This is a genomic window from Streptomyces fumanus, assembly GCF_014655295.1.
Taxonomy (GTDB): domain Bacteria; phylum Actinomycetota; class Actinomycetes; order Streptomycetales; family Streptomycetaceae; genus Streptomyces; species Streptomyces fumanus.
Genome location: NZ_BNBI01000003.1, coordinates 57,672 through 115,342 on the forward strand (window position 1 = coordinate 57,672; position 57,671 = coordinate 115,342).

Here is a 57,671-nt window from a genome sequence, read left to right on the forward strand (position 1 = left end):
ATACTGTCCTCGAAGACCAGCCTGCTGCCCGCCCAGCGGATCCTTTCGTGTTCGTCGCGCGGCGCCCGGCCGCGGCCCGGGCCGGGACCTTCGGGGTCGAAGTAGAGGTGGTCGGCCCTGGGGATCAGGTAGGTGGCGTTGGGGAAGGTGGGGACCCACTCACCGTCGCGCGACTCGGTGTTCCAGCCGACGTGGTCGTAGTGGATGTGGGTGTTGACCACGATGTCGACGTCCTCCGGAGCGACACCGGCCTCGCGCAGGCGGGCGAGGTAGTCGGTCCGCAGACCGGCGAACTGCGGGACCTGCGGGCGCTCCCTTCCGTTGCCGACACCGGTGTCGACCAGGATGGTCCTGCCCTCGCTGCGCACGACCCAGGTCTGGATGTGGCAGTGGTAGGCGTCGTCGGCGGGCGTCCAGAAATCCGGCTCCAACCACTCCTGGTTGCGCCGCCAGGTCTCCTCGTCGCTGTCCGGGATGATGAAGCGGGCCGTACGGACGGGTCCTGACCACTCGATGACACGCGTGATCTCCACGTCGCCGAGTGACATGGTTGCTGCTGTCACGTTGAGTCCTCCGGAATGCACGGGCGGGTCGCCTACGGATGCGACAACCAAGGCGACTGCGGATGCGGACGCGGACGCGGTGACCGCGCGCCGGGGGTCAGACGGGACCACCCGGTCCAGGTGCGTAGCGGGCGAGGAAGCCGAGGACGGCCTCCTCGATCACCACGCTCGCGTCGGGCTGGGCGGCGGTCTCCGCCTCGAAACCCATGACCCGCGGCCAGACCAGGAACTCCTGGATGAGGCCCATGAACTGGCGCGCCGCCAGGTAGGTGTCCGGGCAGCGCAGGCGGCCGCGACGGACCAGGTCGTCGAGGCGGCCGGCGAACGCCGCGACGAGCGGCCCCTTCCCCAGCCGGTAGAACTCGTCCGCGATCCATGGCAGACGGCACGATTCGCTCGCCACCAGCCGGGCGAAACGGATCTGGTCCGTTTCCTCGGCGAAGCGCTGGAGGGACTGGGCGAACCCGCGCAGAACCTCCTCGGCGTCCGTGTCGGCCTCGCGGGTGCCGAGCCGTCGGTCCGGGTCGGCGAACGCCGACCAGTGGTAGCGGACCATCTCCCGGAAGACCGCCTCCTTGGACCCGAAGCGGTTGTACACGGTCTGCCGCGAGAGGCCCGCGCGCTCGGCGACCCGCTCCAGGGAGACCCCGTCGTAGCGGTCGGCCAGGAACAGTTCCTTCGCCGCTCGGAGGATCTTCTCGTCGGCGGCCGACCTGCGCCGCCCGGACCTCTCGGCGGGGACATCGTCCACGTGGGCGGCGTCCAAGCCGATCCCCTCCTCCAACCGAATCTGCACTTTACAGCACAGTCTAATCTGAACTTTACAGCCCAGTACAGTTTTTCCGCGTTCGGGTGCGGCATCTTCTCCCCTCCTCGTCACTGACGGTCGGCCAGGCAGCACCTGACCGGCGGGTGAACCGGACCGTGGCCGGAAACGTTGATACAAGGAGGTGACCAGGACTGTCGCCGGAACGGACAGCGCCAGGACGGCTGCTCGCCGGACTCGTCGGCATCGAACCCGAGGACCTCGCCGCGGCTGAGACGCCCCTCGCCCAGATGAAAGGAATCAGCGGATGCCGCCCACGCAGGGCCCCTTTCGCATGCGTATCGCAACCTCCGCGGACATCGACGCCATCGTCCGCACACTGACCACCGCCTTCTTCAACGACCCGCTGTGGGCGCCGGCCTTCCCTGACACCGAACGACGCGCCGAGCAGTCGGCGGCCATGTGGCGGCTTTACGCGACCTCGGCACTGCGCCATCACTGGACGTTCGTCAGCGACCACGCGGAGGCCACGGCGGTGTGGATTCCCCCCGGCCGATCCGAACTGACCAGCGAAGAGGCCGCCGGCCTCCCGGACCTTCTGCGCCAGGTCGCCGGCCAGGACGTGGCCGAGACCATCATGAAGATGAACGACCAGTTCGCGGCCGCGCGACCGCAGCGGCCGCACTTCTACCTGACGCTGCTCGCCGTCCACGACCAGCACCGGGGTCAGGGACTCGGCATGTCCCTGCTCGCCGAAAGCCTCGCTCACATCGACGCCCTGGAGCTCCCCGCCTACCTGGAGTCGTCCAACCCGGCCAACATCCAGCGGTACGAGAGCGTCGGTTTCGTCCCGCAGGAAGAGGTCGTCGTCGCCACGGGCCAGGTCGTCACCACCATGTGGCGTCCGGCTGCCGGAAGCAGCCCGGGGGACGGCCCTGTGGACCGTCCGGCGTGACAACGACCCGGAAGAGGGGGACACTCCCTGTCCGCTACGCCTGGAAAGGTCTTGCTGGAGCCCCGGGGGACGTCAGTACTCCCGTGGCACGGTCGCCCCGCGACGGCCCAGGCCGGTGCGGCGGCGCTCGTCCGTGAGCGAGAGCAAGGAGCACACCATGGCCATCACGACCACCACTCATCTGAACTTCCGGGGCGCCGCACGCGAGGCGCTGGAGTTCTACCGGTCCGTCTTCGGCGGACGTGTCGTGGCCGTCACCTACAAGGACGCCGGCAACGTGCAGGACGAGAACGAGGCGGACTGGGTCATGTGGGGTGAGGTGGTCGCGGACAACGGCTTCCACGTCATGGCCTACGACGTGCCCGCCCAACAGCCCTGGCAGCAGGGCGAGAACCCGTTCTTCGTCTCCGTGCGCGGCGACGACGCCGAGGAGATCGGCGCCCTGTGGCAGGGGCTCGCCGACGGTTCGACGGTGGTACGGCCACTGGAGCCCGCGCAGTGGGCACCGCTGTACGGCATGCTCACCGACCGGTTCGGCGTGACCTGGGTCCTGGACGTGACCGCCTCCTACAACGGCTGATCCGGCCGACCGGTACCGGACCGGGTCCGGGCCGCCGCCGCACCCCCGCGGCGGCGGCCCGGACGGACGCCCTGCCCCGCACAGGACGAGGGGTCGGCGGGGCCCTCACCGGACGCCGCGACGAGGCCCACCTGTTCCGCACCGGGTGCGTCGCGCGCTTGCCCTTCACGTGCACGTCAGGTTCTACGGTGGCTCACATGCCCGTCCCCTACTGGGACGAGCCGAACGTCGCCCGGTGAAAGGCAGACACCCGCATGACCATGACCACGTACTACCCCGCGACCGGCCTTTCCGGGCCCGCCCCCACCGCGACCGTGTCCGTCAAGCCGCTCGTGCTGGAGGCACCGTGGCGCGGTGCGGACCTGCCCGTCCGCGTCACCGCCCCTGTCACCGGCGACCGCCTGCCCGTCGTGCTCTTCGCCCACGGTTTCGGCTCGGACCTGGACGGTTACGCCCCGCTGGTCGATCACTGGGCGTCGGGCGGCTTCGTCGTGGTGCAGGCCACCCACTTGGACTCCGAGCGGCTCGGCCTCTCCGCCGACGACCCGCGCCGGCCCCAGATGTGGCGCTACCGCGTACAGGACATGCGGCGCATCCTCGATGAGCTCGCCACCCTGGAGGCGGCCGTGCCGGGTCTGTCGGGGCGCGTGGACCGCAGCCGTGTCGTCGCGGCCGGGCACTCCTTCGGCGGCCAGACGGCCGGCGTCCTGGTCGGTCTGCGCGTCCGGGACCCGCGGACCGGTGCCGCCGAGGACCTGTCGGATGCCCGGATCATGGCCAGCGTCCAGTTGGCCACCGCGGGCAAGGGCGGCGACGAACTGACCCCCTTCGCCCACGACACCCTTCCCTGGCTGCGCGATCAGGACTTCTCCCGCATCACCGCCCCTGGCCTCGTCGTCGCGGGAGACAAGGACGACCTTCCGCTCTCCACCCGGGGCCCGGCCTGGACGACCGACCCCTATACCCTCAGCCGCGGCGACAAGAGCCTCCTGACCGTCCGCGGCGGCGAGCACTTCCTCGGTGGCGTCTCCGGTCACCGAGTGGCGGAGACCACCGACGAGAACCCCGACCGGGTCGCCCTCGTCCAGCAGGTCACCCTCGCCTATCTGCGACACGTCACCGGCATCGACCACACCGACTGGGAGCACGCCCGAACCGTGCTGACGGGCAGCCACCCGCTGGGACACCTCGAATCCAAGTGACCCTCGCCGCCCACCGTCCGGCCGGTGACCGGATCGGTGGCTTCGCGAGCGGGAATGGTGTCCTGCCCCATGCACATGGCGGGCGGGCGCCTTCCGCCCGGCCCTCGCGGCAGCGGCCCCCGCTGCCCCGGGGCGCGTTCGGCGCGGTTGATCCACTTTTCGAACAGCCACTACGCTCCTGAACAGGAACGACGGCCGCGGCCCGGGGGGCTGCGGATGCTGCGGGGGTGGTGGCATGGGGTGCCCGGTAAGCAGGTGCTGCGGCCGGTGCCGGACATGAGCACACCGCCGGCCGGGCGGCTGCTCCTGGGGCGCGACGACTTCCTGCGCGCGGTACGGGCGGGCGTCGAGCGCGCGGTCGCCGGACACGGTGGCGTGCTGCTGATCACCGGTGAGGCGGGCATCGGCAAGACGTCCCTCGCTGGCCGCGCGGTTCAGGAGGCGCGGAGCCAGGGCCTGACGGTGCTGCGCGGGGCGTGCTGGGACGCCGACGGCACTCCCGGGTACTGGCCCTGGACGCAGGTCGTCCGCAACCTGCGCAGATCCGCGCGGACGGAAACGTGGGAGGCCGCCTCGGAAGCGGCTGGGGCGGCCTGGCAGGTCCTGCTCGACGGCGGTGGGGCCGACGCCGGGGACGTGGATCAGTTCCAGTTGTTCGACGCGGTCACCACCCTGCTGGTCACCGCCGCCCAGCACCAGCCCGTACTGGTCGTGCTGGAGGACGTGCACTGGGCCGACCCGGCCTCGGTGGCGCTGCTGGAGTTCGCCGCCCAGCACCTGTCGCTGGAGCGGGTCCTGATCCTGGCCACGTGCCGGGACGTGGAGATCGAGCGGCCCGACCATCCGTCGCGCGACCGGCTGCGCTCGCTCATGACCCGGGCCACGACGCTCGCGCTCCCGGGTCTGCCGGCCGCGGATGTCGCCGAACTGATGCACCGCACGGCGGGACGGACACCGGACGACACCCTGGTCACCGAGGTCCTGCGCCGCACCGGAGGCAACCCCTTCTTCGTCCAGGAGACCGCGCGCCTGTGGGCCGGCGGCCACGAGGTGACGGCGGTGTCGCCGGGTCTGCACGCCGCGCTCCAGCAGCGGTTACGGCTGCTGGACGACCCGGTGGCGACCTGCCTCGGCGCGGCGTCGGTACTGGGGCGGCGGTTCCGCACCGACATCCTGGCCCGGGTCCTGGGCAGCCCGCCCACACAGGTACGCCGGTGGCTCGACCAGGCGACCGACGCCCACCTGGTCGAGCGGGAGTGCTCGGGAGTGGTCGTCTTCAAGCACGACCTGGTCCGCGAGACGCTGTACGGAAGCCTGGACGCGCAGCGGGCCCGCAGGCTCCACGCCGCCGCGGTGCACGCGCTGCGGGTCACGGCGGCGGCCTCGGTGGACGTGATACTCCCGGTGGAGCTGGCCCGTCACGCCCACCTCGCCTTCGAGGAACTGGACCGGGACGAGGCCGTGGACCTGATGCTGTCCGCGGCGCGGCACGCGGAGCACCGTATGGCGCACGAGGAGGCGGTGGGCCACTACGAGCGCGCCCTGGACCGCCTCGCCGACGCGGACCCCGCCCGGCGCGTGCTGATCGGCCTCGACCTCGGGCTCGCGCTCCAGGTGACCGGCGAACAGGAGCGTTCCTGGCGGGTGTTCGCGGACGCCGCCACGCTGGTGCGGGACCTGGACCGGCCGCTGCTGTTGGGACGCACCGCGCTCACCCTCTACGGCGCCGACGGACGCGGTGACACGACCATGCTGAAGCCGCGCGCCCTGCACTGGGCGCACAGGCAGCTCGTCACCCGCCCCGGCAAGACGACTGCCACGACGGCCACGACGGCGGCCGAGGGGCGCGGCCCCGGCGCCACCGGCCAGGACGCCGTACCCGCAGCACCGGACGACACCGGACTCCACCTCTCCGAGTCGCACTTGGCCCGCCGCGTCGCGGCGGCGGTGGTCGCCGAGGCCCGCGCGGTCGGCGACGACGACGCCCTGCACATCGGGCTGTGGGCGCGCATGCAGGCGGAGTGGGGTCCGCGGGGCGCGGACAGCCGGCGCGACCTGGCCGCCGAACTCGTCGCGGTGTCGCGGCGCCGCGGCGACCGCTGGACCGAGCATGTGGCGCTGTCCATGCGGTGGGTCGCCGCGCTGGAGGCGGACGACCCGCGGTTCCTCGAAGACTTCCACACCATGGTGGCCGTGGCCGCCACCGACGGCTCCCCCCGTCTGCGGCTGACCTCCGTCATCGACCGCAGCGTCGTCCACGCCATGGCGGGCGAGTTCGCCGAGGCGGCGCGGCTGCTGGACGAGTCGGAGTCCCTGAGCGTCACCGCCCCCAACTACCACCGGCACTTCCTCGCCCATCACCGGTGGGCCCTGCTCGTCCTACGGGGCGAGTTCGCCGAGGCGAGGCGGTCACTGGATGCCCTGCGGAGCCGGCAGCACCCGTACGTCCACCTCCTGGCGGCCCTGACCGAGCTGGAGGCCGGGGAGCTGCCGCGCGTGCCCGTCCCCCGGCCGGGTGCGGGAGCCGACGGGGACACGGCGCTGTTCCGGGGTCTCACCCCGCTCTGGCTGCGCTACCAGGCACAGGCGGCGGCCGCCTCGGGCGACCCGGAGTGGTGCGAGGACGCCCTCGCCGCGCTGGCCCCGTACGAGGGCCAGTGGCTGGTCTCGCTGCTGGGATGGGACATCGGCGGTCCGGCGGCGCTGTGGCTGGGCGTCCTCGACGCCGCCCGCCGCCGGTGGGACCGCGCGGTCCGCCGGCTCACCGCGGCTCTCCGCTCGGCCGAGCGGCTGCACGCCCCGCCGTGGTCCCTGCGGGCTCGGATCGAACTGGCCCGCGCGCTCGCGGAACGGGGCACCGACGGCGAACACGACCTCGCCGCCCTCCTCCACGAGGTGACGACGCAGGCGCGGCACCTGGGCATGACCCATCTGCTCACCCGCGTCGAGCACCTCACCGCACGCCCGTCCCCCGACCGGCCGGACGCCCCGTTGTGCGAGTTCCGCCGTACCGGAGAGGTGTGGCGCCTGACGTACGAGGGCCACACCGTGCACCTGGCGGACGCGAAGGGCCTGCGGGACCTGCACGTCCTGCTGGGCCTTCCCGGCCAGGACATCGCCGCGGTCCGGCTGCTGAACCCGGACGACGACACCGTGGCCACCGCGCACGGCCTGGGCGCCGACGAGGTCCTGGACGAAGAGGCCCGCCGACGCTACCGGTGTCACCTGGAGCGACTGGAGACCGAGATCGACCGTGCGGTGCAGCGGGGCGACGACGCCCGCGCGGCGGCCTACGACCGGGAACGCGCCGCCCTGCTGGACGAACTGCGTCGTCATACGGGGCTCGCGGGCCGCCCACGCCGTCTGGACGACCCGCGCGAACGCGCCCGCAAGAACGTCACCGCCCGCATCCGCGACACCCTGCGCCGACTCGACGAACAGCACCCGGCCCTCGCCGCGCATCTGCGCCGCACCGTCTCCACCGGGACGATGTGCCGTTACACCCCGGACCAGGACATCCACTGGCGGCTGTGAACCGGGGGTGTCAGAGGGGTTGCCAGTCGTGCCAGGTGCTGCCCGGCTGGTGCTGCCAGCGGTGGTGCACCCCGCCGGGATTGTTGGCGACGATCTCCAGACGGCCGTCACGGTTGCGCAGGGCCTGGATGAAGTACCCCCCGCCCCCGAAGTCCTGCCACGGCCGCCACGCCCCCGACAGATCCACCTGATAATTGTGCTGAAGGAGATCGTCGTTCATCGCGAACACCTCCAGCCGCCCGTCATGCGACTCCACCACCGCCAACCGCGCCCCCGACGGACCCCCCAACGGCTGCCACTCGAACCAGTCACCACCCGGCGTGTTCTGCCACCGATGATGAACCCCACTGGAATTGGACGCGAACACCTCCAACCGGCCGTCATGATTACGCCCCACCGCCACATGCTCACCCCCCAACCCGAAATCCACCCACTGCCGCCACGCCCCCGACAGATCCACCTGACAGGTATGCCGGAAAATCTCATCAGTCAGAGCGAACACCTCCAACCGCCCGTCCGACGCCGGCGCCACCGCAAGCCGCGCACCCCCCGGCCCACCCAACGGACACCACTCATGCCACGTACCACCCGGCGACTCGTGCCACCGATGATGCACCCCACTGGAATTGGACGCGAACACCTCCAACCGGCCGTCATGATTACGCCCCACCGCCATATGCTCACCCCCACCCCCGAACGTGTACCAATCCGCCCACTCCCCCGACGCCTTCACCTGATACCGATGCAAGAACGTCTCCCCATTCATCGCGAACAACTCCAACCGGCCGTCCGGCGCCGCCGACAACCCGATCGTCGCCGACCCCGGCCCCCCGAACGCCCGCCACCCCGACCACGCACCACCCACCTCCACCTGAAACGTGTGATACACCTGATCCACCGCCGCATGAAACACCTCCACCCGACCATCCACCGACAACCCCACCGCCAACCGCTGCCGCCGATCCGGCACCACCGGACCGACCGCTTCCCTCGCTTCCTCCAGCAGTGCGCGGGCCTTGCCCTCGGCCTGGTCGTATCGGTCGGGGAAGGCGGAACGCTGCACCTTCTGCGCTGTCTGGCCAGCGGTCAGGTTCGGCTGCTGGCTCTCGACGCGGACGGCGCGGGTGAAGAACTGCTCGGCGGCGTACGGCACGTGCATGATCTGTTCCGGTGTGCCCCAACCCTGGCTGGGGCGCTGCTGGAAGACTCCGAGCGAGTCCCGGTCGCCGCAGTCGAGGTTGTTCATATGGGACTCGACCCAGCCGGCTTCGAAGCCGGCGAGCATGACCTTGTCGGACACGCCCAGGTCGCGGCCGACGATGTAGACGGTCTTCGTGACCTCCAGGTCACGGTCCGGCGGAACGCGGCAAGGTGCCATGGCAGTACTCCTGATCTGTGTGAGCGGCGCGAGAGGTGTGAGAGGTTCCGGGGGTGTCAGAGGGGTTGCCAGTCGTGCCAGGTGCTGCCCGGCTGGTGCTGCCAGCGGTGGTGCACGCCGCCGGGATTGTTGGCGACGATCTCCAGACGGCCGTCACGGTTGCGCAGGGCCTGGATGAAGTACCCCCCGCCCCCGAAGTCCTGCCACGGCCGCCACGCCCCCGACAGATCCACCTGATAATTGTGCTGAAGGAGATCGTCGTTCATCGCGAACACCTCCAGCCGCCCGTCATGCGACTCCACCACCGCCAACCGCGCCCCCGACGGACCCCCCAACGGCTGCCACTCGAACCAGTCACCACCCGGCGTGTTCTGCCACCGATGATGAACCCCACTGGAATTGGACGCGAACACCTCCAACCGGCCGTCATGATTACGCCCCACCGCCACATGCTCACCCCCCAACCCGAAATCCACCCACTGCCGCCACGCCCCCGACAGATCCACCTGACAGGTATGCCGGAAAATCTCATCAGTCAGAGCGAACACCTCCAACCGCCCGTCCGACGCCGGCGCCACCGCAAGCCGCGCACCCCCCGGCCCACCCAACGGACACCACTCATGCCACGTACCACCCGGCGACTCGTGCCACCGATGATGCACCCCACTGGAATTGGACGCGAACACCTCCAACCGGCCGTCATGATTACGCCCCACCGCCATATGCTCACCCCCACCCCCGAACGTGTACCAATCCGCCCACTCCCCCGACGCCTTCACCTGATACCGATGCAAGAACGTCTCCCCATTCATCGCGAACAACTCCAACCGGCCGTCCGGCGCCGCCGACAACCCGATCGTCGCCGACCCCGGCCCCCCGAACGCCCGCCACCCCGACCACGCACCACCCACCTCCACCTGAAACGTGTGATACACCTGATCCACCGCCGCATGAAACACCTCCACCCGACCATCCACCGACAACCCCACCGCCAACCGCTGCCGCCGATCCGGCACCACCGGACCGTTCCACCAACTGGTCTCCTTGCGGGCCCCGGCCCAGGAGAAGCTGAAGTGGATGTGGTCGGTGTGGGGGTTGGCGCCGCGGTAGGGCTGCCATCCGGCGTCGGGGCGGTTGGCCATCCAGATGTGCCGGTTCCAGATCATGTACATGATGCCGAAGCGGCGGGCGAGGGCGTGCGGGTTGCCGTGCCGGTCGGTGGCGTGGAGCCAGCCGATCAGGTCGTCGGCGAGGTTGCCCTGGTTGCGGGCGCTCACGCCCCAGTCCCAGGCGCGGCCCTCCTTGTGTTCGCTCTGGCCTCCGCTGCCGCAGGCCCTGCTGATCCCCAGGTCGGTCGTGCCGGGGTAGGCATCGAGCACCAGGTCGCGGAAGGCGAGCAGCCCGGGTTTCGCACCGGGGTCGCAGTCGCGTTGCGGGTCGTAGGGCGCGTAAGGGTCGATGTCGGGGCCGAAATCGGGTGTCGTCGGCGCCATGCCGGGCTCCTTCGGGCTGTCTCCCCCGCCCGGTGCGAGGGTCCGTACCCCTGGTGCGCGTGATCGGAACACGCGGGCCGCCAGACGCGATCGCGCGCCCCTCGCACGACCGGACCGCCCGGCCGGGGCGCGAGCCGCGGCCGATCAGGTCACCGTCGGCGCGTCCGCGCGCCGGGGCCCATGGCCACGAGGAAGGCTTCCGCCGTGACGCATCGCAGCACGTTCCGCCGCCCGTACGTCGTGATGACGGTCGGTGTCCTGACCCTCTCCACGCTGATGTCCGCCTCCGCGGCCGCCACCGCGCGCCTCGCCCAGCACACCGGTCAGGGCGGTGCCGCCGTCGGAGAGACGGTGCGCACGCGGGCGGGGCTGGTGGCGGGGACCCGGTCGGGCGCGTACCGCGTCTTCCGGGGCATCCCCTACGCGGGCGCCCCCAAGGGGCCTCACCGGTGGGCCCCGCCCCGGCCCGTACCGCCCTGGAAGGGCGTCAGGGACGCGACCAAGCCGGGGCCGCTGTGCCCGCAGGTGCCCTCCCCGTACGCGCCGAGCGCCAGCACGGAGGAGGACTGCCTGGTCCTCGACGTCACCACACCGCCGGCGGCCGACCGGCGGCGGCCCGCGCCCGTGCTGGTCTGGATCCACGGGGACGGTGCCGTGGGCGGCGGCTCCTTCTTCGACGGGCGCCGACTGGCCGGGCGGGGACTGGTGGTCGTCAGCATCAACTACCGTCTCGGTGTCTTCGGCGGCCTGGCCCTGCCCGGACTGGAGGGGTCCGGCACCTTCGGACTGCGGGACCAGCAGGCGGCGCTGAGATGGGTACGGGACAACGCGCGCGCCTTCGGCGGTGACCCCGGCAATGTCACCGTGGCCGGGGTGTCCTTCGGCGCCTCCGCCATCGCCGGGCACCTGACCTCTCCCGCGTCCGAGGGCCTCTTCCACCGGGCCGTCATGGCGAGCGGCGAAGGCATGATGGACATGCCGGCCGGTGCGATGGGTCCGGATGTGCCGGGATACCCGTGGTACGTCTGGCGCAGCGCCCGGGAGATGGAGGACATCACGACCGAGATGACCTCGTCCCTCGGCTGCCGCGACGACCGGCCCGAGCGCACCCTCGCCTGCCTGCGCGCCCTGCCGGTGAAGACGATCCTGGAGGTGCCGTACATCATGAACGCCTTCCAGGGCTTCGGCTACGGGAACGCCACGCTCCCCCAACTGCCGCCCACGGCCCTGCGCGCGGGACGCTTCCACCATGTGCCCGTCCTGTCGGGGGCCACCCTGGACGAGCACCGCCTCTTCGTCGGGATGACGTACGACGCGGTGGGCAGGCCGTTCACCGAGGCCGACTACGATCGCGCGCTGCGCACCGCCTTCGGCGCGCGGTCGGCCGGTCGGGTGCGGGAGGAGTACCCGACGACGGCCTTCCCCTCCCCCGCCCTGGCCTGGGCCGCCGTCATCACCGACCGCATGTGGGCGCGCGGCACCCAGACCATGCACGACACCCTGGCACGGCATGTGCCGGTGTACGCCTACGAGTTCGCCGACCGTCGGGCGCCGATGTTCCTGCCGTTGCCAGGTGACTTCGACTTCGGCGCGTTCCACTCGGCGGACATCCCCTACCTGTTCGAGGACGAGGCGGCCGAACCGCGGTTCACCCCGCGGCAGCGCGCGCTGTCGGCGACGATGACCCAGTACTGGGCCGCGTTCGCCCGCACCGGCGCGCCGCACGGCCCCGGGTTGCCCGGCTGGCCCGTCTACCGCCCCGGAGACGCCGGCCGACCGTATACACAGTCGCTGGCACCGCGTCGTATCGGCCCCGTCGACTACCACCGCACGCACCACCTCGGCTTCTGGAACCGCATCTCCTGACCGGACCCCTCGACAACCGGTACGTGAACGCACGGGGCCGAAGCCACATGGGGAACGCCCCGTTGGGGCGGCTCGCGGCCGCTGGGTCCAGGCACGCGCGGGAGGCTTTGCGCCGGCTCGGTGAGCCGTGCTTGGCTCGCCCCATGAACCTCATGTTGACGGCATCCGGTGTGCGCAACGCGACACTGCGGGATGCCCTGCGGGACATGCTGGGCAAGCCGTTCGGATCGGCGAACGTGGTGTACGTTCCCACGGCGTCGGTCGCCGAGCCCGGGGACCACGAGTGGCTGATCGCCGACATCAACCGGCTGCACGGTCTCGGCTGGCGGGAGTTCGACATCCTCGAACTGAACGGCCTGCCCCGGCAGATGGTGCTCGACCGGCTGCTCCACGCCGATGTCATCTACGTCAGCGGCGGCAACCACTACCACCTCGCGCGCAGCATCACCGGCAACGGCCTGGCCGACGGCTTCCTGGAGGCGCTGGAGAGCCGCGTCTACGTGGGGTTCAGCGCCGGATCGATGATCTTCAGCCGTCACCTCACCGGCCACTCCGCCGACGTCATCGGGGACACCGCGGACCTCCACGCGCTCGGCACGACGACCCTGGAGCCGCCGTTCGGCCTCTTCGACTGGTACCTCAAGCCGCACCTGTACTCACCGGACTTCCCCGAACGGGACGACGCCTGGGCCGATCGCATCGCCGCGCGGGCGGACTTCCCGGTCTACTTCATCGACGACGACACGGCCGTCCGTGTCCGGGACGGCAAGGTGGATGTCGTCACGGAAGGGCGGTGGCGGTTCCACCCGTGACCCGGAGTACGCGCGGAGGACGGCCCCGGACGGGGCGGTGCGGCGCCCACGGCATACGGCTGCCGAAAGGCCCGGCGGCCACCCGCTCCGTCTGATCCCCCACCCGTCCGCCCCGGAAAGGCATCCGCGTGGCCACCCCCGCTCCCCCACCCTCGGAACCGGCGCCGCCTTCGCTGCTCGGCGTGTTCGCCCACCCCGACGACGAGAGCCTCCTGGCCGGCGGCGTGCTCGCCCAGCACGCCGCCGGCGGTGCCCGGACGGCGGTCGTCACCGCGACCTGGGCACCCGGCAGCCCGCGGGCCGGCGAACTCGCCGACGCCCTGGCCGTCCTGGGCGCCGGCACCCCACGTCTGCTCGGCTACAACGACGCCCGCAACCGCGAGGCAGCCCCCGGCCGGCCCCGACTCGTCGACGTTCCCCTCGACGAGGCAGTCGGCCGCCTCGTCGCCCACATCCGTGACGTCCGACCCGACATCGTCGTCGGACACGACGCCCTCGGCCAACTGACCGGCCACCCCGACCACGTACGCGCGCATCAGATCACCCTGCTCGCCGTCGAAGCGGCCGGTCTCGCCCACCTGCATCCCGACGCGGGGCCGCCCTGGCAGCCGGCCGCGCTGTACGCCGCCACACATCCCGAGTCCGGCGTCGGCCTGCTCGGGCCGCTGCTGGAGGGGGTGGGCAAGTCCGTCCTCGCGGTCCCGGACTCGTACGTGACCACCAGCGTCGACGTCACTCCTTGGGCCGGCGTGAAGTGGCGCGCGATCCTCGCCCACCGCAGCGAGACCGAACGCGAACGGGCACTTCCTGGCATTCTCGCCCGCTTGCCGGAGGCGGATCGCATCCAGATCATCCGCACCGAGCACTTCACCCGCCTCACCCCCGGCCCCGCGAAAAGCCACCCGACCCGTCTGGCCATCTGACCCGCCGCCCCGCGCAGCACGCGGTCAGTGCACCGCTTCACGGTGTTGTACTCCCCCAGCCGTCGCCTACGGCACGGACGATGGAAGATGTCCGGACCGTTGACGGCCCGTTACCCACCGCACTATGGTCTCGTCGATCCAGCGAACACCGTTCGAAATAACGAACACAAGAATCGCTCGTCCCGCTCTCGCAGTCCCTCGCGCGCCCAGCCACCGCCAGCACGCTCCGACGGCGCGGCATGAGCCACGCCCCACTGCGCTCGACTCCCCTCCCCGCACGAGGAGATGTTCATGCGTGTCCGTACCGGACCTCGTCACGCGCCACGGTGCTCCCGAGCCGCACACCCCCCGGACGCCCCATCGCTCCGATGGCGGTACGGCGGCGGGGCCGCCATCGCGATCGTCCGAACCGCCGCCGTGCCCGCCCCCACCGCGGACGTCTCTCCCTCAAGCCCGCCCTCACCGCGGCCGCCGGGCTCGCCGGTCCCCGTCCTGACCTGACCCGCCCGCCCCTCCGCACGAAAGGCCCAGCATGTCCCTGTCCTTCAGCAGACGTCAGGTCCTCCAGCTCGCGGGAACCGCGGTCGCCGCCTCCGCCGTCGGCCCCCTGCTCGGCGGTTCCGCGGCACGGGCGGCGACCCTCCCGCCGGTCCGCGCCGACATCGGGACCAAGGCGCTCCCCTTCGACCTCGGCCAGGTCACGCTGACCGCGAGCCGGTGGCTGGACAACCAGAACCGCACCGCCGCCTACCTCAGGTACGTCGACGCCGACCGGCTGCTGTACACCTTCCGCGCCAACCACGGCCTGTCCACGAAGGGCGCCGCCGCCGTCGGCGGCTGGGAGGCACCCACCTTCCCGTTCCGCAGCCACGTCCAGGGCCACTTCCTCACCGCCTGGGCGCAGTTGTACGCCGTGACGGGCGACACGGTGGCCCGGGACAAGGCGTTGTACATGGTCGCGGAGCTGGCCAAGTGCCAGGCCAACAACAGTGCCGTGGGTTTCACCGCCGGCTATCTGTCCGGCTACCCCGAGTCCGACTTCGCGGCCCTCGAGGCCCGCACCCTGAGCAACGGCAATGTGCCGTACTACACCGTCCACAAGACCATGACCGGTCTGCTGGACGTGTGGCGGCACCTCGGCAGCACCCAGGCCCGCGATGTGCTGCTGGCCCTCGCGAGCTGGGTCGACACCCGCACCGGCCGGCTCACCACCGCGCAGCGGCAGGCCATGCTGGAGACCGAGTTCGGCGGCATGAACGCGGTCCTCACCGACCTCTGCCAGCAGACCGGCGACACCCGGTGGCTGACCGTCGCCCAGCGCTTCGACCACGCCGCGGTCTTCGATCCGCTGGCGGCGGGCCGGGACGCCCTGGCCGGGCTGCACGCCAACACCCAGGTGCCGAAGTGGATCGGCGCGGTACGGGAGTACAAGGCCACCGGCACCACCCGGTACCGCGACATCGCCACCACCGCGTGGAACCACTGCACCGGCTCGCACACCTATGCCATCGGCGGCAACAGCCAGGCCGAGCACTTCCGCGCCCCGAACGCCATCGCCGGGTACCTGACCAACGACACCTGCGAGAGCTGCAACACCGTCAACATGCTCAGCCTCACCCGGGAGCTGTTCACGCTGACTCCGGACCGGGCCGAGCTGTTCGACTACTACGAGCGGGCGTGGCTCAACCACATCATCGGCAACCAGAACCCGGCCGACGCCCACGGCCACATCACCTACTTCACCCCGCTCAAGCCCGGCGGCCGGCGCGGCGTCGGCCCGGCGTGGGGCGGCGGCACCTGGAGCACCGACTACGGCACCTTCTGGTGCTGCCAGGGCACCGGCGTGGAGGTCCACACCCGGCTGATGGACTCCGTCTACTTCCACTCCGGCACCACGCTCACCGTCAACATGTTCGTGCCGTCGGTGCTGACCTGGAGCCAGCGCGGCATCACCGTCACCCAGACCACCTCCTACCCGGCGAGCGACACCACGTCCCTGCGGGTCACCGGTGACGTGGGCGGCACCTGGGCGATGCGGATCCGCATCCCGGGCTGGACCACCGGCGCCACCGTCAGTGTCAACGGCGTGGCGCAGAACATCGCCACCACCGCCGGGAGTTACGCCACCCTCACCCGGTCCTGGACGTCCGGCGACACCGTCACCGTACGCCTGCCCATGCGGACGACACTGCGGCCGGCCAACGACAACCCGGCCGTCGCCGCGGTCACCTACGGCCCGGTCGTCCTGTCCGGCGACTACGGCGACACCGCGCTCAGTGCCCTCCCCACCCTCGACACCTCCTCGATCAAGCGGACCAGCAGCACCGCGCTCTCCTTCACCGCCACCGCCAACGGGAGCACCGTCGCCCTCAAGCCCTTCCACGACGCGCACGGCCACAACTACACCGTCTACTGGCGGACCAGCGGCCTGTCCACCGTCCGGGTCGCCAACGCGGCCAGCGGCCTGGTGCTGGGCATCCAGGACATGTCCACCGCCGACGGAGGCCGGGCCCTGCAGTGGCACGACAGCGGAACGGCCGACCACGACTGGGAGCTGGTCCCCGACGGCGACGCCTTCCGGTTCCGCAACGTCCACAGCGGCAAAGTGCTCGGCGTGCTGAACATGTCCACCGCCGACAACGCCACCGTCCTGCAGTGGGCGGACAACGGCACCGCCGACCACCGGTGGACCCTGCTCGACCAGGGCGACGGAACCTGCAAGATCCGCAACGCGCACAGCGGGAAACTGCTCGCCGTCGCGAACGACTCCACCGCCGTCGGCGCCTTCGTGGTCCAGGCTCCCGATGACGGCACGGCCGACAACCGGTGGCGGATCGTGCGGTGACCACCGTCCGGTGTTCCGTGTACGCTCTGGCGGGCGGCGCACGGAACACCGGTGGGTGTCAGTCCTCGACCGCGCCGATGTGACACCCATCGCCCCGGGGACCGGTCCTTGGATCTCAGGGGCCTTCCACGAAGCGTGCGCCCGGTCCGGGGGTGCGGCAGATGTCGTCCGGGGCGAGGTGGCTGTGTCCCGCGGCGCACTCGAGGACGACCTTGACCGGCTCGTCGCAGGAGTCCGTGCCGTCGACGGGCCGGTGCCGGACGATGACCGACGGGCCCTGCGGGTCGGCGAGGTACCTGTCGCCCCATTCCAGGAGCGCCACGAGCGTGGGCCGCAGCGCCCGGCCCTGCTCGGTGAGTTCGTAGCCGAAGCGCTGCCGGTCCCCGGGCTCCTGGTAGGGCACGCGGCGCATCACCCCCGCGGTCACCAAGGTCTCGAGGCGAGTCGCCAGGAGGTTCCTGGCGATGCCGAGACGGGAGTGGAACTCTCCGAACCGGCGCGCGCCGTCCAGCGCTTCACGGACGATCAGCAGCGACCAGCGCTCTCCCACCACCGAGAGGGCGCGCGCCACCGAACAGTTCACCGGGTCGATCCGCCGCGTCTCCATGGGACGAGTGTACCCATCTGGGTTTACAAGCTGAACTCAGCCCTCGTAGGCTCCATCTGAGTTGAAAAACTAAACTCACGAACTGACGAGGGAGACCCGGCATGCCCATGCTCGACGTGTACATTCCCGACGGCGCGCTCCAGCCGGACGCCGAGGCGGCGCTGCTGAACCGCATCACCGAGATCCTCATCCGCAACGAGGGGTTCGACCCCGCCGACCCGGTGACCCGTTCCGTCTCCTGGCTCTGGCTGCACCGCCCGGCCGGCGTCTACGTCGGCGGCGAACCCGCGGACGCGCCCCGCTACAAGGTCGTTCCCTCCGTCCCCGAGGGCCAGCTCGACGAGCACAAGCGGGCGCGGGTCGTCGCCGAGGTGACCGAGGCCATCCTCGACGCGGAGGGCGGTGCCTGGCCGCGGGACGCCGGCCGGATCTGGGTCTTCCCCACCGAGATCCCCGAGGGTCACTGGGGCGGCCGGGGCCGGATCACACCGCTCACGGCGATCCTCGCCCGCCTCACCGGCGACGACACCGAGCGGGCCCGTACGCTCGCACGTGAGCGGATCGCCGCCACCCGGGCCGAACACGCCCGCCTGCCCTGACGAGCGGCTCCGACGGCACGGTTTCCGCTCAGGCACCGCCCGCGACGGTACGCCGCTTCCCGTGACCGGCCGCTCGGCGCCGACTCCTCCGTCTCGTCCAGGTCGGCGTGCTCACGGGCGCGGCACGTGCGTGCGGGCCGTGCCGAGCAGGCGTGAACGTCTTGCGCGCGGCGTCCGTGTGACGGTGTGGGAGCGCTTCCATGGCGGCCGTGCGCCCGCCGGCGTGCCGGCGCTCCCCAGCGATGATCCGAGCCGCGACAGGAAGGGACGACCCCGTGTCCGTCACCGCAGGCAACACCGCGAGGAGACCACTGCGATCCAAGCTCGTCGCGCTCTACGGAGCGCTGGTGCCACTGCTCGCCGCGCTGCTCCTCGGCGCGCCCCCGGCCGCCGCCCGTACCGACGCCGCCACCGCCGCCGCCGCCGACGTGCCGTACGCGTCCCTCACCGAGGTCACCAACTTCGGCAGCAATCCCAGCAATCTCCAGATGTACCTGTACGTCCCGGAGAAGGTCGCCGCCAACCCGGCGGTCCTGGTCGCCGTCCACTACTGCACCGGCTCCGGGCCGGCGATGTACAGCGGCACCGAGTACGCCTCGCTCGCCGACCGCTACGGCTTCATCGTCGTCTACCCGTCCGTCACCCGGGCCAGCAAGTGCTTCGACGTCTCCTCGCCGGCGGCTCTGCGGCGCGGCGGCGGCAGCGACCCGGTCGGCATCAAGTCGATGGTCGACTGGGTGCTCGGCACCTACCACGCCGATCCCAAGCGGGTCTTCGCCACCGGCATATCCTCCGGCGCGATGATGACCAACGTGCTGCTCGGCGTCTACCCCGACGTCTTCGCCGCCGGCGCCGCCTTCGCCGGAGTCCCGTTCGGCTGCTTCGCCACCACCGACGGCTCCGAGTGGAACAGCGCCTGCGCCAACGGCACCGTGATCCGCACCCCGCAGCAATGGGGCGATCTGGTCCGCAACGCCTACCCCGGCTACACCGGCCCGCGCCCCCGCATGCAGCTCTGGCACGGCACCCAGGACGACACGCTGCGCTACCCGAACTTCGGTGAGGAGATCAAGCAGTGGACGAACGTGCTGGGCGTCAGCCAGACCCCGGCGTCCACCGACAGCCCCGCCGCCAACTGGACCCGCACCCGCTACGGCGCCACCGGTGACCGCGCGCCGGTCGAGGCCATCAGCCTCCAGAGCGTCGGGCACAACGTGTACGCCTACGGCATGGGCGCCCGCGTGCTCACCTTCTTCGGCCTGGACGGCCAGACCCCCGGCCCAGGGCCCGAGCCCCAGCCGTCCGGCTGCAAGGTGAGCGCGAGCACCACCGCCTGGAACACCGGCCTGACCGCCTCCGTGGCCATCACCAACACCGGCACCACCGCGATCAACGGCTGGAAGCTCGGCTTCACCCTGCCCGGCGGCCAGAACATCACCAACGGCTGGGGTGCCACGTACGCCCCGTCCTCCGGCGCGGTGACCGCGACCAATGTCTCGTACAACGGCACGATCGCGCCGAACGCCACCGTGACGATCGGCTACCAGGCGACGCACAGCGGCAACAGCGGAGCACCGACTTCCTTCACCCTCAACGGGAGCGCCTGCACGACCACCTGAGCGAACAGCCCGGCCGGCCCGCCGTGATCCGGCGGGCCGGCCGGGCCGGGGCCTTGTCCGGCCTGAGCAGTTGAGGTCAGGAAGGGACGGTGGTATTTGTCGTGTTCAGTGCAATAGAGCCGCCGCTGCCGGGTGGCAGCCCGGGACCCGGAGGTGCTGAGGGTGATCGGAAGCGTGCTCCGCGGTGCGGGGCTGTCCGCGTCCGGACCGTCCGGGCGGCGGCGGGAGACATCGTTCGCCCAGTCCCCGGGCACGACGGACGCGCTGACCGCTGCACGGGCGTCCGCCCGTGGCGGCTCCGGCGCCCCGTTGTCCCAGTGCCGCACCCACCTGCTGGGGAACAGTGCCGCCCGCGAAGCCTCGGACGCCCCTCGGCTGCGCGTTGCCGTCGTCGCCCTGCTGCTGCCGCCGCCGCTGGGGCCGGCGCGGACGCCCGAAAAGCCAGAACACGCCTCGACCTCGCGTCCCGCCCGCCTCATCGACGTCATCGCCGCGCACCGGGACTTCCGATGCCCAGCCGAGTTCACCCGGGCCCTCCGCACCGCCTACGGCACCACGCCTCGCACTCACCGGCACGCGGCCCCGCACCAGCAGCCCAGCCGTCCGCCGGGCGGCCCGGCCGGTTCCGTTCCGCCGCCGACCCCGTCACCGGGCGCCGGCATCGCTCCCCGGCCCGCGGCGGACCAGTGATCACCACCCGTCTGCACACCGACGACCTGCCCCGCCCTGACCGGTTCACGTGGTGGCACGACATGACGGTCGCCACGCTGTTGCCGACCGTGCTGCGCACCGCCCGCGCCGACGACTTCCGCGCCACAGCCGACATCCTCGACCTCGGCGCCGCACAGATCACCACGATGTCCTACCTGCCGGTGACCAGTACCCGCACCCCCGAACTGATCCGGCAGCGCGACCCCGAGTACTGGCAGCTCTCGCTGACCCTGCGCGGCACCATGACACTGTCCCAGGCCCGCAACGACACGGTGCTGCACGCCGGCGACCTGGCGCTGTACGACTCCTCCCGGCCCTTCGGCGGAGAGACCCGCTGCGATGACGGAGCCGTGCGCCACGTCGTCGCGCACCTCCCGAAAGCCGCGCTGCCCGTCCGACCCGACCTGGTCGACCGGCTGCTGGCCACTCGCCTGACCGGCGACCAAGGCTTCGGTGCACTCCTCGTTCACTTCCTCACCCAGGTGACCACCAAGGCGGGCCACTACCGACCCACCGACGCCGCCCGGCTGTCGACCGTGCTGACCGACCTGCTGGCCGCCACCGTCGCCCAGCACCTCGACAGGCCCGGGGTTCCTCCCCCCGACACCCGCGGCCACGCCTTGCTGCTGCACGTGCGCGCCTTCATCCTCCAGCGGCTGGACGACCCCGGCCTCTCTCCCGCCGGCATCGCCGCCGCCCATCACATCTCCCTGCGTACCCTGCACCGCCTCTTCCAGCAGCAGGACACCACCGTGGCCGCCTTCATCCGCCACCAGCGCCTCGAACACGCGCGCCGCGATCTGGCCGACCCGCTCCTGGCCCCGCGCCCCATCCACGCCACCGCGGCACGCTGGGGTTTCGCCCACCCCAGCGACTTCACCCGGGCCTTCCGCACCGCCTACGGCACCACGCCCCGCGACTACCGGCGCGCCGCTCACGCAGCGCATGGCACCACCGGCCGGCCGGAAGGCACCCGAGGCGCTCCCGGCTGGCCGTCCGACCAGGACCGTCCTACCGTGCCGCCCCGGGTTCCGCCGACCACGGTGGCACGCTCCTGAGCGGGCGCCGCCTCGAGGGTGGCCATCGGTTCTGGTCGAACTCACTCCTCGCGATCGCCACCCGGCCGGCCGCCTTGCTGCCGTCGGCGTCCGCGTACACGCGTTTCCCCGAGAAACCGCCGCGTGTTCGAAGCGCCACCCAGCGCATCGGCGGCCTCCCGGCGACCGCGAAAGGGGAGACCGGCACGTCGAACACGGCGCCACCCGCGTCGGCGCGACCGGCGCCGTGGCCGCCCGGCCAGGCGCCGACGGCGTCGAGGCGAAGGAGGCCACTGCGGCCGACGCGGCCGCGACCGTTCATCAGTGGCACGCGGTGTCAAGGACATGGCGCGGAGCGCTGATGCGTTCCCGTCCGCTCGTACGGAAGGGTCCGGGTCGAGAGAGGGGGACGTCCAGGTGCGTGGAGTCCGGACAGGGGGATTCATCTCTCCGCTTGACTGAATACGCCCTGAACCCGTCGTCACGCTTTCACTGTGCGGCCGGCAAAAACACGGATCAAAGGGGGACAGGATGGCACCATCGGAAAACCCGCGCTGGCAGTCGACCGAGCGAGAATGGGCCCAGCGGACCGAGACGGTAGGCGGACAGAAACTCATCGGTGCACAGGGAAAACAGGATCAGGAGTCCGCCGACGCGGCACCGCGTATCCCTCGGTTCGTCTCCCGCAGAGAGTGGAAGGCCGAGGACCCCGCGCAGACGGACACCGTCAACTTCTGGCCCGAGTGGGGCGGCATCGCGATCCACTACGAGGGTCCCGGCAAGGAACTGAAACCGCAGCACACCCCCGACAACAAACCGCCCCATTTCGACGACTGCTACTACCAGGTGCGGCGCATCCAGCACGAGCACATGCACCCGCTGCCGATCATCGGCGGCGAGAAGTACTGGGACATCGCCTACAACTACCTGGTCTGTCACCACGGTTACACCTTCGTGGGGCGCGGTCTCGGCTTCCAGCCGGGTGCCAACGGCAGCCAGTACAACAACCAGCGCTACTACGCCATCTGCGGTTTGATCGGGGCCGACGACCCCGCGCCGCCGCAGGCGATGCTGGACGAGATCAAGGCCGTCGCCGACTGGGTACGGGCGTACGACCAGGCGGGTGCCAACATCAAGGGCCGCCATGTCAAGGGACACCGGGACCTCTTCGACACCAAGTGCCCCGGCCAGCTCTACCCGTACATCGGGAAAGGCACCTTCGACTGACGCAGCGGGCCGGTGCTCCGGTCCGGCTCCGCGCCCCGTGGGAACGCGGCCCCGGTGCCGGCGGGAAGCCCGGCTGAGAGGCGAGTCAATCAGCCGGGGGACGACTTCAGGCCGAAGCCGTCGCCAGCGTCCGTGCAGGACGGCGCGTCGGTCGTACGTGCGGACCGGCGGTCGCAGGCCGGCGCGGCAAAGGGGGACCATGGACGGCACTTCGACGACGAGCGGGGCCATCGCGCGGTACGGCCTGGACGGTGTACCGGACGCCAGGACGTCCGTGCACCCCTTCACCACCGCCGACGGCCTCGGCCTCCAGATGCTCCGTTTCCGCCGCGAGCCCGGCGCCGACGTGGTCCTGCTCGTGCACGGGCTGACCTCCTCCAGCGACATGTTCGTGATGCCGGAACACCGCAACCTGGTGGGATACCTCCTGGACCACGGCTTCGGCGAGGTCTGGACGCTCGACTTCCGGATGAGCAACCGCTTCCCCTACAACACCGAGCCCCACCGGTACACCCTCGACGACATCGCCCTGTACGACCATCCGGCCGCGCTGGCCGAACTGCGCCGCCATGTCGGTGACCGGCGCGTACACGTCGTCGCGCACTGCATGGGGGCGATGACGTTCGCGATGAGCCTGTTCGGCGGCGCGGTCACCGGCATCACCAGCATGACGGCGCTGAGCGTCGCCCTGGTGGCCAGGGTGCCGTCGTGGTCCCGGGCCAAACTGGAACTGGGTCCCGTGCTGGCCGGACGGCTCGGCGGGCTGCGCTACCTCGATCCGCGCGGCGCCCACGACACCCCGTTCACCCCGGGCTGGCTGCTGTCCCACCTGGTGTCACTGGCGCACCAGGAGTGCGACAACCCGGCCTGTCACATGGCGAGCTTCATGTGGGGCAGCGGCTGGCCGGCCCTGTACCTGCACGGCAACCTCGCGCCCGAGACCCACGAGCGCATCGCCGATCTGCTCGGGCCCAGCGGGCTGTCCTACTACCGGCACCTGCGCAAGGTGGTCCGGGCCGGTCACGCCGTGAAGTACGCCCCGGCCGATCCCCGGTACCGGGCCCTGCCGGACGACTACCTCGCGCACGCGGCCCGCAACCGGACACCCGTGCTGCTGATGACGGGCGACCGCAACCACGTGTTCGGCGACTCCAACGTCCGGTGCCACCGGCGACTGGCCGCACACGGCGCGGACCGGTACGAACTGTGCGTCGTCCCCGGCTACGGGCACCAGGACCTGGTCATCGGCAAGGACGCGGACCGGGACGTCTTCCCGCACCTGCTCGACTTCCTCGTGCGCCGGGCGGCCCGACATGAGCACTGACGGCAGGACATCCGGCGGCGCCACCGGGCCCGAGCACGTCGACACGGTGGTGATCGGCTCGGGCTTCGGCGGCTCCGTGAGCGCCTACCGACTGGCCGCGGCCGGGCTCTCGGTCGTCGTCCTGGAACGCGGACGCGCCCACGCGCCCGGCCAGTTCCCCCGTACCCCCGAGGAGCTGGGCCGGGCGTTCTGGGCCCCGGCCGACGGTCTGCACGGCCTGTTCGACGTGCGCAGCTTCCGTGCCTTCGACTCGGTGGTGGCCGCCGGGCTGGGCGGCGGGTCCCTGATCTACGCCAACGTGCTGCTACGCAAGGACGAGCACTGGTTCGCCGACGCACAGCCCCTGCCCGGCGGCGGACACGAGTCCTGGCCGCTGGGCCGCGCGGACCTCGAACCCCACTACGACGCCGTCGAGAAGATGCTCGGCGCCACCCCCTACCCGCTGGACCGGACGCCGTACGACGACACGCCCAAGGCGCACGCCCTGCGGGCCGCCGCGGACCGGCTCGGGCTGGAGTTCCGGCTGCCCCCGCTGGCCGTCAGCTTCGCCCCGAGTCCGGCCGCCGACCCCGTACCCGGCCGGCCGCTCGACCCGCGGCCGTACGGGAACCTGCACGGCGCGGGGCGCCGGACCTGCCGTCTCACCGGCGCCTGCGACCTGGGCTGCAACGAGGGCGCGAAGAACACCCTCGACCACACCTACCTCTCCGCCGCCCGGCACCACGGAGCGGACCTGCGTACGGGCCACGAGGCGCTGCGCGTCCGGGCGCTGCCCGGCGGTGGCTACGCGGTGGACTACGTACGCCACGACACCACGGCGGGGCCGCGCGGGCGGGCGGCCGGGCCCACGCGCGCCACGCTCAGGTGCGACCGGCTGATCCTGGCGGCCGGCACCTACGGCACCACGTATCTGCTGCTGCGCTCGCGCACACACCTGCCCGCGCTCTGCCCCGCCCTGGGCACCCGGTTCTCCACCAACGGCGACCTCCTGGGCTTCGCGGTCAACGCCCGTGCGGACGGCCGCCCCCGCCCGCTGCTGCCCAGCCGGGGCCCCGTCATCACGGCCTCGCTGCGGCTGCCCGACGCGCTGGACGACGGCACGGGAGCCGCCTCGGGCGCGGCGTCCGAGCGCGGCGGATACATCGAGGACGGCGGCTATCCCGAGTTCGTGCAGTGGCTGGTGGAGAGCGCGCGGGTGCCGCAGGGGCTGTCGCGGGCCACGCGGTTCGCGCTGGGCCGGGTCCGTGCGCGGCTGACGGCCTCTCCGGACCCGGCGCTGTCCAAGGAGCTGTCCGACCTCCTGGGCCGGGGCCTGCTCTCCAGCACCTCCCTGCCGCTGCTCGGCATGGGGCGCGACATCCCGGACGGCGTGATGACACTGCGCGACGGACGGCTCGACGTGGCCTGGACCATGGACGCCTCGGCCGCGTACTTCCGGCGTCTGCGCGCCCATATGCGGGACACGGCACGGGCCATGGGCGCCGCCTATGCCGACAACCCCCTGTGGTACACCCGCAGGGTCGTCGCGGCTCATCCGGTGGGCGGCGCCCCCATGAGCCGCCACCCGGACGCCGGGGTGTGCGACCCGTTCGGCGAGGTGCACGGCCATCCCGGCCTGTACATCGCGGACGGCTCGGCCCTGCCCGGCCCGGTGGGCACCAACCCGTCGCTCACCATCGCGGCGCTGGCCGACCGCATGAGCGAGCGCCTGCTGGAGACCCGTACGGTCCGCAGGGCATCCCGGCCGGTGCCGGCGCGCCCGGCCGGAAACGACGAGCACCCACCGGCCGTCGGCGGCGTTGACGAGCCCTCACCGGCCGTCGGCGGGAACGGCGAGCACCCACCGGCCGTCGGCGGGAACGGCGAGCACCCACCGGCCGTCGGCGGGAACGGCAAACACCCACCGGCCGCCGACAGCAATGACGTACCCCTACCGGCCGTCGCACGCCGGTACACCCCGGCCACCTCGCTGGTCTTCACCGAGTCGATGAGCGGCCACTACACGCCCCTGGCCGAGCACCCCTGCGCCCCACCGGCCACCGGGCATGCGCCGTCGTCCCTGCGCTGCTCCGCACGGCTGACGGTGACGGTGGACGACGTACCGGCGTTCCTGGCGGACCCGGATCACGAGGCGCGGGTGGACGGCTGGCTCGACCTGCCGGGGCACGGCGGCCGCCGCCCGCTGCTCGACGGGCGGCTGGCCCTCTTCCCGGCGGACGACCTGGGCACCGGGACCGGCCGCACCATGGAGTACCGGCTGAGCCTGACCGACGGTGTGGGGCGCGGCCTGCTCTTCGCGGGCCGCAAGCAGCTCACCGAGGGTGCCCCGGCCGGGCTGTGGCGGGAGACGACGACGCTGCCCTTCCGGCTGAGCACACGGGACGGCGCGAACGGCACGGCCGCCACCGGTACCCTGCGGCTGGGTCCGCTGGACTTCGCCCGGCAGCTCGCGAGCTTCCGGGTGTCCGGGTTGGGCGCCCCGGCGGCGGTGGGCGGGTTCGGCCGGTTCTTCCTGCGCGGACTGCGGCACATCTACCTCCGAGGGAGCCCCGCATGACACACCGTCCCGACGGCAGTCCCGAGACCCCCGCCCCGGACCCGGCACCCAGGACCGTCGTCATCACCGGCGCCAGCGACGGCATCGGCGCCGAGGCCGCACGCCAACTGCACCACCGCGGTCACCGCGTCGTCGTGGTCGGCCGCTGTCCGCGCAAGACCCACGCCGTCGCCGACGAGCTGGGCGCCGACCGTCATGTCGCCGACTTCGCCCGCCTCGACGACGTCCGGCGGCTCGCCGCCGAGCTGCGCGCGGCGTACCCCCGCATCGACGTCCTGGCGAACAACGCGGGCGGCATCTTCGGCGACCGCACCCCGACCGCCGACGGCTTCGACCTCGTCTTCCAGGTCAACCATCTCGCGCCCTTCCTCCTCACCCGCCTGCTCCTGGACCGCCTCCTCGCCTGCCGGGCGTCGGTGATCCAGACGTCCAGTGCCGCGGCACGCCTGTTCGGCGAGGTCGTCCCCGAGGACCTCGGCCGCGTCACGCACCACTCCCCGCAGCGCGCCTACGGCACCGCCAAGCTGGAGAACATCCTCTTCACCCAGGAACTGCACCGCCGCTACCACGACCGGGGACTGTCCTCCGCCGCCTTCCACCCGGGCGTCGTCTCCTCCCACTTCGCCTCGGCCCCGGGCACCTTCCTGCGGCACGTGTACGGCAACCCCGTCGCCCGCCGGCTGATGACCACACCGCGGCGGGCCGCGCGCCACCTCGTCTGGCTCGCCACCACCCGCCCCGGCGTGGACTGGACCTCGGGCACCTACTACGAGCGGCGCAGGCCCGCCAGGCACCCCCACCCCCAGACCCGCGACCCGCGTATCGCCCGCCACCTGTGGGACACGAGCGAGCGCCTCCTCGCCCTCGGCCACAACTGATACGGCCGACCCGAAAGCGCCTCCCGACCCATCGGGCAGCACACGTGTGCGCGCTCGCCCACCCCCACCAGGACGGCACCCGCACCCCTGCCGCCCACCCGCGCGAAGCGAACGCGCCATCGCCACCCCGCACACCGCAATCACCCCGCAGCGGGGGCACCGCCGGACCTTCGCACGTGGTCGCGGCGCGTCAGGTCGGCCCACCGGCCGGCGTCTCCGCCGTCGCGGCTCGCCTCCGCGGACCCAGGCCCGGAAAGATCGTATACGGCATATGCCATGCACCGGCCTATCTCTCCCCTGACCAGTGACGGAGCGTGCCGATTGTTGTGGTGAGGTTTCCAGCACGTCAGGGGCCGCAAAACCCGGAGAAAAATAAGTTCTAGACACAACAAACTGGCCAAAAACAGATCCACATCGGGCGACCGGAAGGGGGAGTCTGGCTTCCGCTCGTCAGCGGGTGAGTGCGCTGAGTGAGCGTGGTGAGCACTGTCCGCGAGGGGAGTCAGACGTGGGACGTGGCAAGGCCGAAGCCGAGCGGATCGCGGCGGATGCGGCGGAACGGCTCTTCGCGGTGGGGCAGTCACTGCGGCGGGCACCGGTCACGCCGGAGCGGCGGGCGGTGTTCGAGCTGGAGCAGCAGGTCAACGACGCGCCGTACCGGGAGCGCTGGGCGCACGACAAGGTGGTGCGCTCCACCCACGGGGTGAACTGCACCGGCTCCTGCTCGTGGCAGGTGTACGTCAAGGACGGCCTGATCACCTGGGAGACACAGGCGACCGACTACCCCTCGGCCGGTGCGGACCGGCCCGACTACGAGCCGCGGGGCTGCCCGCGGGGGGCGGCGTTCTCCTGGTACACCTACTCCCCCACGCGGGTGAAGTACCCCCATGCGCGCGGCGTGCTGCTGGAGCTGTTCCGGGACGCCAAGCGCCGCCACGGCGGGGACCCGGTCGCCGCCTGGGCCGAGGTGACGGGCGATCCGGAGCAGCGGCGCCGCTACCAGTCGGCGCGCGGCAAGGGCGGCCTGGTGCGCATCGGCTGGGAGGAGGCGCTGGAGATCGCCGCCGCCGCGCATGTGCACACGCTGAAGGAGTACGGGCCCGACCGCATCGCCGGCTTCTCCCCGATCCCGGCGATGTCGATGGCCTCGCACGCGGTCGGCGCCCGCTTCCACGCGCTGATCGGCGCCCCGATGCTGTCGTTCTACGACTGGTACGCGGATCTGCCGATCGCCTCACCCCAGGTCTTCGGGGACCAGACCGACGTGCCGGAGTCGGGTGACTGGTGGGACGCGGCCTACCTGATGCTGTGGGGCTCCAACGTGCCGGTGACCCGCACCCCGGACGCGCACTGGATGGCCGAGGCCCGCTACCGGGGCCAGAAGGTGGTGGTGGTCTCCCCGGACTACGCGGACGCCACCAAGTTCGCCGACGAGTGGCTGCACCCGCACCCGGGCACCGACGCCGCCCTGGCCATGGCCATGGGGCACGTGATCCTCAAGGAGTGTTTCGTCGACCGGCAGGTGCCGTACTTCACCGACTACGTCAAGCGGTTCACCGACCTGCCCTTCCTCGTCGCCCTGGACGAGCGCGCGGCGGACGGCTGTACGCCCGGGGCGTTCGTCACCGCCGTGGACCTCGGTCTGGCCCAGGACGCGGCAGGTGAGGCCCGGCGCTGGATGCCGGTCCTGTTCGACCGGGTGACGGGCGGCCCGGCGGTGCCCAACGGCACCCTGGGCGACCGCTGGGGCAAGGCGAGCGAAGGCCGCTGGAACCTGGATCTCGGTGACCTCGAACCGCTGCTGAGCCTGTACGGCCGGCCGGAGGCCGTGACGGCGCCGGTGCTGCTGCCCCGCTTCGACGGGTCCGCCGCGGCACTGCGCCGCTCGGTGCCGGCGCTGCGCGTCGGCGGGCGCCTGGTGACCACCGTCTTCGACCTGCTGCTCGCCCAGTACGGGGTGGGGCGCGAGGGCCTGGACGGACAGTGGCCGGCCTCGTACGAGGACGCCACGGTACCGTGCACCCCGGCGTGGCAGGAGGAGGTCACGTCGGTGTCCGCGACGGCGGCGGTGCGCGCGGCGCGGGAGTTCGCCCGGACCGCGGAGCGGACCCGGGGCCGCTGCATGATCGTGATGGGGGCGGGCACCAACCACTGGTTCCACTCCGACACCATCTACCGCTCGTTCCTGTCGCTGCTGCTGCTCACCGGCTGCCAGGGCGTCAACGGCGGCGGCTGGGCGCACTACGTGGGCCAGGAGAAGGTCCGGCCCTTCGCGGGCTGGCAGCAGATGGCGACGGCGTCGGACTGGGTGCGCCCCTCGCGGCAGATGGCGGGGACACCGTACTGGTACCTCCACACCGACCAGTGGCGCTACGAGAAGCACACCGCCGACGTGCTGACCTCGCCCACCGCGTCCGGCGCCCTCGCCGGGCTGCACACCGCGGACCTGATCGCGCACTCCGTCCGCAAGGGTTGGATGCCCTCCGCCCCCACCTTCTCCGCCAACCCGCTGGAGCTGGGGCGGCGCCTGCACGAGAGCGGCGCGGATCCCGCGGCCTGGCTGGCCGCCGAACGCGACGCCGGACGGCTCGCCTACGCCTGCGAGAACCCGGACGACCCGGCCAACTGGCCCAGGGTGCTCACCGTGTGGCGGGCCAACCTGATCGGGTCCTCCGCCAAGGGCAACGAGTTCTTCCTGCGGCACCTCCTGGGCGCCTCCGACAACGCCAGTGCCCAGGAGGCACCGCCCGCGAGCAGGCCCCGCGACGTCACCTGGCGGGAGGACGGGCCGCGCGGCAAGCTCGACCTGCTGCTGGCGCTGGACTTCCGCATGACCTCCACGACCCTCTTCGCCGATCTGGTCCTGCCGGCCGCGACCTGGTACGAGAAGCACGACCTGTCCAGCACGGACATGCACCCTTACGTCCACGCCTTCTCCCCGGCCATCGACCCGCCGTGGCAGGCCCGTACCGACTTCGAGATCTTCCACGGGCTCGCCACCGAGGTCGCCCGGCTGGCGAAGGGCCGCCTCGACGTGGCCCACGACCTCGTCGCCACCCCCTTGCAGCACGACACCCCGGGCGAGGCGCCGCCGGACGCGGCCACCGGGCCCCAGTTCACCGTCGTCGAACGGGACTACACCGCCATCGGCGAGAAGATGGCGGCGCTCGGACCGCTCGTCGATGAACTGGGCATCACCGTCAAGGGCGTGACCGTGCACCCCCGGCCGGAGGTCGCCCGGCTGGCCGCGCGCTGCGGGACCGCCGCCCGCGAGCCGGTGCGCGGGCGGCCCCTGCTCGACACCGACGTCAAGCTCTGCGAGGCGATCCTCGCCCTGTCGGGCACCACCAACGGCCGCCTGGCCGCCGAGGGCTTCGAGCGGCTCGCCGAACGCTGCGGCGCCGACAGCGGGTTCACGGAACTGGGCGCCTCGGTGGCCGATCGGCGGGTGGAGTTCTCCGACACCCAGGCCCGGCCCGTCCAGGTCGGCGCGAGCTTCGAGTGGTCGGGCAAGGAGAGCCCGGACCGCCGGTACGCGCCCTTCACCATCAACACCGAGCACGCCAAGCCCTGGCACACCCTCACCGGCCGCCAGCACTTCTACCTCGACCACCAGTGGATCGCCGAGTACGGGGAGCAACTGCCCGTCTACCGGCCCCCGCTGGGACTCGACGTCCTGGGTGAGACGGCCCGCGGCGAGGACGGCGGCCGGTCGGTGACGGTGCGCTACCTGACCCCGCACTCCAAGTGGTCGATCCACTCCGAGTACCAGGAGAACCTGCTGATGCAGACCCTGGCCCGGGGCGGCCCGGTCATCTGGATCAGCGTGGCCGACGCCGAGTCGATCGGCGTCGCGGACAACGACTGGATCGAAGCGGTGAACCCCAACGGAGTCGTCGTCGCCCGCGCGATCGTCTCGCACCGGATGCCCCCCGGCACCGTGTTCATGTACCACGTCCAGGAACGCCTGGTGAACGTACCCAAGTCCGAGACCACCGGCCGGCGCGGCGGCGTCCACAACGCCCTCACCCGGCTGCTGATCAAACCGACCCACCTGATCGGCGGCCACGCCCAGCTCTCCTTCGCCCCCAACTACTACGGACCCACCGGCAACCAGCGCGACGCGGTCACCGTGATCCGGCGCCGCGCCCAGAATGTGGAGTACTGACATGTCCCGTGGCGACGCACCCCTCGGCCGGGTGATGGCACAGGTCGCGATGGTGATGAACCTCGACAAGTGCATCGGCTGCCACACCTGCTCGGTCACCTGCAAGCAGACCTGGACCAACCGGCAGGGCACCGAGTACGTGTGGTTCAACAACGTCGAGACCCGCCCCGGCCAGGGCTACCCCCGCGGCTACCAGGACCAGGAGAAGTGGAAGGGCGGCTGGCACCTCAAGCACGGCAGGCTGGTGCCGCGGGCCGGCGGCCGGGCCCGCCGTCTGGCCCGGCTGTTCGCCAACCCCGAACTGCCCTCCCTGGACGACTACTACCAGCCGTGGACCTACGACTACGAGAACCTGATCTCGGCCCCCCTGGGCGACGACGTGCCCACCGCCGCGCCCCGCTCCCTGATCGACGGCCGCCCCACCGAGGTCACCTGGGGCCCCAACTGGGACGACGACCTGGGCGGCGGCCCGGCCCACCTGGCGGACGACCCCGTGCTCCAGCAGATGAACGAGCGGGTGCGCCTGGAGTACGAGCAGGCGTTCATGTTCTACCTGCCCCGGATCTGCGAGCACTGCCTCAACCCGTCCTGTGTGGCCGTGTGCCCCTCCGGCGCGCTGTACAAGCGGATCGAGGACGGCATCGTCCTGGTCGACCAGGACCGGTGCCGGGGCTGGCGCATGTGCGTGTCCGGCTGCCCGTACAAGAAGATCTACTTCAACCACCAGTCGGGCAAGGCCGAGAAGTGCACCCTGTGCTACCCGCGCATCGAGGCCGGCCAGCCGACCGTCTGCTCCGAGACCTGCGTCGGCCGGCTGCGCTACCTCGGCGTGATCCTGTACGACGCCGACCGGGTCGGCGCGGCCGCCGCCACCGAGGACGAGCGGGGCCTGTACGAGGCCCAACTGGACTGCTTCCTCGACCCCGAGGACCCGGCGGTGCGGCGCGCCGCCGAGGACGCCGGGATCCCGCACGACTGGATCACCGCCGCCCGCCGCTCCCCCGTGCACGCGCTGATCAGCACGTACAAGGTGGCGCTGCCGCTGCACCCGGAGTACCGCACCATGCCCATGGTCTGGTACATCCCCCCGCTGTCACCGGTCGTGGAGTCCCTCACCGCCACCGGCCACGACGGCGAGGACCCCGCGAAGCTGTTCGCCGCGATCGACTCCCTGCGCATCCCGGTGGAGTACCTCGCCGGGCTGTTCACCGCGGGCGACCCCGCCCCGGTGGAGGCGGCGCTGTGCCGTCTGGCGGCGATGCGCGCCCACATGCGGCGGGTCAACCTCGGCGAGCCCCAGGACCCCGCCATCGCCCGCGCCGTCGGCCTGGACGCCCCGGGCATCGAGGCGATGTACCGGCTGCTGGCGCTGGCCAAGTACGACGAGCGGTACGTCATCCCCACCGGCTACGCGGCCCGCACCCCCGAGGACGACCTCACGCAGGGGTGCAGTCTGGGCGGACACGGCGGTGTGGGCATGTTCGACGCGGACGCCTTCCACGCCCCGCTCGCGGACGCCCCCGGGCCGCGGCACGCGGGCACCTCGCTGCGCGGCCGGGTCAACCTGCTGAACTGGAACGGCCGCGGCCGCCCGGAGGGCCTCTTCCCCGGTGGCGGGGGCGGGTCCCGGTGAGCCGCCCGGTCGTCCACCAGGCCGCCGCGCTGCTGCTCGGCTACCCGGACGAGGACTGGCACGCCCGCCTGCGCACCGTACGCGCCGCGCTGGAGCCGGTGCCCGGCGCCGAGATCGGCCTGCTGCTGGCCTTCTGCGACCTGGCCGGCGAGCAGGACCCGCTGGAGTGGGCGGCCCGGTACGTCGCCACGTTCGACCGCAGCCGGCGCCGCTGCCTGTACCTGACCTACTACACCGACGGCGACACCCGGCGCCGCGGTGCGGCCCTGGCCCGCCTCAAGGCCCGCTACCGCGAGCACGGCTGGCAGCCGCCCGAGGACGAACTGCCCGACTTCCTGCCCCTGATGCTGGAGTTCGCCGCCCGCGCCCCGGAGGCCGGGACCCGTCTGCTGACCGAGTACCGGCCCGGCCTGGAACTGCTGCGCTTCGCCCTGGCCGCCTACCACAGCCCCTACGCCGACATCGTGGAAGCGGTCTGCCGCACCCTGCCCGGCCGCGGTCCCGACAGCCGCAAGGAAGCCCTCGCGCTCGCCCGGACCGGCCCGCCCACCGAGACCGTCGGCCTCCTCCCCTACCCCCCGCACCGGCAGGAGACGCCCCGGTGAACCACCTGCACACCGCCCTGTGGGGCGTACTGCCCTACCTCGTCACCGTCCTCCTGGTCACCGGCACCGCCTGGCGCTACCGCTACGACCGGTTCGGCTTCACCACCCGCTCCAGTCAACTGCACGAGAGCAGGCTGCTCGCCATCGGCGGCCCGCTGTTCCACTTCGGGCTGCTCTTCGTGGTGGCCGGTCACGTCATCGGGCTGCTGGTGCCCGAGTCGCTCACCGAAGACGTGCACATCCACGAACGGCTCTACCACGCCAACGCGCTGCTCGTCGGCGGCACCGCGGGCCTGGCCACCCTCACCGGCCTGGCCGTCCTGCTCCACCGGCGCCTGCGCGTGCCCGCCGTCCGGGCCGCCACCAGCCGCAGCGACCGCGCCGTCTACCCGGTCCTCGGCTGCGTCCTGCTGGCCGGGCTCGCCGCCACCGCCACCACCCTCCGGCCCCACCCTTACGACTACCGGCTGGGCGTCTCGGTGTGGTTCCGCTCCCTGTTCACCCTCGACCCCGACGTGTCCGCGATGGCCCACGCCCCCTTCGTGTACCAGGTGCACGCCCTGCTCGCCATGGCGCTGTTCGCGCTGTGGCCCTTCAGCCGCCTCGTGCACGCCTTCACCGCCCCGCTCGGCTACCTGACCCGCCCGTACATCGTCTACCGCTCCCGTGGGAACCGGCCGCTGCCCTCCGCCTACCGGCCGCGGCCGGCACCGCGGGCGACCCGCTCCCGGTGAAACGCCCGGCGCTGCGCGACCGGTGCCGGGAGCTGCGTCCCGCGTGCTTCGCCCCCGTCATGGCCACCGGCATCGTCTCCAAGGCCCTGGCCCAGTCCGGCGCCCGGACGGTGTCCCTGCTGCTGTTCGGCATCGCCGCCGCGCTCTACCTCGCGCTGCTGGTCGCCGCGGGCCTCAAGGCCGCGTACCACCCGGACGCCCTTCGCGCCGAACTCGCCGGCCCGGACCGCCTGTTCGGCCACTTCACCCTGGTCGCCGCCGGTGGTGTGCTGGCCGGCCGCCTCGACCACGGCACCGTCCGCCTCGCCGCCGGTGCGCTGCTGGCCCTCGCGGGCACCGTGTGGGCGGCCCTGGCCGGGGCCGCCGCCCGGCTGCTGCGCCGCGGCGCGCGCACCGCGCTCCGGCAGGCGGACGGCACCTGGTTCCTGGCCACCGTCGGCCTGCAGTCGCTCGTGCTCACCGGAGCCACTCTTTACCCCAGCCGCCCCGTCCTCGCGACCGCCCTCGCGCTGTGGACCACCGGGGTCCTGCTGTACGCGGCCACCCTCACGGCCGTGGCACGGCGTCTGCGGCACGCGCCCCCCGCGCCCGCCGACCTCGCATCGCCCTACTGGATCACCATGGGAGCCGTCGCCATCAGCGTCCTCACCGGCGCCCACCTCCTCGGTCGCACCGCGCTCCTGCCCCATCCCGCGCGGACGCCCCTGGCGGTCGCGGTGACCGGCCTGTGGGCCTGGGCCACCGCGCTGATCCCCGTCCTGCTGGCGGCGGGCGTCTGGCGGCACCGGCGGCACCGCGTCCCGCTCGGCTGCGAACCCGCCCTGTGGAGCATCGTCTTCCCCGTGGGCATGTACGCCACCGCCACCGCCCGGCTCGCCGCGGCACGCCACCTCGGCCCCCTGGCCGCCGCGCGGCACCCCCTGGCCTGGACCGCCCTGGCGGTATGGCTCACCGTCACCGCGTGCCGGCTCCACCAGGTGCTCCCCGCCACGGCGTCCCCGGCCCCGACCGGGGACCGGCCGGTCGACATGCGGGACCAGGGATCGTGAGAGCTTCCCACGTCGGCGTCGGCGTCGGGGTCGGTGTCCGGGGCGGCCGGCGGCTCAGGAGGCGATGAGCGCCTGCGGAGCGGCCTGTTTGATACGGGTGTTCAGCCACCGCAACTGGCGCTGTGTGTCGGTCTTGCAGGTGTGCACGACCTTCAGCAGCTCCCGGTCGCGCGTGCCCTGGGCCGCCTGCCCCAGGACGGTCCAGGTGATGTCGACGAAGGAGGCCAGGGTGTACAGGTCCTGCAGGTCGCGCAGGAGGCCGACGCCGCCGGAGCGGGTACCCGGCAGACCGTCGGCGTGCAGCCGCTCGGGTTCGTCCTCCCGCTCCTCGCCGTACCGGTCGGCCACCGGCGCGAGCAGCTCGACGTGGGTGTCGCTCATCCGGGCGAGCGTGTGGCCGAGGTTGTGCACGTCGGGTTCGTCGGCGTGTCCGTCGGCGACCTGGCGGAAGGCGTCGGCCAGCGTCCGGGCCGCGGTGTGCTGCAGGCCGACGTAGGTGGCGAGGTGCATCGGTCAGCCCTCCGGGCCGGGGTCGGCGGCCGTGGTGCGGCCGGGGTGGTCCGCCGCGTCCCCGGGCGCTGGGGCGTCCGGCGGGGTGGCGGCTGCTTCGGCGTCCGGTGGAGTGGTGGCGTGCGGGTCGTGCAGGTGCTCGGTCACTTCCGCGTCGGGGCCGCCGGCGGTGGCCGGGACACCGTCCGGGTCGGCCGGTGCGGAGGCCGTGGTGGTGGGCGCGGGCGAGGGCCCGGTGGCATCGGCGATCTTCGTGACCCTGACCGCACCGGTCTTGAACAGCGGCTGCTTGGAGACCGGGTCCCATTCGGTGAGCGTCAGTTCGTTCGCCGCGCTCGGCTCGCCGCCCGGTGCCGTACCGTCGGAGTCGGGCCGGTCCCAGTAGCCGTAGTGGAACGGCGTGAAGACCACCCCGTCCCGGCCGCGGCCGATCCGTACCGGGGCCCGCATGACACCCCGGGGGGATTCCAGTTGCACCAGGTCGCCCTCGCGCACACCGAGCCGGGCCGCGTCGGACACGGACAGCTCCGCCCACACCGCGGGCGCGGCACGGCGGAGCTGCCGGGAGCGCCCGGTCTTGGTGCGGGTGTGGAAGTGGTAGACGGTACGGCCGGTGGTGAGGACGAACGGGTACTCCCGCCCCGGTTGCTCCGGGGGCGGGACGTAGGCGGCGGCCTTGAGGAACGCGCGGCCGTCGGGATACCGGGCGCGGTACTCCTGTTCGCTGAGCACACCGCCGGTGAGCAGGTCGTGGCCGTAGGTCTCGCAGTCCTCCGGGCGGGTGGGGAAGTCGGCGTCCGCGTAGAGGCGCTCGGTGCCCTGGGGCGCCTCCTCGTTCACCGGCCAGGGGATGCCGCTGCCGCCGCGCAGCTTGTCGTAGGTCAGGCCGGTGTAGTCCACGAGCCGGCCCCGGGTGCACTCCTTCCACGCCTCGAACGCCCCTTCCGGGTCGGACCACTTGATCAGCGGGGCGCCGTCCGCGTCCCGGAAGTCCATGCGGCGGGCGTAGTCCAGCCAGATCTCCAGGTCGCTGCGGGCCTGGCCGGGCGGCTCGACGGCCTGCTCCGACAGGTGCACAGTGCGGTTGACGTTGGTGAACGTGCCCTGCTTCTCCCCCCACAGGGCGGCCGGCAGGACGACGTCGGCCATGCGGGCGGTCTCGGTGAGGAAGCCGTCCTGGACGATGGTGAACAGCGAGTCCTGCTGGAGGATCTTGCGGATGCGGGGCAGGTCGGGCAGGGACACCGCGGGGTTGGTGCCGGAGATCCACAGCAGGCCGATCGAGCCCTGTTCGCAGTAGCGCCAGATCTGCAGGGCGTGCGTCGGCGGCGCCCAGTGCGGGATGATCATGGGGTCGACGTTCCACAGCTCGGCCAACTGCCGGACGTGCTCGGGGTTGTCCCAGTTGCGGAAGCCCGGCAGGTCCCCGTCGGCGCCGCACTCGCGGGTGTTCTCCGCGGTGGGCTGGCCGTTCATCTGCAGGATGCCGCATCCGGGCCGGCCGAGCAGTCCGCGCAGCAGGTGCAGGTTGTTCACCGCGCAGGAGGCGGCGGTGGCCTGGTGGGACTGGTAGAAGCCCTGCAGCACCGTGGACAGCACGCGCTCGGAGGTGCCGAAGATCTCGGCGGCGCGCCGGATGTCGTCGGCCGGCACCCGGCAGATGCCGGCCGCGTGCTCGGGGGTGTAGGGCTCGACGGTGGCCTTCAGCTCGTCGTAACCGAGGGTGTGCGCGGCGATGTACTGCTCGTCCAGCCAGCCGTTGCGGATGACCTCGCGGGTCAGCGCGTTCATCAGGGCCTGGTTGGTGCCCGGCAGCGGCGCCAGGTGCACCCCGCCGGTGGCCCGGGCCGCCTCGGCGACCTTGGTGGTACGGGGGTCGACGGCGACGATCCTCGGCGGGTTCGGGCCGTGGACGCGGTCCAGGACGCGCATCCACAGCACGGTCTGCGTCTCCGCCATGTTGTGCCCGAACAGGAACACGGCGTCGGTGGCCTCGATGTCGCTGTAGCTGCCCGGCTGCCCGTCCGAGCCGAAGTTCTCCTTCAGCGCGGCCGCCGCGGTGGCCGTGCACAGCCGCGTGTTGCCGTCCATGTGCGGGGTGCCGAGCCCCGCCTTGCCGATCACGCCGAGGGTGTAGTACTCCTCCAGGAAGAGCTGGCCGGAGGTGTAGAAGCCGTGGCTGAGGGCTCCGGCGTCGGTGGCCAGCAGGTGCCGGGAGCGTTCGACGATGCGGTCCATCGCGGTGTCCCAGTCGCATTCGACCAGGTTCCCGTCGGCCGCGCGGACCAGTGGGTGGGTGAGCCGGTCGGTACGGCTCCACTGCCACGACCCGTACAGCCCTTTCGGTCCCAGCCGGCCGTGGTTGACGGTGTCGGCCGCGCGTCCCCGGACGCCGACCATGCGGCCGTCCTTCACCGCGATGTCGCAGCCGCAGCCGTTGCTGCACAGCACGCAGGCCGACTGCACCCACCGGTCCACGTCCGCCTCGGCCACCGAGGCGTCCAGATGACTGTCCACCCGCACGGGCCACGCCGTGTCCCTCGCGTGCGGCGTACGCGCCCCCCAGACATCCGCGATCCGATCGGTCACAGGCGGTCTCCTCCGGCTGGCAGCGGCCACAGGCAGCCACAGGTACCCGCCCGTCCTCGGTCACAATCCGCGGGAGCGGCAAAGCCCACCGGTCGGCCCTGCGCGGCGCCGCGTCCGGACGCCGGGCCGGCCCGGGCGGGGCCGCCCGCGGCCCGCTCCCCCATCCGGCTGCGGACCCGGCCGCCGTGTCCGGCCGGCGGCAGATGTCACAACAGGGGCGGCGACTTCGTCGTAGAAGCAGAGAGTTCTCCTGGACGCCGAGACCGACCGCACGCTTCGGAGGAATCATCACCATGTCACGACCGAGACGCCGTCTGCGCTATCTCGCCGCTGCCTTCGGCGCGCTGGCCCTCACGCGCAGTCGGGGATCAACGGCCCGGAGGCCGAGGCCAGTACGGACCTGAGGTTCTGGCACTTCAACATGTGCGGCAACGTCTGCTGGCAGCCCGACGCCCCGCACAACTACCTGCCCGGCACCGACTCCCGCGGGGAAGTCACCGTACGGGCGGCCCAGATCGTGGAATCGGTCGGCAACTACGACCCGGACATCGTCACCCTGAACGAGACCTGCTACAGCCAGTACCGCGGCATCCGCGCGGCCCTGGTCGCCCAGGGCTACCACGCGACGTACGCCAGCAGCGGCACCGGCGGGCAGTGCGACGACTACGACGCCTCCGAGGGCAACGGGTTCGGCATGGCGCTCTTCTCCAAGCAGCCCATCGCCGCGCCCCGGGAGACCCACAACCTCGGCACCGAGGCCGACCCCAACCTCCTGCTCTGCGCCGACACGGCCGTCGGCTCCCGCCCCGTGAAGGCGTGCTCGGTGCATCTGACCGCCGCCTCCGCTCAGCAGCGCGCCTCCCAGGCGACGAACCTGGCGGCCCTGGCCTCCGCGTGGCACGCCACGAAGCCGGTGGTGCTGATGGGTGACTTCAACGCGGAGCCGCTGGACCCCGTCATGGACAAGTTCTACAGCCACAGCGGCGGCGAGGGCATCTTCCACGAGGCCGACGAGTCGGACCCGGACTACTCCGCGTCCTGGCCCGCGGGGGCCGTCCGGGGACGCAGCGGAGAGATCACCTTCACCTCCGACGCGACCACTCCCCCGACCCAGAAGAAGATCGACTACATCTTCCTCAGCGCGGCCGACTTCAGGGCCGTCGAAGGCGACAGCCTCTACGGCGGCGAGCGGCGCACCTCCGACCACCGGGTCTACCGCGGCGGCGCCACCTGGCAGTGAGCCCCCGCGCGCCGGCCGTCGGGAGGCCGCTCGGCACCAGCACCGAGCGGGCGGACCACTCGACGGCCGGCGAGCACAACACGGTTCGCAGCAGGCTCCGTTGCCGTATTGGGCCACGCATTCCGGCCCGTACGAGGTCCAGGACGGCGAGGCCGGCGGCGACCGCCTCCTCGATGGCCGTACGTGCTTCCTCGACCGGGCGCAGATCCGCCGCGAACCGGTCCCGCGCGTACTTCACGGCCACGGTGGTGACAGCGGCATCCCATTCCGCCGTCTCCGCGCAGGCGGCGTCGTCACCGGTGAGGACCACCATCGGGACACCGACGGCCGCCGCGGTGGCATGTGCCAGGCCGATCTCCCCCACCGGCCGGCCGTCCAGCCACATGTCCTCGATCTCGTGGCCCATGAAACTGTGGCTGAGCACCCCGAGCGCACCGGCCCGGGAGTGATACCCCACGCAGACCAGCGCGTCGTGGTCCGGGACAAGACCTTCGAGCATCCCCATGTTCTTGGGCCTGCCGCGGATGAGGCGGGCTGCCGGGTGCAGGGTCTCCGGACGGAGGTTACGCATGGGGCCGTGAGCGTCGTTGACGGTGATGTCGGTGGCCCCCGCCGCGAGCGCCCCTCGCACGGCGGCGTTGACGTCCTCCGCCATCATCAGCCGACCGCGCTCGTAGTCCCGGCCGCCGGGCTGGACGTCATCGGCGTCGACGAGTCCCGTGACGCCTTCCATGTCCGCGCTGATGTAGACCCTCACTGGCAGCCTCCCGAGCTTGATCACTCAGTAGACGCCTACCGCTGTGACCACGGTTCCTTCATCGGCCACTGAGACCGAACGTCGCCGGGTCCACGGGATATGGACGCTCGTGCGGCAGGAGCCGCCGGGCGGCCTCCAGCGCTCCGTCTCGTACATGGGCGTGGACCGTACGGGCCAGTGATGTGACGTCGGTCATGGAGACGATCCACTCGTCGGCGTAGAGACGTGCGGCTTCACCGGCGAGACCGAGTTGCAGCGATCGGTGCGGGAGCGGCCTGAGGTGCAGGTCGCGTTCGGGGTCCCACTGCACCCGGGCGGGCGCTTGTCTCAACTGGCGTCGCCAGGTGGCGTGGTCGGGGTGAAGACCGTGCTCGTAGTGGGACAGGCAGGCGTGTCGCAGGGTCCACTCGAAACCGTCCCGGGTGATCTCGACCGCGAGGACGGTCTCCTGTCCTTCTTTGCTGCCCCACCCGCAGCGGTACATCATCCACAGGAACGACGGCTTGATCCACGTCATCCGGTCCCGTTTCCATGCCGCCGGGAAACGGCCGTCTCGGGCCGCCGCCAGACCGATCACCGGCGAGTACGCCTGGTAGACGGTGATCGTGCGGTCGGTGTACGAGGCCCTGATCTGGTGCTTGGGTGGTTGAGTCACCGGACAAGCGTGATCACACGGCGTCTCGCGCGCCATCGAATTTCCGCTGCTGCGGGAAGCCACCGAGTCCGCGGCGACGGGCGAGGGCGCGGGCGGTCCCGTGAGGGCGGGGAGACCAAGAGCAACCGGGGTCAGGAGTTCAGCCTCGCCCTCGTCGACGACCGCGGGGGCATCGGCATCGGCGCGGCGCCGAGTCACCCGACGGAAGCACCGACTCCGCACGTACGGCGGACGAATTGGGTTGCGGCGGGCCCGGTGAGGCCGGTGAGGTATCTCCATGGACGGTGTCACGGAACGGGCGCGAGGGGCGGAAGCGGGCGCAGGCGCCGCCGTCACGGGCCGACCGGGTCGGCCGGCTTCCTGGCACGCGCCGGCGGTGCTCGCGGCCCTGATGCTGGCGGCCTTCACCTTCAACACCGCGGAGAACCTGCCGGTCGGACTCCTGGAGCGCATCTCCGAGAGCGTCCGGGTGTCCCTGTCGGCGGTCGGCCTGCTGGTCACCGGTTACGGCGTCACGGTGGCCGTGGCCTCCGTGCCGCTCGCCCATTGCGTACGGGCCCTGCCCCGCCGTTACGTACTCACGGGGCTGCTGGCCGCGCTGGTCGTGTCCTCTCTGGGCGCGGCGCTCGCCACCTCGTACTGGCAGCTTCTCGTGGCGCGGCTGCTCACCGCGCTCGCCCAGGCGCTGTTCTGGGCCGTGATGGGACCGGTCGCGGTGGGTCTGTTCCCGCCCGAGGTCCGCGGACGTGTGGTCGGGGCGCTGTCCGTCGCCGGTTCGCTGGCCCTGGTGCTCGGTGTGCCTGCCGGGACCTGGCTGGGCCGGCGCACCGACTGGCAGGCGCCGGTCGCCGTACTGGCGGTGCTGGGTCTTGTCTCCCTGGTGACGATCGCCGTACTGCTGCCGACCTCGCGGCCGGAGGAGGAACCCGCCGCTCGCGGAAGTCGCCCTGACGCCCGCCGGTTCGCGACGGTGCTGGCAGCCGGGGCTCTGTCCGCCACCGGGGCGTTCACGGGATTCACGTACCTGGTGAAGTTCCTCGGCGATGTGGGCGGGTTCGCCGCGAGCACGGTGAACGCCCTGTTCGTTGCTTTCGGCGTCGCTTGTCTGGTCGGGGTGAGCGTCACCGGGGCCCTGCTCGACCGCTTCCCGCAGTCGGCGCTGACCGCGGCCGTGGCCGTGCAGGCGGTGGGCATGCTCGGCCTGTACTCGGCAGGCACCGAACCGATGGCCGCGGTGGTGTTCCTGGCACTGATGGGCGGCGCGCTCGGGCCGGTGTTCATGACGACCCAGAACGCGATGCTGCACTGCGCGCCCGGCCGCACGGACCTCGCACTCGCGGCCAACTCGGGTGCCTACAACGCCGGGATCGCGGCGGGCGCCGCCCTCGGCGGACTGGTCCTGCCGCTGGCCGGCGTACGGGACACCTTCCTGGCCGGCGGGCTGCTGACCGTGGGGGCGTGTGTGGTGCTGCCCGGTGGGCGGTGGCTTCCTCGTTCGCCGGCCGCCACGGACCCCTGCGGGCCGGCCGGACTACAGAAGACACGCCCAGGAGGCCATGGCCGACATGACTGACACGACCGCTCCAGTGACGATCACCGCGATCCCGGAGGTCACCCCCGCGCACGCCGACGCCTGGCGCCAGGTCGTCACCGCGTCGCTGGCCGAGGACCTGCCCGGCGTCCCGCCCCCGACCCCGAGCCAGGCGTACGCCCGGCTGTCCCGCCCCGGACTGGGCAGCAGACTGCTGACCTGGCTCGCGTACGCCACGGACGGCGACGGTAGGACCCGGCCGGTGGGCGCGGCCACCCTGCGCCTGTTCGACCGCCAGGGGCAGGAGCACCTGGCCGAGACCGACCTGCACGTCCACCCCGACGCACGGCGGCGCGGCATCGGAACCGCGCTGCTGTCGGCCGTGGTCGCCGAGGTCCGGTCGGAGGGGCGCCGCAGCCTGATCGCCGAGACGCCCGCGTCGGGCACCGCCGACCTGTTCTGCGTACGGCACGGCTTCCGCCGGGCCCTGACCCTCCATCACCTCCTGCTGTCACTGACCGAGGCGCACCACGACCGGCTCGTCGAGCTCACCGGCACCGACCGGCCCGGCTACCGCACCGTCGCGTGGCACGGCACCGTGCCCGACGCGCTCGCGGACACCTTCGCCGCCGCGAAGAACGCCATGAACGACATGCCCACCGGCGACCTGGACTACGGCACGCTCTCCTGGGACGCCGAGCGGGTACGCGCCATGGCGGCGGTCGTGGCCGGACGCGGTGACACCCTGCTGACCGTCGCTGCCGTCCACGGCGCCGAAAGCGACGACGGTACCGCCGAGATCGCGGGCTTCACCGAGATCGTGATACCCGACGGCACGGCCACCCGCGCCCGGCAGTACGACACCGCCGTGGTACCCGCCCACCGCGGCCACGGGCTCGGCGTCTGGCTCAAGGCACACATGCTGCGCCAACTGCACGCCAAGTATCCCCAGGTCACCGAGGTCGAGACGGACAACGCCGCGGACAACGCGCACATGCTCGCCGTCAACGAGCAACTCGGCTTCCGCCACCAGCGCACGACCCACGAGTACCGACTCGCCCTCGCCGAAGGGGAGGGATCCGCATAACACCCTCCGACCGACCCAGCCGCCAGATCCGGCCGGCAGATCCGCACACACCCTCGCAGACACCGGCTGCCGAAGCTGTCGGGGCTCGCCACTCGTCGCCTGGCGGACCTGCCGAAGCTCCGCTACCCCGCCTTCGCCCCCAGCCCCCGGCCGGTCGTCCGCTCGCGCCCCCAGGCGGCCAGTGGCTCGAGCGCGTCGTTGAGACGTTGGCCGTCCTCGGTCAGCGAGTACTCGACGCGGGGCGGCACCTCGTCGTAGGAGACGCGGTGCACGACACCGTCCGCCTCCAGCTCACGCAGGTGAGAGGCCAGCACCTTCTCGGTGATCCCCGGAAGCAGCCGGCGCAGTTCCCCGAAGCGACGGCAGGGGTGCTCGTGCAGTGCCCACAGGATCAGCACCTTCCACTTGCCGCCGATCACCTCCATCGCGGTGTCGATGCCGCATACGTGTCCGTCCGGTGTGCCCGGCCGGTTCAGCGTCGTCATGCCCCACCCCTCCCGACGTGCTCGCTCACCTCGGGGTAACCACCCACTGCCAAGTGCGTACTTGATCACCCCTGGGTTCCCGACCAGCCTAACCGGCATGACACCGAACACCGTTGAGAAGACTCCCGTCACGCTGCTGGGCCTGGGCGCGATGGGCACCGCCCTGGCCCGGGCCTGGCTGGCCGCCGGTCACCCGCTCACCGTCTGGAACCGCACCCCGGCCCGCGCCGAGGCACTCGCCGCCGAGGGTGCGCGGGTCGCGGGCAGCGCGGCCGGGGCGGTCGCGGCGAACACCCTGGTCGTCGTCTGCCTGCTGGACGACGCCTCCGTCGAGGAGGCGCTGGCCGGCACCGATCTGACCGGCCGGGACCTGGTCAACCTGACCACCAGTACCCCCGCCCAGGCCCGCGCCCGTGCCGCGTGGGCCCGGGAGCGCGGCGCCCGTTACCTGGACGGCGGGATCATGGCCGTACCTCCCATGATCGGCGTCCCGGAAGCCGGCGGCTACGTCTTCTACAGCGGCTCGCCCGAGCTGTTCGAACGGCACCGGGAGACCCTGGGCGTCCCGGCCGGCACCACCTACGTCGGCGAGGACGCGGGCTTCGCCGCTCTGCACGACGTGGCCCTGCTCAGCGCCATGTACGGGATGTTCGCCGGGGCCGCGCACGCCTTCGCCCTGATCCGCAAGGAGGACATCGACCCCGGGGCGCTCGCCCCGCTGCTCGCCGACTGGCTCGTCGCGATGGCCCCGGCCGTGCACCAGACCGCCGACCATCTGCGCAGCGGCGACTACACCAGGGGGGTCGTCTCCAGCCTCGCCATGCAGGTGGCCGGCACGCCGACCTTCCTGGACACCGCCGAGCAGCAGGGTGTCAGCCCCGAACTGCTCAGCCCGTACTTCGAGTTGATGCGCCGCCGCCTGGCCGAGGGCAGCGGTGAGGAGGATCTGACGGGCGTGATCGACCTGCTGGTGCGCTGAGTCGCCGCATCCCCCGGTGTGCGGGACGGCGTCCGAGCCCCACGGTTCCGATTCCGACCGTGCGGCGTCCACGTTGCTGACCCGGCGGGACGCCCGAGGCCGGCCTCCGTCGACGTACGACGCGCGGCCGCCGCGACCTCGTAGGAGTGACCGCTGGCGATTCGCCGCTGTTCGCGTCGGCGGCCTGACCATGATGGCACCAGCCCCGCGGAGTCGTACGCGGGAAGGTGACGGATGGGAAGTGAACGTGATGGGCATGGCCGGCAGAAGTGCGCGCGAGGTCGTGGTCGTCGGTCTGACCGGGGTCTCCGTACTCCTCGGCGGGGTACTGGCCACCGCGGCGCAGGCCGTGGACGGCGGGCGCGAGTCCATGCGCGTATGTGCCCAGACGAAAGGCAAGTGGGAGGGCGCCGACGCCGGGACGCTGGCCGACTGCCACACCGCACGCGCCGCGTACGCCTCCAAGCGGGCCGAGCTGATCGAGGGCAAGGTCCCCGGCGAGGTCGCCCGGAAGTGGAGCACGACCGCCGCTGACGCGTCCCGCTCCGCCGTAGTCGACGCCGCTCGCCGCCCCGAGGGCGAGATGACCTCGGGCGAGGCCGCCACGGCCGCGATGTGGGCGGCAGTGGCGGCCGGCGCGGCCCGGCCCGTGGAGTCCGGCGCGGGCGATGTGGAGTCCGCCAGAGCCACCGGGGACAAGGGGTACAGCGGTGCCGTCCTGGAAGCCCGCCGCACCGCCAGGGCCGCCTGGCGCGCGGCCGAGGACGCCCATGCCGCCGGTGGCCGGGACGCCCGGCGGAACATCGCGGCGGACAAGGCGGAGAGCAGGGCGTGGCAGGCCGCACGGGCAGCGGGCTGGCTGGAGTAGCCGGCCCGCTGCCACCGATATGCGATGGCGGATTCGGCAGGCCGGGGTGTCGGCAGAGCGCGAGGCGACCGCATCGGAATCCCTTTGCCGACATTGCCCAAAAGGGCAGGGCGATGTGCCCTCGCGGCCCCTTCGGGATCACTCACGCGGCGACCGAAAAGGCGGTTCCGTAAGGCACTCGGTGTCCGGACGGAGGGGTGCCGCCCTGCCTCAGGACGCCCCTGCCTGGACCTTCCTGGCGATGTCCCCACAGAATAGTCATGGTTCACCGCCATTCATTCACACTCAATCAATCTTTTTTCCGAATGACTTATCTGACGACTGGTAATGTGCCCGCCGTTCCACCCTCGCACGACGCTGCACCCGATCCCGATCCTTGGATTTCACTTCATGACTGGTACGCCAGACGAAAACCCCACGAGCGCTTTCACCCCCGGCGGGCGCCGCCGGCACCGCAAGGTGAGAGTGGGCCGCGTCGGCGCCCGCCGGGCCCTCGTGCTCGCGATGGCCGTGCCCGTGGCCTCGGCCGCGCTGACCGGCACATCGGCGTTCGCCGCCGACGACACCACCTCCACGACGACGGCGCAGGGCGTGTCGCTCGACGGCCTCGACCCCGACGACGCGCAGTTGGTGAAGAACCTCACCGAGCGTGTCGCCGACCCGCGCCTGGGCACCGATGTCAGCGGCGTGGTCCTCGACGCCGACTCGGACACCGCCCTGTGGGACCACAACGGCTCCACCGCGCTGATGCCGGCCTCCAACGCCAAGCTCGCCACCGCGACCACCGCCCTGACGCTGCTGGGCGCGAACCACACGTTCACCACCAGGGTCGTCTACGGCGACGGCACCCTCACCCTCATCGGCGGTGGCGACCGCACCCTCACCAGTGACGACCTGGCCGAGATGGCGAAGACGGCCGTCGACGGCCTCAAGGCCGCGGGTGTGACCCAGGTCAAGGTCCGGGTGGACGACAGTCTGTTCGCCGAGCCGAGCCTCGCCACCGGCTGGAACGAGGGCTACTACCCCACCGAGGTGGCCCCGGTCCGCTCGCTGGTCGTCGACGGCGCCGCCGTGGCCGACACGGCCATCGACGCCGGTACCGTCTTCGCCGAGAAGCTCGCGGCGCAGGGCGTCACCATCGACGGAGAGGTCGGCCGCGCCACGGCGAAGCAGTCCGACGTACCGGTGGCGCAGCACACGTCGGCGCCGCTGTCGAGCATCGTCAAGCGGATGCTCAAGACCAGCGACAACAACATCGCCGAGACCCTGCTGCGGATGACCGCCGTGGAGATGGGGAAGCCCGCCACCTTCGAGGGCGGCGTCGACCTCGTACGCCAGGTGCTCAGCTCGTACGGCATCTCGCTCGACAACTTCGCGATGTACGACGGCAGCGGTCTGTCCCGGGCCGACCGCATACCGGCCGCCACCCTCGCGCAGCTCCTCGACTCGATCACGGAGGTCCCCGCCCTCAGCTCGATCCTGGAGGGCCTGCCGGTCGCCGGCGAGGCCGGTGCCAGCCTCGGCCCGGAGTGGGGACGCTTCGACGACGCCGACTCCCAGTGCGCCGTCGGCAAGGTGCGGGCGAAGACCGGCACCCTCACCGGCGCCATCGCCCTGAGCGGTGTGACACAGACCGAGGACGGCGAGTGGAGGATCTTCTCCTTCATCGAGAACAACTCCACCGCCGCCCCGGCCGCCATCAAGGACGCCATGGACGGGCTCGCCGCCACCGTCAACGGCTGCTGGGCCTGACCGGCCGCCACGTCCGGAACACACCGCACGGCACGGCCCGGCTGCGCGTCGCCCACCGGCGGCGCGCAGTCGCGCGACCGGGGCCGCTTCCTTCCGTAGACTCCTGCGACAGCTCTCCCCGCACGCGGCCGCTTGAGGAGTTTCGGTGAAGGATCTCGCGGACTCGATCGAATCGATGGAACAACTCGCCACGGTGTGGCGGGCGTTGGTCCTCGACCGTGATCCGGGGGCAGATGTCCGTGACCTTCCGGGCATCGCCGTCCGCTGGGCGGACTGCCGCTTCGCGTTCTGGAACTGCGTCACCTTGACCGAGGTGCGGGCCGGCGCCGCCCTCGTGGCCCGGCGCCTGGCCGAGGTGGCGGACATCATGCGGTCCAAGCGGCACCCCGGTTTCCTCTGGCTCTTCGAGGACCTCCTGGACGAGGGGGCCCGCGCGGCCCTGGACGACGCGGCCGCCGCGGCGGGCCTGCGGCTCGCCTTCCCCGGCACCGGCATGGCCGGGGACCTGCTCCCCGTGCCCGACCCGGTCCACCCCGACCTGACCTTCGTCCGGGTCCGCACCGACGACCACCTGACCGCCTACGCGGACCTCAACTCCCGTGCCTACGGCTTCCCGTTGGCCGACGGCCGCGACGGCCTGGCCGGATCCGCGCTCTGGAAGAACGGCGTGTACGCCTACCTCGGTCTGCGCGACGGTGTGCCGGTGACCTGCGCGGGGGCCGTGGAGGCGGACGGCCGGCTGTTCGTCGCGCTGGTCGCCACCGACCCCGAGTGGCAGCGGCGGGGCTACGGGGAGGCCGTGACCAGGAAGGCGCTGTACGAGGGCGCGCGGGCCACCGGCCTGACGCGCGCCACCTTGCACGCGACGCAGGCGGGAGCACCGGTGTACCCGCGCATCGGCTTCCGGCCGAACTCGCCCATCCGCTTCTACGGACTGGACGGCTGACGGCGGCACCGCACGGCCCCGCGCGGCCCTCAGCCAGCGCATCCAGTTCTTCGCCTCTCCCCTGCGAAACAGGCAGGCGGGACAAGCGGGCAGCTTTTCGACAGAGTTCGCGTTTCCGCATACTCCTCATGTCCGGCCGGCACAACAAAGGAACCCGCTCCCGCGCTCGGACATTCAGGCGACCTGTTTCCACCCCCGAGTCCTGAACCAGGGAGAGGTCAGACTCCCCTGACGTCCCGGGCTGCTCCCGGTGGGGCGGAACCGGCGGACGCGCCCGCCCTGTCACCGGCCCGTACGGCTTCGCTGACGGAGCGCACGGCGCGTGCCACGCTCGCCGCCGTAGCCGTGGCGGAAGGCTGCTCCGAGTCGTGGATGAACGCGGTGACACCACGGCGGCTTCCGACGTAGTCGACGAGGCCGCACTCGATCTGGGTCCGCAGCGCGCGTTCGTATCCATGGCGCTCGTACGCGTCGGAGTCGGCGCCGGCGATGGGCAGCAGATGGGTCGTGAGCCACTGGAGCTTCGGGTTCCGCCCCGACGCGGCCGAGTATGCGAAGGCCCAGCCGTTGACGAACACGCGGTCGATCCACCCCTTGAGCAGCGCCGGGACGGACCACCAGTACACCGGGAAGACCAGGACCAGGTCGGTGGCACGCTCAAGACGACGGTGCTCGCGGGCGACGTCGGGAGGGTAGCCGCCGTCCTGGTGGTAGGCCCGGCGGTCCGCCAGGGTGAACCTGGGGTCGAACCGCTCCCCGTACAGGTCCGCCACCTCGACGGGCCGGGGGTGGAGGTCCGCGACGAGGCGTTCCGCCACGTGGTGCGTCAGGGAGTCGGGGTCCGGGTGTGCGGTGACCACCAGGGTCAGCGCGGGGTCGTTGGTGCTCATGAACGTTCTTCCGTCAGTGGGGTCTGTGACGTCGTGACCACCACAGAACACCTACCGACCACGTCACGTACATAGGTGATCAGCCGCACTGCCTTTGTGATCGTCCGGCGGTCATGGGACCACCGTCAGCACGATCTTGCCTTGGATATGCCCCCGCGCGGCTCGCTCGTGGGCGCTGGCCGCTTCGGACAGCGGGTAGACGCTGTCCAGCCCGACCTGAAGCCTGCCCTCCTCGAACAGGCGCCCGATCTCGGCGAGCTGAGGGCCGTTGGAACGCACCTGGATGTTCGAGACCGAGATGCCCAGGCGCGCCGTCTCCGCCGGGTCGAACTCGGCGAAGAACACCGGAAGCATGGTGCCTCCGCGCTTGAGCACGGCCAGCAGGCGTGCGGCGTGCGGGCCACCGACGGCGTCGATCACCAGGTCGACGCCCCTGACCACGTCCGCGGGGCGCGTCGTGGCGTAGTCGATGAACTCGTCGGCGCCGAGCTCGCGGAGGAACCGCTCGTGCCGGCCCGAGGCCACCGCAACGACCCGCGCCCCCTTCCACTTCGCCAGTTGCACCGCGAAGTGGCCCACGCCGCCGGCGGCCCCGTTGACCAGGACCGTCATCCCCGGCGTGATCGGCACCGGCTGGTGCACCCGGCCGGTGAACGGAGATGGCACGTCGTGACCGAGATCGATCAGGTACTGCCACGCCGTGAGCACCGCCATCGGTGCCCCGGCCGCCCGTACGTGATCGACAGCGGTCGGCTTGGGCGCCAGGTCGGAAGCCGGCGCGGCCACGTACTCGGCGTACGTCCGGCCGTCGAAGCCGGGGAAGCGCAGCATGCCGAAGACCTCGTCCCCGACGGCGAACCGCGTCACGTCCGGCGCGACCGCCTGCACCACACCCGACATGTCCGTACCGGGAACGACAGGGAACTCCAGCACCGGCCTCATGTCGGCCGGCATGACCTTCATCCCCTCCCGCAGGTACCAGTCGGGTGGGTTGACGCCGACCGCGTGCACCCGGACGAGCACCTCGCCGGGGCCGATCTTTGGCATCGGCACCTCGTCGTACCGCAGAACCTCCGGCCCGCCCGCTGCATGGAACTGGATCGCCTTCATCGCACCTGTCGCTCTCTCGGTGAACCTTGCTCCGACAGTCAACGCCCGGCAGGGCACGGCCGTCCAAGGCCCATCCGGCAACCCGTCATTCCGAAACGGTATGACGCCTATCCTGGACGGGTGAACGATCTCGGGCAGGACCTGGAACTGCGACTGGTGCGTTACTTCACCGTGGTGGCGGCACACCAGCACTTCGGCCGGGCGGCAACCGATCTGCACGTGACCCAGCCGGCCCTGAGCCGCCAGATCCAACGGCTCGAGAAGTACCTCGGCGCACGGCTGCTGGACCGCACCCCCCGGGGCACCCGGCTCACTCCGGCCGGCCAGTCGTTCCTCCCCCGGGCCCAGGCCCTGCTGCGGGCCGCCCGCCAGGCCGAGCTGGCCGTGCGCGGACAGGCCGAGGCCCAGCGCATCGCCATCGGCTACGTCGAGGACCTGGTGATCACGGCCGCCGTACGGGAGCTGCGCCACCGCCACCCGGACGCCGAGATCACCACCCGGTACCTGAGCTGCCGCGAGGTCGACGCGCTGTCCGACGGGCGCGTCGACGCCCTGATCGCCCGGGCCCCGCTGCCGCTCACCGCCGACGACATCGTCATCACCCCTCTGTACCAGGAGCCCCGTGTACTCGTCGTCCCGAGCGGCCATCCTTTGGCCGACCGTGCGTCGGTGACCGCGGACGAGCTGGCCGGCCAGGAGCCGGCGCCGTGCGCGTTCGAGATGCAGGGCTGGGCCTCGTACCGCGTGCTCGGATCGGGCATGCCGCCGATGGAGAGCATCGAGAGCTACGAGGACAAGCTCGAACTGGTCGCGAGCGGCAGGGCGATCGCCGTACTGCCGGTCGGCGATCGGCGCAGCTCGCTGCGGCCCGACCTCGTCACCGTCCCGATCCAGGACGCTCCCCCGAGCCAGGTCGTGCTGGCCAGCCGCAAGGGCGACCCGAACCCGATGATCAGGAGGCTGCGCCTGGCGGCCGAGGCCGTCCTGACCGCCCCGGCGGACTGAAGCGGAAACCCCGTCGGCGGTAGTGCCCGTCGCGGAGCCACCCCGCGTCAGCCCCGATACGAGCACCGGGGGGGTGCTGGGCTCCCCGAGAAGAATCTCGGAGGGGATGTCATCAGAACAGCCGCCTCGCGCCTCTTCAGGGTGAACGGCCGTCCCTCCGGACCCGGAGGTGCGCAAACGGCCGCACACTGAAAGGTAATCGGTCGTGGAACTTCTCGGCATTCTCATGGTCGTGCTGGTCCATCTGACACTGGGCGTCACACACATGCTCGACAGCATGGCGTTCCGGATCCGGGCCCGAGGCACGGCTGAGATCATCCGTGCCGAGCACGGATCGGGGCTGTCGGACCGGAAGCACGAGACGCGGGGGAACGCGGATGTCTGAGCCGGAAGAAGCCGCCGAGGAACTGGGCAGGGTGTTCGCCCAGTACCGCGGAGAAATGTACGGCAAGGCCCGTCAGCTCCTGGATCAGGCACTGATCCCGCAGTCCCTGGCCGATTCCGACGACCTCGTCAGTGCGGCGTTCACCGCAGCGCTGCGCAAAGCGGAGCCGTTGGAGAACCCGCGCGCCTACGTGTACCAGGTGATGCGCAACGAGGTGAAGCATCTGGAACGAAGGCGATCGTCCCAGGATGCCATCGCGGCGGCCCGCGCGATCGACCCCTGGCACTGGGACAACCCACCGGTACTGCCGGACTTCAGCGACAGGGCCGCCGACCACGTGACAGTGGTCGCGGCTTTGACGAAGCTTCCTGTGCGGCAGCGGACCGCGGTGTACGCGGTCGATGCGCTGGGCTACACCCGGGAGGAGACCGCCGAAGTGATGGAGGTACACCCCGGCACCGTGGCCCGGCATGTCTCCCGCGCCAGGATCGCGCTGCTGGCCACGCTCATCGCGGTCGTAGGAATGGTGCTCCGCCTGGCGGGCGGTGGGGGGCATGACGTGGCCCTCGCGTCCGTCGGCCCCGAGTTGTGGGGTCCGCGTCGAAGCGGGGACAAGGATCCGGACCCGGACACGGAGGAATACGAAGTCTGGCGCCTCGGCGCCGCACTCGAAAGGGCGGTCCACATCGCCACCGCCGTGGTGGCGGCCGTGGTGATCCTCGTCGCGCTGGCGTGGCGGCATTGGAGATGAAACGCCCTCGTCCGTGGCATGCCGGCGGACCGGCGGACCGAGTCCGGTTGCGGGGGGCCTCGACCACCTGCTGCTGTGAACGCGCGGTCGCCGGTGACGGCCCCCTACCGGCTACCGGCCCGCTGTCCCGAGTCGGCCCGACACGGTCGGTCGGGGAAGCGGGTGTCACCCGTCGGCACCTGCCGCGAACTTCTCGATCAGTTCGGCCACGGCATCCGGAGCGCTGTAGTGCGCCGCGTGCGCGGCGTCCGCCACCTCGGCGGCGCGCCCGTCGGGGACCAACCGTGTCACGCGCCGCGTCCATGCCTCGGAGACGAGGGTGTCACCGGCCCCGCGTACGACGAGCGTCGGTACGGCGACTCGGGCCAGGTGGTCCTCGAACGCCACGTCGGCGTCCCGCAGTGCGTGGCGCAGGGACACGGCCCACCGCAGGGGCCCGGTGCGCAGGTAATCCGCCGCGGCCAGACCGAGCAGGGCCGGCGGCTCCCGGAAGGCGTCCGCGAGCAGCCCGGCTCCCTGACGCCAGACGGACACCCCCGGCGTGAGTGCCGGACCGAGCAGTACGAGCCGGTGCACCAGACTCGGGTGGCGGGCGGCCAGGGCGGCGACGACCTGGCAGCCGACCGAGTTGGCCACCAGCAGACTCGGCCCCGGTACGAGCTGCCGGTGCCAGCGGGCCAGGGCCTCGGCGGTGCGCACCACGTCCGGCGTCCGGCGCACGCAGACCCGGGACCGCACGTTTCCCGGCAGGTCCGGCACCAGCACGGTGACCCCGTTCGCCGCCAGCCGCCGCGCCAGCGGTACGAAGTAGCGCCCCGAGAGACCCAGCCCGTGCACCAGCACCACCGACGGGGCACCCGTGCCGGGCGGGGGGCCGAAGACACGCGTGAAGAGACCGTATGTCGACATGTGTGCGTCGAATGATGTGCCTACCGAGTGACTCACGCCCCGAGTTTCGCCACCATGGTGTTCAACGTGGCGGCCAGCGCGTCGAGTTGGCCTTCCGACCGGTCGCCCGGCGTCGCCTGTCGGGCGAGTTCCTCACCGGAGACGACCTCCAGGGCACCGGCGTAACGGTCGGTCCGCAGGTCGGCGGCAGACACCACCTGGGCCCGGCCCTCCACGACGACCAGGGTCGACCCGTCGTCGCCGGCTTCGAGCAACTCCCGTACCTGCTCCGGTGTGACCGGCCCGGTCGGCGCGGACGTCCCTTCGGCACCGTCCGCGCCCTGCTCGCCCTCGTCGTCCTTCACGACACCGGCGAGCGGGTCGCCCTGGCCCGTCCCGGTCCCGCTCTGCGGGGGGTAGCCCTCCGTGGCGCTCGCCGTGCCCGGCACGACCCGTTCCCGTGCCTGGCTCTCCCCACCCGAATGAGCGCCCGGCTCCTCGTCGCTCCGCGCCCGGGCATACCTGTCCCGCTCTTCCGAGGAAGGCGTCTGCTCGCTCATCGGTGTATCTCCTCACGTCGTCGGAGCGCAGTCACCACGTCACCTCGCCCCTCGCTCCTGTGCGCGCGGCCCTCCGGGGGGTCCGTGCGCCGACCGCACGAGTACCCGTGCCGCGCGGCCCCACCCACCGGCGGTTCCGGATGGCGGACCGCCCAGCGGGTCGGAGAACGGGTGACAGGGCTGCGCGCGATGTTGTCGCACCGCGGGTGAGGGGCAGAGGCAACAGGAAGGACGCTGATCGGGCGAGGACCGGGGAGGGAGCAGTCGTAGTGGACCGGATCATCGATGTGCGGGAGCCGCGGACGCCACGCGGCCGGGGCCCGCTGTGACCGGCCGGCCCCTGCTCACCTTCGGCCACAGCACCGCCGGGCGTGCCCGCCTGACCGAGCTGCTGCGCGGAGCCGGTGTGGCCGCGGTGGTGGACGTACGGATCGGTCCCGGAAGCCGGCGTGACCCCGACCTCGGCCGCGACCGGCTGGCCCGGTGGCTGCCGGAGGCCGGCATCGCCTACCGCTGGGAACAGGCCCTCGGCGGCTTCCGCAAGGTCCCACCCGACTCCCCCGACGTCATCTGGCGCAACGCCTCCTTCAGGGGGTATGCCGCCCACACCCGCGAGCCCGATTTCGTGGCGGCCATGGACCGGCTGCTCGGGGAAGCCTCCTCGGCACGGACCGCGGTGATGTGCAGCGAGGCGGTCTGGTGGCGCTGCCACCGACGCCTGATCGCCGACTTCGCCGTCGTCGCCAGGGACACCCCGGTACTGCACCTGATGCACGACGACCGGCTGGTACCGCACCCGCCGACGCCGGGCCTGCGCCTGCGCCCCGACGGTCTGCTCGTCTACGACGACACCATGGCCCTGTGAACCGGGTCCCCGTCCACCGCTGGAAAGCCGCGAGGGCCGCACGGTCGAACCGTGCGGCCCCTCGTTCCCGCGAAAGTCCGCGGGCGGACGTGTCGCGGTCAGGCGGTCAGGAGAGTGCTGTCTTCCGTACGGGCCTCGGGCAGGCGGCGACGGGCCGCCGCGAGGGCCGAGTCGATGTCCCGCGTGCCGGTCGACACGCACAGCGTGTACGTGACGTCGTCCATGCGCCGGCGCACCTCCTCGCTGCCGTCCTCCGCGTGCAGGACGCGCAGCGCCTCGTACTGGTCGATGAGGTTCCGCAGTACTGCGGGGTGTGCCATGAGCATCGGAACTCTCCCTGTTGCCGGCATTCGCGTGGGGGGTACACGAGTCTTGTGCCCCGGATCCGGGGCGCCACGCCCACGCGTTCGCCGACGCGGCCGGGACCGGCCTGCCGACCGGGGATCAGGGTGCCGACCGGGACCAGGCGTGCCGATCGGGGATCAGTCGGTGGAGAGTGCCTGGACGAGTTCGCCGACCTCGGGGTTGGACAGGGAGCGGGCGACGTCGGCCTGGGCGACCATGCCGACCAGGTCGTGCCCGTCGATCACCGGGAGGCGGCGCACCTTGTGCTCGGTCATCGTGCGCAGGATCTCCTGTACGTCGTCGTCGGCGCCGATGGTGACGGCCTCGCCCTGTGCCAGGTCACCGGCCGGACAGGTGGCCGGGTCCTTGCCCGCGCCCAGCACCTTCACCACGATGTCCCGGTCGGTCAGCACGCCCTTGAGCTTGTTGTCGGTACCGCAGATCGGCAGGGCGCCGACGCCGAGGTCCTTCATCTTGCGGGCCGCGTCCAGCACCGTTTCCTCGGCGCCCACGCACTCGGCTCCACCGGTCATGATGTCCCGTGCCTTCGTCATCGGATCCCTTCCTGCAGTCTGCGTACTCGGTACGCCGCCGTCGCGTCGGACGAGGCCCACGCGGTCTCGGCGGTTGCGGCAAGAGTTCCCGGACGGCATCGGCCGTAACATGCCGTGCTCCGGACAGTCGCGGGCATGGCGACGAGGGCTGCGGTTCGAGGACGGGGACGGCACTGACCTCTGCGTTCCGCGGCGGTCGGCACGCCCGGCACCGGCCGCGTACGTCGGTGAGCGCGGCGGCGGCTCCGGTGGCCGGACCCGCGGCCGAGCCCGTATCGGATCCGGCCCGCGTGATCCCAGGTGATGTCAGCCGGTCGTCCGGCGCCGGGGCGGGACGAAGGTGTAGAGGTCCAGGATGTCCGGCCGGGGCGCCACGCCGGGGCCGCCGGCGCGTACCCAGGCGGCGATGTCCTCGGTCGCGTCGGGGTCGTTCACCAGCCCCAGCCAGACGGGCCGGGCTCCGGCGGCCCGGCCTTCCGCGGAGGGCTGGACGACGATGACGTTGGCCTGGTCGCAGACGTCGAGACAGTCGGAGACGCGTACCGGTGCCGCGGCGCGCAGGCGTTCGGTCTGGGCCGCGTGGTCGAGACCGGGCACCTTGGGGCTGCCGCAGCAGCAGTCACGGCACACGACGATGCGGCACGGCACCGGTCCGGCGGCCGTTACGGCCCTCGTGCGGTCCGTCGTGCGGTCCGTCGTGCGGTCCGTCGTGCGGTCTGTCGTTCGTCCGGTCGGCGTTGCGGGCATGCGGTGCCGTGCCTCTCTCCGGGGAGATCCGCCCCGGGGGTCCGTGGAGGAGGCGACCGCGTGAGTCTCTGGCTCTCGGGTCGCTGCTCCTCCCGGCCTTCCCGCCCGTTGCCGGGCAGGGGCCTGTCGGAACTCGCTCGCCGATCACAGTGGCGGGACCGCGCCGGTTTTCCACCGGCTTCCTCGTCCGCCGGCGCCTTGTCGGCCGATCATCATCCCATGCCGGGAACCGTCTCGTCCCCCGCCCGAGCCGTCGGGCACCTGCCGGGCACCGACGCGGGCGTGCTCGGACCCTCCGGCCCGGGAGCGTGGGAGTTCAGTCCGCGAACGCCGCTGCGTACGACGTCACGCACGGCGTCGGGGTGGCCAGTGAGGTGACGATGTGGCCGTCGACGGTCACCGGCGGGTCGAGCGGCTTGTGCACGATCCGCTCGGAGCGGGCGCCCGCGAGTTGCTCGGCCGGCATCAGCGTCCAGCCCGCGGGGTCCTGCCCCACCTCGAACAGCA

General features: G+C 72.0%; 50 protein-coding genes and 1 riboswitch (2 of these 51 cut by a window edge). Of the genes, 32 read left to right on the plus strand and 18 right to left on the minus strand.

The annotated features are described in order from the left end of the window. Together IE316_RS07410 and IE316_RS07415 are read right to left on the minus strand one after the other, a co-directional pair. Nucleotides 1-563, minus strand: the 5' portion of a protein-coding gene (locus IE316_RS07410; protein WP_190203350.1) for an MBL fold metallo-hydrolase. Its footprint begins 376 nt before the window's first position; 563 of the gene's 939 nt are visible here — the first part of the coding sequence; its start codon is at nt 561-563; its stop codon lies beyond the left edge, outside the window. 97 nt (nt 564-660) lie between these two features. Further along, complete coding sequence (locus tag IE316_RS07415) at nt 661-1,359, minus strand: TetR/AcrR family transcriptional regulator (protein ID WP_229910247.1); 699 nt, start codon at nt 1,357-1,359, stop codon at nt 661-663. A gap of 304 nt (nt 1,360-1,663) precedes the next feature. Between IE316_RS07415 and IE316_RS07420 the strand changes: the two genes are divergently transcribed. The 4 genes from IE316_RS07420 (at nt 1,664) to IE316_RS07435 (ending at nt 7,600) form a co-directional block, all read left to right on the plus strand. Then, entirely contained in the window at nt 1,664-2,284 is a 621-nt protein-coding gene (locus IE316_RS07420) for a GNAT family N-acetyltransferase (RefSeq protein ID WP_190203351.1), read from the plus strand. 157 nt (nt 2,285-2,441) lie between these two features. After that, entirely contained in the window at nt 2,442-2,864 is a 423-nt protein-coding gene (locus IE316_RS07425; protein WP_190203352.1) for a VOC family protein, read from the plus strand. 254 nt (nt 2,865-3,118) lie between these two features. Continuing rightward, a complete protein-coding gene (locus IE316_RS07430; protein WP_373311102.1) occupies nt 3,119-4,066 on the plus strand; it encodes an alpha/beta hydrolase family protein in 948 nt (315 codons plus the stop codon). Nucleotides 4,067-4,342: 276 nt separating this feature from the next. Next, nucleotides 4,343-7,600 (plus strand): ATP-binding protein, encoded by a 3,258-nt coding sequence (locus tag IE316_RS07435; protein ID WP_190203353.1) that lies wholly within the window; start codon nt 4,343-4,345, stop codon nt 7,598-7,600. 10 nt (nt 7,601-7,610) lie between these two features. Here IE316_RS07435 and IE316_RS07440 read toward each other — a convergent pair whose 3' ends face one another. Next, a complete protein-coding gene (locus IE316_RS07440; RefSeq protein WP_190203354.1) occupies nt 7,611-8,978 on the minus strand; it encodes a PLL family lectin in 1,368 nt (455 codons plus the stop codon). Nucleotides 8,979-9,034: 56 nt separating this feature from the next. Then, nucleotides 9,035-10,471, minus strand: a complete 1,437-nt coding sequence (locus IE316_RS07445) for a PLL family lectin (RefSeq protein ID WP_190203355.1) — start codon at nt 10,469-10,471, stop codon at nt 9,035-9,037. A 204-nt stretch (nt 10,472-10,675) separates the two neighbouring features. Between IE316_RS07445 and IE316_RS07450 the strand changes: the two genes are divergently transcribed. The 4 genes from IE316_RS07450 (at nt 10,676) to IE316_RS07465 (ending at nt 16,917) form a co-directional block, all read left to right on the plus strand. Then, entirely contained in the window at nt 10,676-12,337 is a 1,662-nt protein-coding gene (locus IE316_RS07450; protein WP_229910248.1) for a carboxylesterase/lipase family protein, read from the plus strand. 143 nt (nt 12,338-12,480) lie between these two features. After that, complete coding sequence (locus IE316_RS07455; protein ID WP_190203356.1) at nt 12,481-13,149, plus strand: Type 1 glutamine amidotransferase-like domain-containing protein; 669 nt, start codon at nt 12,481-12,483, stop codon at nt 13,147-13,149. A 182-nt stretch (nt 13,150-13,331) separates the two neighbouring features. Further along, nucleotides 13,332-14,072 carry a PIG-L deacetylase family protein gene (locus IE316_RS07460; protein ID WP_190203357.1) on the plus strand — a complete coding sequence of 247 codons (741 nt, stop codon included), beginning with the start codon at nt 13,332-13,334 and terminating at the stop codon, nt 14,070-14,072. A 532-nt stretch (nt 14,073-14,604) separates the two neighbouring features. Next, nucleotides 14,605-16,917 carry a beta-L-arabinofuranosidase domain-containing protein gene (locus tag IE316_RS07465; protein ID WP_190203358.1) on the plus strand — a complete coding sequence of 771 codons (2,313 nt, stop codon included), beginning with the start codon at nt 14,605-14,607 and terminating at the stop codon, nt 16,915-16,917. A gap of 115 nt (nt 16,918-17,032) precedes the next feature. On the opposite strand, the gene IE316_RS07470 is transcribed toward IE316_RS07465, so the two are convergent. Beyond that, a complete protein-coding gene (locus IE316_RS07470) occupies nt 17,033-17,524 on the minus strand; it encodes a winged helix-turn-helix transcriptional regulator (protein WP_190203359.1) in 492 nt (163 codons plus the stop codon). A gap of 101 nt (nt 17,525-17,625) precedes the next feature. Here IE316_RS07470 and IE316_RS07475 point away from each other — a divergent pair, with 101 nt between their 5' ends. From IE316_RS07475 to IE316_RS07535, 13 genes are all read left to right on the plus strand, one after another. Then, entirely contained in the window at nt 17,626-18,123 is a 498-nt protein-coding gene (locus IE316_RS07475) for a tautomerase family protein (protein WP_190203360.1), read from the plus strand. A 242-nt stretch (nt 18,124-18,365) separates the two neighbouring features. Beyond that, nucleotides 18,366-19,742 (plus strand): extracellular catalytic domain type 1 short-chain-length polyhydroxyalkanoate depolymerase, encoded by a 1,377-nt coding sequence (locus tag IE316_RS07480; protein ID WP_373311103.1) that lies wholly within the window; start codon nt 18,366-18,368, stop codon nt 19,740-19,742. A gap of 162 nt (nt 19,743-19,904) precedes the next feature. Further along, entirely contained in the window at nt 19,905-20,432 is a 528-nt protein-coding gene (locus IE316_RS07485; RefSeq protein ID WP_190203362.1) for a hypothetical protein, read from the plus strand. Further along, nucleotides 20,429-21,511 (plus strand): AraC-like ligand-binding domain-containing protein, encoded by a 1,083-nt coding sequence (locus tag IE316_RS07490; RefSeq protein ID WP_229910250.1) that lies wholly within the window; start codon nt 20,429-20,431, stop codon nt 21,509-21,511. Before IE316_RS07485 ends, IE316_RS07490 begins: the two co-directional genes overlap by 4 nt. Before the next feature lie 510 nt (nt 21,512-22,021). Next, nucleotides 22,022-22,717 (plus strand): peptidoglycan recognition protein family protein, encoded by a 696-nt coding sequence (locus IE316_RS07495; protein ID WP_190203363.1) that lies wholly within the window; start codon nt 22,022-22,024, stop codon nt 22,715-22,717. Nucleotides 22,718-22,916: 199 nt separating this feature from the next. Continuing rightward, nucleotides 22,917-24,041: an alpha/beta fold hydrolase gene (locus IE316_RS07500; protein WP_190203364.1), complete on the plus strand. Its 1,125-nt coding sequence runs from the start codon at nt 22,917-22,919 to the stop codon at nt 24,039-24,041. After that, nucleotides 24,031-26,598 (plus strand): GMC oxidoreductase, encoded by a 2,568-nt coding sequence (locus IE316_RS07505; protein WP_190203365.1) that lies wholly within the window; start codon nt 24,031-24,033, stop codon nt 26,596-26,598. The genes IE316_RS07500 and IE316_RS07505 overlap by 11 nt, the downstream gene beginning before the upstream one ends. Continuing rightward, complete coding sequence (locus IE316_RS07510; protein ID WP_190203366.1) at nt 26,595-27,476, plus strand: SDR family NAD(P)-dependent oxidoreductase; 882 nt, start codon at nt 26,595-26,597, stop codon at nt 27,474-27,476. Before IE316_RS07505 ends, IE316_RS07510 begins: the two co-directional genes overlap by 4 nt. A gap of 508 nt (nt 27,477-27,984) precedes the next feature. Further along, a complete protein-coding gene (locus IE316_RS07515; protein ID WP_190203367.1) occupies nt 27,985-31,644 on the plus strand; it encodes a nitrate reductase subunit alpha in 3,660 nt (1,219 codons plus the stop codon). Between the two features lies 1 nt (nt 31,645). Continuing rightward, on the plus strand, nt 31,646-33,277 hold the full coding sequence (gene narH / locus IE316_RS07520; protein WP_229910251.1) for a nitrate reductase subunit beta: 1,632 nt from the start codon (nt 31,646-31,648) through the stop codon (nt 33,275-33,277). Beyond that, complete coding sequence (narJ, locus tag IE316_RS07525; RefSeq protein ID WP_190203368.1) at nt 33,274-33,882, plus strand: nitrate reductase molybdenum cofactor assembly chaperone; 609 nt, start codon at nt 33,274-33,276, stop codon at nt 33,880-33,882. The genes narH and narJ overlap by 4 nt, the downstream gene beginning before the upstream one ends. Further along, nucleotides 33,879-34,616, plus strand: a complete 738-nt coding sequence (gene narI / locus IE316_RS07530; protein WP_190203369.1) for a respiratory nitrate reductase subunit gamma — start codon at nt 33,879-33,881, stop codon at nt 34,614-34,616. The genes narJ and narI overlap by 4 nt, the downstream gene beginning before the upstream one ends. After that, a complete protein-coding gene (locus tag IE316_RS07535) occupies nt 34,613-35,665 on the plus strand; it encodes a tellurite resistance/C4-dicarboxylate transporter family protein (protein ID WP_190203370.1) in 1,053 nt (350 codons plus the stop codon). The genes narI and IE316_RS07535 overlap by 4 nt, the downstream gene beginning before the upstream one ends. Nucleotides 35,666-35,719: 54 nt before the next feature. Here the strand turns inward: IE316_RS07535 and IE316_RS07540 are convergent, their stop codons facing one another. Then, on the minus strand, nt 35,720-36,175 hold the full coding sequence (locus tag IE316_RS07540; RefSeq protein ID WP_190203371.1) for a hypothetical protein: 456 nt from the start codon (nt 36,173-36,175) through the stop codon (nt 35,720-35,722). A 3-nt stretch (nt 36,176-36,178) separates the two neighbouring features. Next, nucleotides 36,179-38,764, minus strand: coding sequence for a molybdopterin oxidoreductase family protein (locus tag IE316_RS07545; protein ID WP_190203372.1), 2,586 nt, complete (start codon nt 38,762-38,764; stop codon nt 36,179-36,181). A gap of 421 nt (nt 38,765-39,185) precedes the next feature. Between IE316_RS07545 and IE316_RS07550 the strand changes: the two genes are divergently transcribed. Beyond that, on the plus strand, nt 39,186-40,004 hold the full coding sequence (locus tag IE316_RS07550; protein WP_190203373.1) for an endonuclease/exonuclease/phosphatase family protein: 819 nt from the start codon (nt 39,186-39,188) through the stop codon (nt 40,002-40,004). Here the strand turns inward: IE316_RS07550 and IE316_RS07555 are convergent. Both IE316_RS07555 and IE316_RS07560 read right to left on the minus strand, forming a co-directional pair. Then, the gene (locus IE316_RS07555; protein ID WP_229910252.1) at nt 39,916-40,761 is read right to left on the minus strand and encodes a M55 family metallopeptidase; all 846 of its coding nucleotides are present in this window, start codon (nt 40,759-40,761) and stop codon (nt 39,916-39,918) included. The genes IE316_RS07550 and IE316_RS07555 overlap by 89 nt on opposite strands. 58 nt (nt 40,762-40,819) lie before the next feature. Further along, nucleotides 40,820-41,452 (minus strand): DUF4291 domain-containing protein, encoded by a 633-nt coding sequence (locus tag IE316_RS07560; RefSeq protein WP_190203729.1) that lies wholly within the window; start codon nt 41,450-41,452, stop codon nt 40,820-40,822. A gap of 355 nt (nt 41,453-41,807) precedes the next feature. Between IE316_RS07560 and IE316_RS07565 the strand changes: the two genes are divergently transcribed. Further along, nucleotides 41,808-42,989: an MFS transporter gene (locus tag IE316_RS07565; RefSeq protein WP_190203730.1), complete on the plus strand. Its 1,182-nt coding sequence runs from the start codon at nt 41,808-41,810 to the stop codon at nt 42,987-42,989. Then, nucleotides 42,982-44,034, plus strand: coding sequence for a GNAT family N-acetyltransferase (locus IE316_RS07570; protein ID WP_229910253.1), 1,053 nt, complete (start codon nt 42,982-42,984; stop codon nt 44,032-44,034). The genes IE316_RS07565 and IE316_RS07570 overlap by 8 nt, the downstream gene beginning before the upstream one ends. A gap of 122 nt (nt 44,035-44,156) precedes the next feature. On the opposite strand, the gene IE316_RS07575 is transcribed toward IE316_RS07570, so the two are convergent. Next, entirely contained in the window at nt 44,157-44,519 is a 363-nt protein-coding gene (locus IE316_RS07575) for a winged helix-turn-helix transcriptional regulator (RefSeq protein ID WP_190203375.1), read from the minus strand. Between the two features lie 97 nt (nt 44,520-44,616). Here IE316_RS07575 and IE316_RS07580 point away from each other — a divergent pair, with 97 nt between their 5' ends. The 4 genes from IE316_RS07580 (at nt 44,617) to IE316_RS07595 (ending at nt 49,064) form a co-directional block, all read left to right on the plus strand. Then, nucleotides 44,617-45,498 (plus strand): NAD(P)-dependent oxidoreductase, encoded by an 882-nt coding sequence (locus tag IE316_RS07580; protein WP_190203376.1) that lies wholly within the window; start codon nt 44,617-44,619, stop codon nt 45,496-45,498. A 256-nt stretch (nt 45,499-45,754) separates the two neighbouring features. Next, a complete protein-coding gene (locus IE316_RS07585; protein WP_190203377.1) occupies nt 45,755-46,366 on the plus strand; it encodes a hypothetical protein in 612 nt (203 codons plus the stop codon). Between the two features lie 390 nt (nt 46,367-46,756). Continuing rightward, complete coding sequence (dacB, locus tag IE316_RS07590; RefSeq protein ID WP_190203378.1) at nt 46,757-48,118, plus strand: D-alanyl-D-alanine carboxypeptidase/D-alanyl-D-alanine endopeptidase; 1,362 nt, start codon at nt 46,757-46,759, stop codon at nt 48,116-48,118. A gap of 145 nt (nt 48,119-48,263) precedes the next feature. Beyond that, complete coding sequence (locus tag IE316_RS07595; protein WP_190203379.1) at nt 48,264-49,064, plus strand: GNAT family N-acetyltransferase; 801 nt, start codon at nt 48,264-48,266, stop codon at nt 49,062-49,064. Between the two features lie 218 nt (nt 49,065-49,282). Here IE316_RS07595 and IE316_RS07600 read toward each other — a convergent pair whose 3' ends face one another. Both IE316_RS07600 and IE316_RS07605 read right to left on the minus strand, forming a co-directional pair. Beyond that, nucleotides 49,283-49,954 (minus strand): NAD(P)H-dependent oxidoreductase, encoded by a 672-nt coding sequence (locus IE316_RS07600; RefSeq protein WP_190203380.1) that lies wholly within the window; start codon nt 49,952-49,954, stop codon nt 49,283-49,285. Nucleotides 49,955-50,065: 111 nt separating this feature from the next. Beyond that, entirely contained in the window at nt 50,066-51,064 is a 999-nt protein-coding gene (locus IE316_RS07605; protein WP_190203731.1) for an NADP-dependent oxidoreductase, read from the minus strand. 120 nt (nt 51,065-51,184) lie between these two features. Here IE316_RS07605 and IE316_RS07610 point away from each other — a divergent pair, with 120 nt between their 5' ends. The 3 genes from IE316_RS07610 to IE316_RS07620 all read left to right on the plus strand — a co-directional run bounded on the left by IE316_RS07610 (nt 51,185) and on the right by IE316_RS07620 (nt 53,205). After that, entirely contained in the window at nt 51,185-52,069 is an 885-nt protein-coding gene (locus IE316_RS07610; protein ID WP_190203381.1) for a LysR family transcriptional regulator, read from the plus strand. Between the two features lie 205 nt (nt 52,070-52,274). Then, nucleotides 52,275-52,454 carry a hypothetical protein gene (locus IE316_RS07615; protein WP_190203382.1) on the plus strand — a complete coding sequence of 60 codons (180 nt, stop codon included), beginning with the start codon at nt 52,275-52,277 and terminating at the stop codon, nt 52,452-52,454. Then, complete coding sequence (locus IE316_RS07620; RefSeq protein WP_190203383.1) at nt 52,447-53,205, plus strand: RNA polymerase sigma factor; 759 nt, start codon at nt 52,447-52,449, stop codon at nt 53,203-53,205. Before IE316_RS07615 ends, IE316_RS07620 begins: the two co-directional genes overlap by 8 nt. A gap of 165 nt (nt 53,206-53,370) precedes the next feature. Here IE316_RS07620 and IE316_RS07625 read toward each other — a convergent pair whose 3' ends face one another. Together IE316_RS07625 and IE316_RS35365 are read right to left on the minus strand one after the other, a co-directional pair. Beyond that, nucleotides 53,371-54,114: an alpha/beta fold hydrolase gene (locus IE316_RS07625; protein WP_190203384.1), complete on the minus strand. Its 744-nt coding sequence runs from the start codon at nt 54,112-54,114 to the stop codon at nt 53,371-53,373. A gap of 32 nt (nt 54,115-54,146) precedes the next feature. Further along, nucleotides 54,147-54,653, minus strand: coding sequence for a hypothetical protein (locus IE316_RS35365; protein ID WP_229910254.1), 507 nt, complete (start codon nt 54,651-54,653; stop codon nt 54,147-54,149). Between the two features lie 325 nt (nt 54,654-54,978). Between IE316_RS35365 and IE316_RS07635 the strand changes: the two genes are divergently transcribed. Further along, on the plus strand, nt 54,979-55,518 hold the full coding sequence (locus IE316_RS07635; protein WP_190203385.1) for a DUF488 domain-containing protein: 540 nt from the start codon (nt 54,979-54,981) through the stop codon (nt 55,516-55,518). A gap of 98 nt (nt 55,519-55,616) precedes the next feature. Here IE316_RS07635 and IE316_RS07640 read toward each other — a convergent pair whose 3' ends face one another. The 4 genes from IE316_RS07640 to IE316_RS07655 form a co-directional block, all read right to left on the minus strand. Beyond that, the gene (locus IE316_RS07640) at nt 55,617-55,844 is read right to left on the minus strand and encodes a DUF5133 domain-containing protein (protein WP_190203386.1); all 228 of its coding nucleotides are present in this window, start codon (nt 55,842-55,844) and stop codon (nt 55,617-55,619) included. A 156-nt stretch (nt 55,845-56,000) separates the two neighbouring features. Beyond that, nucleotides 56,001-56,417 (minus strand): CBS domain-containing protein, encoded by a 417-nt coding sequence (locus IE316_RS07645; protein ID WP_190203387.1) that lies wholly within the window; start codon nt 56,415-56,417, stop codon nt 56,001-56,003. Between the two features lie 306 nt (nt 56,418-56,723). Beyond that, nucleotides 56,724-57,164, minus strand: a complete 441-nt coding sequence (locus IE316_RS07650) for a (2Fe-2S) ferredoxin domain-containing protein (protein ID WP_229910255.1) — start codon at nt 57,162-57,164, stop codon at nt 56,724-56,726. A 62-nt stretch (nt 57,165-57,226) separates the two neighbouring features. Next, a riboswitch (cobalamin riboswitch) is annotated at nt 57,227-57,349 on the minus strand. A gap of 131 nt (nt 57,350-57,480) precedes the next feature. Then, on the minus strand, nt 57,481-57,671 hold the 3' portion of the coding sequence (locus IE316_RS07655) for a LysR family transcriptional regulator (RefSeq protein ID WP_190203389.1). The gene runs 658 nt beyond the window's last position; 191 of the gene's 849 nt are visible here — the last part of the coding sequence; the start codon falls outside the window, past its right edge; its stop codon occupies nt 57,481-57,483.

Excerpts from the sequence above, each read along its gene's own strand:
- IE316_RS07420 (WP_190203351.1), top strand. The coding sequence starts at position 1,664 with ATGCGTATCGCAACCTCCGCGGACATCGACGCCATCGTCCGCACACTG.
- IE316_RS07425 (WP_190203352.1), top strand. The coding sequence starts at position 2,442 with ATGGCCATCACGACCACCACTCATCTGAACTTCCGGGGCGCCGCACGC.
- IE316_RS07430 (WP_373311102.1), top strand. The coding sequence starts at position 3,119 with ATGACCATGACCACGTACTACCCCGCGACCGGCCTTTCCGGGCCCGCC.
- IE316_RS07435 (WP_190203353.1), top strand. The coding sequence starts at position 4,343 with ATGAGCACACCGCCGGCCGGGCGGCTGCTCCTGGGGCGCGACGACTTC.
- IE316_RS07440 (WP_190203354.1), bottom strand. The coding sequence starts at position 8,978 with ATGGCACCTTGCCGCGTTCCGCCGGACCGTGACCTGGAGGTCACGAAG.
- IE316_RS07445 (WP_190203355.1), bottom strand. The coding sequence starts at position 10,471 with ATGGCGCCGACGACACCCGATTTCGGCCCCGACATCGACCCTTACGCG.
- IE316_RS07455 (WP_190203356.1), top strand. The coding sequence starts at position 12,481 with ATGAACCTCATGTTGACGGCATCCGGTGTGCGCAACGCGACACTGCGG.
- IE316_RS07465 (WP_190203358.1), top strand. The coding sequence starts at position 14,605 with ATGTCCCTGTCCTTCAGCAGACGTCAGGTCCTCCAGCTCGCGGGAACC.
- IE316_RS07470 (WP_190203359.1), bottom strand. The coding sequence starts at position 17,524 with ATGGAGACGCGGCGGATCGACCCGGTGAACTGTTCGGTGGCGCGCGCC.
- IE316_RS07475 (WP_190203360.1), top strand. The coding sequence starts at position 17,626 with ATGCCCATGCTCGACGTGTACATTCCCGACGGCGCGCTCCAGCCGGAC.
- IE316_RS07480 (WP_373311103.1), top strand. The coding sequence starts at position 18,366 with ATGATCCGAGCCGCGACAGGAAGGGACGACCCCGTGTCCGTCACCGCA.
- IE316_RS07495 (WP_190203363.1), top strand. The coding sequence starts at position 22,022 with ATGGCACCATCGGAAAACCCGCGCTGGCAGTCGACCGAGCGAGAATGG.
- IE316_RS07500 (WP_190203364.1), top strand. The coding sequence starts at position 22,917 with ATGGACGGCACTTCGACGACGAGCGGGGCCATCGCGCGGTACGGCCTG.
- IE316_RS07505 (WP_190203365.1), top strand. The coding sequence starts at position 24,031 with ATGAGCACTGACGGCAGGACATCCGGCGGCGCCACCGGGCCCGAGCAC.
- IE316_RS07510 (WP_190203366.1), top strand. The coding sequence starts at position 26,595 with ATGACACACCGTCCCGACGGCAGTCCCGAGACCCCCGCCCCGGACCCG.
- narH (WP_229910251.1), top strand. The coding sequence starts at position 31,646 with ATGTCCCGTGGCGACGCACCCCTCGGCCGGGTGATGGCACAGGTCGCG.
- IE316_RS07540 (WP_190203371.1), bottom strand. The coding sequence starts at position 36,175 with ATGCACCTCGCCACCTACGTCGGCCTGCAGCACACCGCGGCCCGGACG.
- IE316_RS07550 (WP_190203373.1), top strand. The coding sequence starts at position 39,186 with ATGTGCGGCAACGTCTGCTGGCAGCCCGACGCCCCGCACAACTACCTG.
- IE316_RS07560 (WP_190203729.1), bottom strand. The coding sequence starts at position 41,452 with ATGGCGCGCGAGACGCCGTGTGATCACGCTTGTCCGGTGACTCAACCA.
- IE316_RS07565 (WP_190203730.1), top strand. The coding sequence starts at position 41,808 with ATGCTGGCGGCCTTCACCTTCAACACCGCGGAGAACCTGCCGGTCGGA.
- IE316_RS07570 (WP_229910253.1), top strand. The coding sequence starts at position 42,982 with ATGACTGACACGACCGCTCCAGTGACGATCACCGCGATCCCGGAGGTC.
- IE316_RS07575 (WP_190203375.1), bottom strand. The coding sequence starts at position 44,519 with ATGACGACGCTGAACCGGCCGGGCACACCGGACGGACACGTATGCGGC.
- IE316_RS07580 (WP_190203376.1), top strand. The coding sequence starts at position 44,617 with ATGACACCGAACACCGTTGAGAAGACTCCCGTCACGCTGCTGGGCCTG.
- IE316_RS07585 (WP_190203377.1), top strand. The coding sequence starts at position 45,755 with ATGGCCGGCAGAAGTGCGCGCGAGGTCGTGGTCGTCGGTCTGACCGGG.
- dacB (WP_190203378.1), top strand. The coding sequence starts at position 46,757 with ATGACTGGTACGCCAGACGAAAACCCCACGAGCGCTTTCACCCCCGGC.
- IE316_RS07600 (WP_190203380.1), bottom strand. The coding sequence starts at position 49,954 with ATGAGCACCAACGACCCCGCGCTGACCCTGGTGGTCACCGCACACCCG.
- IE316_RS07605 (WP_190203731.1), bottom strand. The coding sequence starts at position 51,064 with ATGAAGGCGATCCAGTTCCATGCAGCGGGCGGGCCGGAGGTTCTGCGG.
- IE316_RS07620 (WP_190203383.1), top strand. The coding sequence starts at position 52,447 with ATGTCTGAGCCGGAAGAAGCCGCCGAGGAACTGGGCAGGGTGTTCGCC.
- IE316_RS07625 (WP_190203384.1), bottom strand. The coding sequence starts at position 54,114 with ATGTCGACATACGGTCTCTTCACGCGTGTCTTCGGCCCCCCGCCCGGC.
- IE316_RS35365 (WP_229910254.1), bottom strand. The coding sequence starts at position 54,653 with ATGAGCGAGCAGACGCCTTCCTCGGAAGAGCGGGACAGGTATGCCCGG.
- IE316_RS07640 (WP_190203386.1), bottom strand. The coding sequence starts at position 55,844 with ATGCTCATGGCACACCCCGCAGTACTGCGGAACCTCATCGACCAGTAC.
- IE316_RS07645 (WP_190203387.1), bottom strand. The coding sequence starts at position 56,417 with ATGACGAAGGCACGGGACATCATGACCGGTGGAGCCGAGTGCGTGGGC.
- IE316_RS07650 (WP_229910255.1), bottom strand. The coding sequence starts at position 57,164 with ATGCCCGCAACGCCGACCGGACGAACGACAGACCGCACGACGGACCGC.